29 protein-coding genes and 1 riboswitch (1 of these 30 running past the window's edge) are annotated in these 57,671 nt (G+C 33.9%); of the genes, 4 read left to right on the forward strand and 25 right to left on the reverse strand.

Annotated features, from left to right (window positions below; translation table 11 throughout):
* From RTW14_RS16120 to RTW14_RS16160, 9 genes are all read right to left on the reverse strand, one after another.
* A partial coding sequence (locus RTW14_RS16120; protein ID WP_312653308.1) for a non-ribosomal peptide synthetase occupies nucleotides 1-7,110 on the reverse strand: 7,110 nt, incomplete at its 3' end.
* Nucleotides 7,111-7,139: 29 nt separating this feature from the next.
* Nucleotides 7,140-17,912 carry a non-ribosomal peptide synthetase gene (locus RTW14_RS16125; RefSeq protein WP_312653310.1) on the reverse strand — a complete coding sequence of 3,591 codons (10,773 nt, stop codon included), beginning with the start codon at nucleotides 17,910-17,912 and terminating at the stop codon, nucleotides 7,140-7,142.
* A 40-nt stretch (nucleotides 17,913-17,952) separates the two neighbouring features.
* Nucleotides 17,953-22,503, reverse strand: coding sequence for a non-ribosomal peptide synthetase (locus tag RTW14_RS16130; RefSeq protein ID WP_312653312.1), 4,551 nt, complete (start codon nucleotides 22,501-22,503; stop codon nucleotides 17,953-17,955).
* A complete protein-coding gene (locus tag RTW14_RS16135; RefSeq protein WP_312653314.1) occupies nucleotides 22,503-27,080 on the reverse strand; it encodes a non-ribosomal peptide synthetase in 4,578 nt (1,525 codons plus the stop codon). Before RTW14_RS16135 ends, RTW14_RS16130 begins: the two co-directional genes overlap by 1 nt.
* Nucleotides 27,081-27,302: 222 nt before the next feature.
* On the reverse strand, nucleotides 27,303-28,010 hold the full coding sequence (pflA, locus tag RTW14_RS16140; protein WP_312653316.1) for a pyruvate formate-lyase-activating protein: 708 nt from the start codon (nucleotides 28,008-28,010) through the stop codon (nucleotides 27,303-27,305).
* Between the two features lie 183 nt (nucleotides 28,011-28,193).
* Nucleotides 28,194-30,422, reverse strand: coding sequence for a formate C-acetyltransferase (pflB, locus tag RTW14_RS16145; RefSeq protein ID WP_334308183.1), 2,229 nt, complete (start codon nucleotides 30,420-30,422; stop codon nucleotides 28,194-28,196).
* Nucleotides 30,423-30,835: 413 nt separating this feature from the next.
* Nucleotides 30,836-31,057, reverse strand: coding sequence for a hypothetical protein (locus RTW14_RS16150; RefSeq protein WP_312653320.1), 222 nt, complete (start codon nucleotides 31,055-31,057; stop codon nucleotides 30,836-30,838).
* A gap of 26 nt (nucleotides 31,058-31,083) precedes the next feature.
* The gene (locus tag RTW14_RS16155; protein WP_312653322.1) at nucleotides 31,084-31,281 is read right to left on the reverse strand and encodes a hypothetical protein; all 198 of its coding nucleotides are present in this window, start codon (nucleotides 31,279-31,281) and stop codon (nucleotides 31,084-31,086) included.
* Entirely contained in the window at nucleotides 31,256-31,387 is a 132-nt protein-coding gene (locus RTW14_RS16160; RefSeq protein WP_312653324.1) for a hypothetical protein, read from the reverse strand. The genes RTW14_RS16155 and RTW14_RS16160 overlap by 26 nt, the downstream gene beginning before the upstream one ends.
* A gap of 93 nt (nucleotides 31,388-31,480) precedes the next feature.
* Here RTW14_RS16160 and RTW14_RS16165 point away from each other — a divergent pair, with 93 nt between their 5' ends.
* Nucleotides 31,481-32,722, forward strand: a complete 1,242-nt coding sequence (locus tag RTW14_RS16165) for an AI-2E family transporter (protein ID WP_312653326.1) — start codon at nucleotides 31,481-31,483, stop codon at nucleotides 32,720-32,722.
* Nucleotides 32,723-32,839: 117 nt separating this feature from the next.
* On the opposite strand, the gene RTW14_RS16170 is transcribed toward RTW14_RS16165, so the two are convergent.
* Nucleotides 32,840-33,490: a GntR family transcriptional regulator gene (locus tag RTW14_RS16170; protein ID WP_312653328.1), complete on the reverse strand. Its 651-nt coding sequence runs from the start codon at nucleotides 33,488-33,490 to the stop codon at nucleotides 32,840-32,842.
* A 179-nt stretch (nucleotides 33,491-33,669) separates the two neighbouring features.
* Here RTW14_RS16170 and RTW14_RS16175 point away from each other — a divergent pair, with 179 nt between their 5' ends.
* On the forward strand, nucleotides 33,670-34,440 hold the full coding sequence (locus tag RTW14_RS16175; RefSeq protein ID WP_312653330.1) for a dimethylarginine dimethylaminohydrolase family protein: 771 nt from the start codon (nucleotides 33,670-33,672) through the stop codon (nucleotides 34,438-34,440).
* A 94-nt stretch (nucleotides 34,441-34,534) separates the two neighbouring features.
* Here RTW14_RS16175 and carB read toward each other — a convergent pair whose 3' ends face one another.
* The 8 genes from carB to RTW14_RS16215 form a co-directional block, all read right to left on the reverse strand.
* Nucleotides 34,535-37,717: a carbamoyl-phosphate synthase (glutamine-hydrolyzing) large subunit gene (gene carB, locus RTW14_RS16180; RefSeq protein WP_312653332.1), complete on the reverse strand. Its 3,183-nt coding sequence runs from the start codon at nucleotides 37,715-37,717 to the stop codon at nucleotides 34,535-34,537.
* Nucleotides 37,717-38,802, reverse strand: a complete 1,086-nt coding sequence (gene carA / locus RTW14_RS16185) for a glutamine-hydrolyzing carbamoyl-phosphate synthase small subunit (RefSeq protein WP_312653335.1) — start codon at nucleotides 38,800-38,802, stop codon at nucleotides 37,717-37,719. Before carA ends, carB begins: the two co-directional genes overlap by 1 nt.
* Before the next feature lie 215 nt (nucleotides 38,803-39,017).
* Nucleotides 39,018-41,591 carry a calcium-translocating P-type ATPase, PMCA-type gene (locus tag RTW14_RS16190; RefSeq protein ID WP_331654491.1) on the reverse strand — a complete coding sequence of 858 codons (2,574 nt, stop codon included), beginning with the start codon at nucleotides 41,589-41,591 and terminating at the stop codon, nucleotides 39,018-39,020.
* 186 nt (nucleotides 41,592-41,777) lie between these two features.
* Nucleotides 41,778-42,929 (reverse strand): THUMP domain-containing class I SAM-dependent RNA methyltransferase, encoded by a 1,152-nt coding sequence (locus RTW14_RS16195; protein WP_312653340.1) that lies wholly within the window; start codon nucleotides 42,927-42,929, stop codon nucleotides 41,778-41,780.
* 58 nt (nucleotides 42,930-42,987) lie between these two features.
* Nucleotides 42,988-44,010: a rod shape-determining protein gene (locus tag RTW14_RS16200; RefSeq protein WP_312653342.1), complete on the reverse strand. Its 1,023-nt coding sequence runs from the start codon at nucleotides 44,008-44,010 to the stop codon at nucleotides 42,988-42,990.
* A gap of 93 nt (nucleotides 44,011-44,103) precedes the next feature.
* A complete protein-coding gene (locus tag RTW14_RS16205) occupies nucleotides 44,104-45,009 on the reverse strand; it encodes a bactofilin family protein (RefSeq protein WP_312653344.1) in 906 nt (301 codons plus the stop codon).
* A gap of 44 nt (nucleotides 45,010-45,053) precedes the next feature.
* On the reverse strand, nucleotides 45,054-45,914 hold the full coding sequence (locus RTW14_RS16210; protein WP_312653347.1) for a polysaccharide deacetylase family protein: 861 nt from the start codon (nucleotides 45,912-45,914) through the stop codon (nucleotides 45,054-45,056).
* 77 nt (nucleotides 45,915-45,991) lie between these two features.
* Complete coding sequence (locus RTW14_RS16215) at nucleotides 45,992-47,857, reverse strand: hypothetical protein (protein WP_312653349.1); 1,866 nt, start codon at nucleotides 47,855-47,857, stop codon at nucleotides 45,992-45,994.
* A gap of 128 nt (nucleotides 47,858-47,985) precedes the next feature.
* On the opposite strand from RTW14_RS16215, the gene RTW14_RS16220 reads away from it, so the two are divergent.
* Together RTW14_RS16220 and RTW14_RS16225 are read left to right on the forward strand one after the other, a co-directional pair.
* A complete protein-coding gene (locus RTW14_RS16220; RefSeq protein WP_312653351.1) occupies nucleotides 47,986-49,221 on the forward strand; it encodes a metal-dependent hydrolase family protein in 1,236 nt (411 codons plus the stop codon).
* Nucleotides 49,222-49,317: 96 nt separating this feature from the next.
* Nucleotides 49,318-49,551 (forward strand): DUF3892 domain-containing protein, encoded by a 234-nt coding sequence (locus RTW14_RS16225; RefSeq protein ID WP_312653353.1) that lies wholly within the window; start codon nucleotides 49,318-49,320, stop codon nucleotides 49,549-49,551.
* Nucleotides 49,552-49,625: 74 nt separating this feature from the next.
* On the opposite strand, the gene RTW14_RS16230 is transcribed toward RTW14_RS16225, so the two are convergent.
* The 7 genes from RTW14_RS16230 to RTW14_RS16260 form a co-directional block, all read right to left on the reverse strand.
* A complete protein-coding gene (locus tag RTW14_RS16230; RefSeq protein ID WP_312653355.1) occupies nucleotides 49,626-50,873 on the reverse strand; it encodes a hypothetical protein in 1,248 nt (415 codons plus the stop codon).
* Between the two features lie 114 nt (nucleotides 50,874-50,987).
* A riboswitch (cyclic di-AMP (ydaO/yuaA leader) is annotated at nucleotides 50,988-51,119 on the reverse strand.
* Between the two features lie 131 nt (nucleotides 51,120-51,250).
* On the reverse strand, nucleotides 51,251-51,697 hold the full coding sequence (locus RTW14_RS16235; RefSeq protein WP_312653357.1) for a hypothetical protein: 447 nt from the start codon (nucleotides 51,695-51,697) through the stop codon (nucleotides 51,251-51,253).
* Nucleotides 51,698-51,839: 142 nt separating this feature from the next.
* On the reverse strand, nucleotides 51,840-53,096 hold the full coding sequence (locus tag RTW14_RS16240) for an ABC transporter permease (RefSeq protein WP_312653359.1): 1,257 nt from the start codon (nucleotides 53,094-53,096) through the stop codon (nucleotides 51,840-51,842).
* Nucleotides 53,090-53,773 carry an ABC transporter ATP-binding protein gene (locus RTW14_RS16245; RefSeq protein WP_331641742.1) on the reverse strand — a complete coding sequence of 228 codons (684 nt, stop codon included), beginning with the start codon at nucleotides 53,771-53,773 and terminating at the stop codon, nucleotides 53,090-53,092. Before RTW14_RS16245 ends, RTW14_RS16240 begins: the two co-directional genes overlap by 7 nt.
* Nucleotides 53,766-54,908, reverse strand: a complete 1,143-nt coding sequence (locus RTW14_RS16250; RefSeq protein ID WP_312653362.1) for an efflux RND transporter periplasmic adaptor subunit — start codon at nucleotides 54,906-54,908, stop codon at nucleotides 53,766-53,768. The genes RTW14_RS16245 and RTW14_RS16250 overlap by 8 nt, the downstream gene beginning before the upstream one ends.
* A gap of 21 nt (nucleotides 54,909-54,929) precedes the next feature.
* Nucleotides 54,930-56,048 (reverse strand): hypothetical protein, encoded by a 1,119-nt coding sequence (locus RTW14_RS16255; protein WP_312653364.1) that lies wholly within the window; start codon nucleotides 56,046-56,048, stop codon nucleotides 54,930-54,932.
* A gap of 168 nt (nucleotides 56,049-56,216) precedes the next feature.
* On the reverse strand, nucleotides 56,217-57,671 hold the 3' portion of the coding sequence (locus RTW14_RS16260) for a HAMP domain-containing sensor histidine kinase (protein WP_312653365.1). 162 nt of this gene lie beyond the right edge of the window; the window shows 1,455 of its 1,617 coding nt (coding positions 163-1,617); its start codon lies beyond the right edge, outside the window — the gene reads right to left on this strand; it ends in the stop codon at nucleotides 56,217-56,219.

Here is a 57,671-nt window from a genome sequence, read left to right on the forward strand (position 1 = left end):
TAATTGATTTGATTTTTCATTTAGCTGCTGATAAGTTAGCTTCTCCTCTTTAAATACTACAGCTGTTTTTTCTGGCACTTTTTCTACTGTTTCTTCTATTAACTCTTTTATACTTTTTTCTCTTGGATATTCCATAGCAGTATTATTGAATTCTTTTAATACAAGCTCTCTTTCTTCTTCTTGCAGCATGTTTATATCTTGCAGCTTCTTTTGTGGGTTCTTTATTAATTGATCTAAAACATTAGTAAAATGTCCTGCAAATCTCTCTATAGATGCTTTTTCAAATATTTCACTGTAATACAATACATTAATTTCCAGCCTGTCCCCAATTTCATCAACATACATTGTCATATCATAGTCCGCTGAATAATAGTCAGATTCATAGTTGTCAATACTGAAATCCATTGATTCTGCTGATTCGTTTTGTTTTTCAAAATTCTGATATATCAGCATTACATCAAAGAGTGCATTTCTGCTTAAATCCCTGTTCAGATTTAATTTGTTTATTATTTCTTCAAATGGATATGATTGATTTTCGTATCCTTTTAATACGGTTTCTTTTATTTCCTGTAAATAATCTGCTACTGTTTTTCCTTTATTAGGTATGCATCTAAATGCAATGCTGTTTAAAAATACTCCTATAAGACTTTGTATATCTGCATGCTCTCTTCCTGCTGTAACTGTACCAATAATTATGTCTTCCTGGTTACTGTATTTTGATAAAGTTAAACTATATGCTTCTAAAAGAGCCATAAATATTGTAGCCTTATTTTCTAAAGCAAAATTCTTTAGATTTGCAGATATCCTTTCATCAATAGCAAAGCTATAATTGCCTCCTCCACTACTTTTTAGTAATGGTCTTGCTTTATCAGCAGGCATATTTAATACTGGTATCTCTCCTGCGAATTCATTTAACCAGTAGCTTTCCTGCTTCTGCATTTCATCCTTTTTAAGAATGTCATTTTGCCATACTGCATAATCCTTATACTGAAGCTTAAGCTCATTAAGCTCTTTTCCTTCATAAAGTCTGATAAAATCATCAATCAGTATCTGAATCGATGTTCCATCAGATACAATATGGTGCATATCTGTCATTAGTATGTATTTTGAGTTAGCTATTTTTATTAAACCCACCCTAATTAAAGGTGCTTCACTTAAATCAAAAGGTCTGATAAAGCTTCTTACTATAAATTCTATTCTTTCATCTTTATCTTCTTCATAGTATTCAATACTAAAATCAATATCTTCATTAATTTTCTGCAGTATCTCTCCTTCAATAAAGTCAAAGGATGTCCTTAATATTTCATGCCGAAATACTAATTCCCTGAAGGCCTTTTCTATCTTTTCTTTATCAATATTTCCTTCCAGCACAAGCACCTGAGGCAAGTTATATGCTGTACCTCCTAATTCTATATTCTGCAGGGTATACAACCTTTTTTGTACAGAAGATACAGGGTAGTATTCCATTTTCTCTGCAGGCTTGATTTCATAATATCGGCTCTTTTGACAGCTAACAATATACTCAGCAAATTCCTTTACAGTAACTAACTTAAATATTTCTTTAATAGAAACTTTTACTTCCAGTTCTTGTTGTATTCTTGCTGCAAGTATAGTTGCTTTTAGTGAATGCCCTCCAAGCTCAAAGAAATTATCATTAATCCCTATTCTCTCCACCTTTAAGATATCCTGCCATAGCTCTACTAGCTTTTGTTCTGTCTCATTTCTTGGTGCTTCATATGCGGCTCCTGTATTTATCAATTTCTTTGGTTCAGGTAATGCTTTTTTATCTATCTTGCCATTTGGTGTCAATGGCATCTTATCAAGCTGTACAAAATATGATGGTATCATATACTCTGGCAAATCATTTTTAAGATATTCTCTAAGTTCTCCTATCGTCAGTTGCTTATCTGCTATAAAATATGCGGTCAGATGCTTGTCCCCAATGTCATCACTCTTAACTATAATAACAGCATCTTTTACATCTTTATTACCTAAAAGCCTGCTTTCTATTTCTCCCAGTTCTATTCTATAGCCTCTTATCTTCACCTGATGGTCACTTCTTCCCATAAATTCAATATTCCCGTCAGGCAGCCATCTTCCCAAATCTCCGGTTCTATACATCCGCTTTCCTTCTATAAACGGATTATCTATAAATTTCTCTTTAGCTAATTCAAGCTTATTTATATATCCTCTTGATACTCCTTCCCCTGATATATATATTTCTCCCGGCACTCCAATTGGCAGTATATTCTTACCTTCATCCAGTATATAGACACTATAATTAGCAATAGGCTTTCCTATTGAAACATTTTCTTCCGCTCCTGTGCAGTGATAACAAGTTGTACATACTGTTGTTTCTGTCGGTCCATACATATTGTATACTTTTGCATATTTTATGATATTGCTATAGTACTCTTTCTTTAATACATCACTGCTACTTAAATATGTATGTACTGATTTCATAGGTTCTAGGCTATTAAGCTGATTCAAAATTAATGGGGAACAACTTAATATAGTTACTTGATATCTGTCTATAAGCTCTTTTAATTCTTCTGCTTCTTTTACCTGCTCCTGATCTGGTATTACTACTTTTCCTCCTTTTGTTAATACAGTATATGTTTCTTCAACAAATCCATCAAATGTTATTGATGCTTGCTGCAATGTAGTATCTTTAGCACTTATTCCAAATTTCCTGTTAAATTCCGTTATATATGCAATTACGTTTCTGTGCTCCGTCATTATTCCTTTTGGCTGTCCTGTTGTTCCAGATGTATATATTACATATGCTAAATTACTACTATCATTAATTGATAAAAGGTTATTTCCATTACCATCATATAAACTCTCATCTTCCAAGCACAAAGTCTGTCCTTTAAAGTCAACTGTTTCTTTAAGTTTTCCTTGCACTAGCAGTATTTCAGCTCCGCTATCTTCCAGCATGTACTTTATTCTCTCTTTTGGATAAAGCGGATCTATCGGTAAATATGCTCCTCCTGCTTTTAATACTGCCAAAATTCCTACCATCATATCAATGGATTTTTCTGCCATTACTCCAACTATACTATCTGGATTTACTCCCTGTTTTCTAAGATTTTCTGCCAACTGATTTGATTTCCTGTTTAATTCTTCATAAGTTACCTGTTGATTTTTATACACTAATGCTATATTCTTCGGCGTTAATTCTTCCTGTTCTTCAAATAATTGCTGTAGTGTCTTTTCTTTTGGATATTGACCAATGTTTCCGACTAGTTGTCCTAAAATCAAATTTTTTTCATTTTCTGCTGCTATTTTAATTTTTCTTAGTTCCTTTTCGCTTTCTGACATCATCTGCCTTATTGTATTAATCCAATGCTCTGCAAATCTTTGTATTGTCTTTGAATTATATATTCTTGTATAGAATTGCAAGTAAACATCCAATTTATCTCCTGCCTCATCTACATAAAACGTCATATCATAGTCAGATACATTGTGCTCCGATTTATATGGCTTAATATCCCAATCAGAAGTTGCTATTTTTTGTTCATATTTTTGGTAGTTTTGATAAATAAGCATAATGTCAAAAAGAGCATTCCTACTTAAATCACGGTTTAGTTTTAATTTCTCTATAGTTTCTTCTATCGGATAAGATTGGTTCTCATAACCCTCTAATACACACTCTTTTATTTCTGTCAAATATTCTATTACTTTCTTATCCCCGTTCGGCCTACATCTAAAGGCTATATTATTTAAGAAAACTCCTATTACATCTTCTATATCCGCATTATCCCTACCTGCCATTACTGATCCTATAGTAATGTCATCCTGCCTGCTGTATTTTGCCAAGGTTATGCTAAGGGATGCTAAAAGTACCATAAATATGGTTAACTCATTTTTTCTTGCAAATTCTTTGATATGTCTATATAATAGTTCATCTATTATAAATCCATAGTGACTTCCCTCATTGCTTTTTACTGCTGGCCGTGGATAATCAGATGGTATATTAAGTACTGGTAACTCTCCTTCAAATACTTTTAACCAGTATTCTTCTTGTTTTTTCATTTTATCTTTTTTTAATTCACTTCTTTGCCATTCGGCAAAATCCTTATATTGTATTTTCAGTTCCTTAAGTTCTTCTCCATCATATAATGAGGCAAAATCTTTTATAAATATTTCTCTAGATGTTCCATCAGATATAATGTGGTGCATATCCATCATTAATACATGTGTTTCCTCCGAAAGTTCAATTATACCTATCCTAAAAAGTGGTGCTATACTCAAGTCAAAGTACTTTATGAAGTTTCTTATTATTTCTTCGGTTTCTTCGGTTTGCTCCTTTTGCACTTTATAATAATCAATCTTGAATTTAATCTCTTGATGAACTTTCTGTACTATTTCGTCTCCAATAATTTCAAATGAGGTTCTTAATGCCTCATGCCTTTGAACTAACTTCTTAAATGTAACTTGCACCCTTGTTTTATCAAGTTTTCCCTCTATTAAGAGTATTTCTGGCATATTATATATTGTACTTTTTTCATCCATCTCCTGCAGTATATATATTCTTTTCTGGATTGAAGATACGATATAATACGGCTTCTCATCTAAAGGTTCAATAGCATTATAGATTCTCTTTTCACTGCTTAATATATATTTTGCCATCCCTTTTATTGTAGGAAATATAAAAACTTCCTTAATCGAAACATCCACATTCATCTCCTTGCGTATCCTAGCAGCAAGTATTGTTGCTCTTATAGAATGTCCTCCAAGTTCAAAGAAATCATCGTTGATTCCAATCTTCTCAATCTTTAATATATCCCGCCACAGCTCTTCCAGTTTTTGCTCCACTTCATTCCTAGGAGATTCATATTCTACTCCTGTATTATTCAGTCTTTCTGGTTCTGGCAGTGCTTTTCTGTCTATCTTACCATTTGCTGTTAAAGGCATTGCATCAAGATGAATAAAGTAGGATGGTATCATATACTCGGGTAAATTTGTTTTTAAATATTCCCTTAAATCACCTATTATAAGTCGCTTATCTGCTACAAAATATGCAGTTAGATACTTATCCTCTCTGTCATCACTCTTAACTATAACAACCGCTTCTTTTATTGCCGTGTATTCTAATAGCTGGTTCTCAATTTCCCCTAGCTCTATTCTATACCCCCTTATCTTTACTTGATTGCCTATCCTTCCTAAAAATTCTATATTGCCGTCAGGAAGCCATCTTGCCATATCTCCTGTCCGGTACATCCGTTCTCCTTCTATAAAGGGGTTTTGCACAAATTTCTCTAGTGTAAGCTCTGGGCAATTGAGGTAACCTCTTGCAAGTCCGACTCCACTTATATACAATTCCCCGGCCACTCCAATAGGCTGTATTTTTTGATTCTTGTCAAGTATATATATTCTCGTATTTGTTATAGGTTTACCTATTGGTATATTGTGTTTCCAGTGCTTTACCTCATAGCAGGTAGCTACTACTGTATTCTCTGTAGGTCCATAATTATTTATTAGTTTATACGACTTTTTCTTATAACTGTTAAGTTTGTCCCCTCCGGTCAGTAACTTCTTTAAACTGTTGTTCTCTTCCTCCATAAACTGCTCGCATAATTGGGTTGGAAGAAAACTTATATTTACTCCGTTATCTTTATAGTATTCATTTAACTTTTTTATATCCATTCTTATATCTTCAGAAATAATATGCAAAGTAGCTCCACCTATAAGAAACGGAAATATTTCCATTATAGACGCATCAAATCCGATGCTTGCATATTTTGTACTTATAGTACTTTCATCTATTTCGTAATAGTCTTTAAACCAGAGACTTAGGTTTAAAAGTGATTTGTGTTCTATCTCTGTTCCTTTAGGCTTACCTGTAGACCCTGAAGTATAAATTATATATGCTAAATCATTTGGCTCATTAATAATTTCAATATTGCTACTCTTTAGGCTGTAGTTTTCTTCTTCATCCAATTCAATAATATCTATTTCATATTTATCTACTATATTCTTTAAATTCTTCTGTGTTAAAAGAAACCTTGCTCCACAATCTTCAAGCATATATCTAATTCTATCTTTAGGGTAATCAGGATCTATTGGCACATACGCTGCTCCTGATTTTATAACTCCTATTACTCCAATTATTATTTCCAATGAGGGTTTTGCCATAATTGCAATTACATCTTCCTGTTTTGCACCTTTTGTTCTTAGTATTCTTGCCAAACAATTTGAATTTTCATTAAGTTGCCTATATGTTAGTTTTGTTCCTTCATAAATTACAGCTTCCTTTTCCGGAGTTTTGAATGCTTGTTCCTCCAGTAATTGTTGTATTGTTTTATATCTTAGATATTCTAGATTTGTTTTATTAAATTCTTCAAGCATCTGCCTCTTTTCTTCTTCTGTAACCATCTCTATCTCAGCTATTTTTATATTAATATTATCTACTACTAATATTAATAAATTTATTAAATTTGCAGTTATTTTTTTAATTAAATTTAGCGAATATAGATTATCATTATAACTGAGGCACAGTTTTACTTGCTCTTGTTTTCTTTTAAAGATATATTTTATATTGGTCTTAACAGCTTCTATATATGTTGTATCCTGTATATTCTCCAGCAAAACCATCACATCAAATAAAGGAAAAGCGTTCTTATTTTCAGGTACATTTATATCTAATATTAGCTTTTCAAAAGGATAATTTCGATTATCTACACATTCATTTATAATTTGTCTTACCAGAAGTAACAGTTCCTTAAAAGAGATTCCCATAGACAGTTTGCATCTAATTGGTAAAATTTTATTGGCTAATTGTCGTTCATTGTCCTCTTTATATATTACACTCCCCAGTATAATATCACTGTTACCTGTATATTTTCCTACCAGAATAACCATTGCTGCAATAAGAAGCATGTGCAGCCTATAATCTGAATTTCCTGAGATACTTATGAGTTTTTGTGAGGCATACTTTGGTATGTCGAATTCTAACATTTTCTGCTTATATGTATTTTCTTTTTTATATAAATCCCTTGGAAAACTACTGTATTCCAGTTTTCCAGATAGCTTTTCCAACCAATATGCCTTTTCTTTGACCAACTGATTTGCAATAATTATTTTTTCTTTATCTACATTTATCATTAATATTGTACCACCTTTCACATTGAGAATTATTTATCGAAATTAAAATCACCCTCGTCATCTTTCAAAATATTTGAATCCGATACTATAAATTTTTCAGATAGAATTATATCTTTAATATAAACATTAGGATTAGTAACTATATTCTTTAATATAATTAAATATTTTTCTCCTAGAATCTCAATAGTTTCTCTATTAAAAAGAGTTGACATATACTCAATATACAGTTTTAATGATTCACTTCCTTCTAATATTATAAATGCAATATCAATCTTCACTTTAGTATTGATTTGTACTTTAAATGGTTTAAATATTATATCATTTATCGTAGTTGCTTCATTCTCCATATTTTGCACTGCAAACAAGGTATCAAACAATGGATTTCTTCCTATATCACGTTTTACTTTAAGTTTTTCTACCAGTTCTTCAAACTGGTAGTTTTGATTTTCATAGGCTTCAAGGCATCCTTTCCTTACTTCCAATAACAACTCTTTAAATGTTTTTTTGCCTTCCGGTTTATTTCGCATAGCTAAAGTGTTTACAAACATTCCTATTATTTTTTCCAAATCTGCATGCGGTCTTCCTGCTATAGGACTTCCAACTACAATATCAACCTGTCCGCTGAACTTATGTAAAAGAATGTAGTATGCTGCAAGAAGAACCATATAAAGAGTTGTTCCTGTCTCTTTTGCCATTTTTTCAAGCATCTCCGACAATTTCTTGCCAAATTCCATTTTTAAACTTTCCCCCTCAGTGTCCTGAATAGTTTTCCTATCATAGTCAGTAGGCAGATTAAGTACAGGTATTTCTCCTTTGAATTGTTCCAACCAGTATTTTTCTTGTTTTTTATAAAGTTCTCCTTGTATTAATTTATTTTGCCATTCTGCATAATCCTTATACTGTATTTCTAATTTCTCTAATCTTTTATCTTGATAAATCGCTGAAATCTCCTTATTAATAATCCCCATCGAAGTTCCATCAGATATAATATGATGTATGTCATACATCAAAATATATTTTTTAGGATGTATTTTAATAAGCCCTACTCTTAAAAGTGGTGCTTTACTTAAATCAAATGGTCTTACAAATTTAATTATTTTTTCTTTCTCAATTTCTTCCGAATACTCAATTTTAAAATTTACATACCTATGTATCTTCTGAACAATTTCACCATTTATAATCTCAAAAGATGTTCTTAATGTTTCATGTCTGATAATAAGCTTTTTAAAGCATTCTTCTAATCTAATAATATCCAGATTTCCTTCTAGCTCTATTATGTCTGATATATTGTAGGCTATGCTTTCCAAATTAAATTGCTGTAAAACATACATTCTCTTTTGTGCTGAAGATACCGGATAATAGTCTTTTTCTTCCACCTGTTTTATTTGGTCGTACCTGTTTTTTTCACTGCAATCTATATATTCTGCCAAGCCCCTAATTGTAGGTTTTTCAAATATCTCCTTAAGAGGTACTTTTACTTCTAGCTCCTTTTGCACCCTAGCTACAAGTGTTGTCGCTTTTAAAGAATGTCCTCCGAGTTCAAAGAAATTATCGTTTACCCCAATTTTCTCTACTTTTAAGATATCTTCCCATATCTCTACCAGCTTTTGTTCTACATCACTTCTTGGTGCTTCATATTCTATTCCTGTATCAATTACGCCTTCAGGGGCTGGTAATACGGCTCTATCAATTTTTCCATTTAGAGTGTAAGGAATTTTATCTATCTGTGTAAAATACGACGGTATCATATAATTAGGTAGCATACGCGTTAATTTTTTTCTTATTAATCCTATGTCTAACAAACTATCAGATACCAGATATGCACAAAGGAACTTATCCCATTTATCTTCTTTTACTGTTACCACGACCTCTTTTACTTCTTTGTAGCTTCTTAAGCAATTCTCTATCTCACCCAATTCGATTCTGTAACCTCTAATCTTAACTTGATTATCTATTCTGCCAACAAACTCCACATTCCCGTCTGGTAACCATCTTGCCATATCTCCCGTTTTATACATTGTTCCACTCTTTGTAAATGGATCATCCATAAATTTCTCAACAGTGAGTTCTGGTTTGTTTAGATATCCTCGAGCTACTCCTTCACCTCCAATATAAAGCTCCCCATAGTGTCCTATTGCTTTAGGTTTCCTGCATTCATCTAAAATATAGAATTTTGTATTTTGCATTGGCTTTCCGATTGGTACATTAGACATATTTTCTATACTTTTATTTATTTCGTAAAAACTGGAATCAATGGTACCTTCAGTAACTCCATAATTATTAATTATCCACATTGTATTTGAGAATCTTTCATTTATTTTGATGAAATCTTCTACAGAGTAACTGTCTCCTCCAAGTATCAATATCTTCATACTACTGATATCCAGCTTATTAGCATAAATATATTCCATCATGGGTATAATCACGGCCGGTGAAGACTCAAGTATATTTACTCCATGCTTTTGTATCAAATTGTAAAGTTCAGCCGAATCAAGCCTTACTTCTTTGGGACAGATTACCATTGTCCCTGCGTTTGTAAATACCCTCATCAAGTCTCCAGTAAACAAATCAAAAGAAATACTCGCAATCTGCAACAATCGCACATCGAACTCATCAAGTCCATATGACCTTTTCCATTCATAAACCATATTCAGAAGGTTTCTATGCTCCACCATAACACCTTTTGGCTTACCCGTTGTCCCTGATGTATACACGATGTATACTAAATCCATAGGTTTATTAATGCAATCTAAATTACTGTCATCTCCTTGGTATAACGATACATCCTTAACATTTATATTGAAATATTCCTGACTGATACCTTCGGTCTGATCAGTTAACAATATTCTTACATTGCTATCTTTAAGCATATATACTATCCTATCATTAGGATATTCAGTGTCTATTGTTAAATATGCTCCTCCGCTCTTTATCACTGCCAGCACTGCTATAATCATTTCAACAGATCTATCCATCATTATTCCTACAATACAATTATTTTTAATACCCTTTCCCCTTAACATGCTTGCTAATTGATTTGATTTTTGATTAAGTTGCTGATAAGTTAACTGGTTATCTTCAAATATTACTGCTGTCTTGTCTGGAACTTTTTCGACCATTTCTTCAATTAATTGTTTTATACTTTTATCTCTTGGATATTCTATGGAAGTCTTATTGAAGTCCACTAATACACGTTGCATTTCTTCTTTAGACATTATGTCAATATCTTTCAGCTTACTATCAGGCTTTTTTACTAGTGCCTTTAAAATGTTGTTAAAGTGACCTGCAAATCTTTCTATAGAAGCTTTTTCAAATATGCCACTATAATACAATATGTCAATTTGGAGTCTGTCCTTTATATCTTCAATATACATGGTCATATCATAATCCGCAGAATAATATTTAGATTCGTAGCTATGAATGCTAAAATTCATTGACTTAGCTACTTTTTCCTGTTTTTCATAATTCTGATATATCAGCATCACATCAAACAGTGCATTTCTGCTTAAATCTCTATTCAAATTTAATTTATCTATAATTTCTTCAATTGGATAAGATTGGTTTTCATAACCCTTTAACACTGTCTGTTTTATTTCCTGCAAATAATGTTCTGCTGTTTTCTCTTTTTGTGGCATGCATCTGAATGCAATACTGTTAAGAAATACCCCCATCAGATTTTGTATATCTGCATGTTCTCTACCTGCTGTAACTGTACCAATAATTATGTCCTCTTGCCCACTATATTTTGATAGCGTTAAACTGAATGCCTCTAAAAAAACCATAAATATGGTAACTTGATTTCTTAAAGCAAAATCTTTTAAATCCTTCAACAGATTTTCTTCAATGGTAAAATGATAATTGTCACCTTCACTTCCTTTTATTGACGGTCTTACTTTATCAAGAGGCATACTTAAAACAGGGATTTCTCCAGCAAATTCATTTAGCCAGTATTTCTCCTGAACCTGCATCTGTTCCTTTTTCAAGATCTCACTCTGCCATACTGCATAATCTTTATACTGAAGCTTAAGCTCGTTAAGTTCTTTCCCTTCATAAAGTCTGATGAAGTCATGAATAAGAATTTCAATGGATGTTCCATCTGACACGATATGGTGAATATCTGTCATTAGTATGTATTTTTTTGAATTTATTTTGATAAGACCTCCCCGTATCAAAGGAGCTTGTTCTAAGTTGAAAGGTCTTATAAAATTCCTTACAATGAATTCAATTCTTGTTTTTTTATCTTCTTCATAATATTCAACATTAAAGTTAACAGCATCATGGACTTTTTGAAATATCTTTCCTTCAATAAATTTAAAAGATGTCCTTAATATTTCATGGTGACATACTAATTTCTTAAACGTATTTTCTATAATTTCTTTGTCAATATTTCCTTCCAGCACAAGTACTTGCGGCATATTATATGCTGTTTCGTCTAAGTCAATATTCTGCAATGTATATAATCGTTTTTGTATAGACGACACAGGATAATATTCCCTTTTATTTGCAGTCTTAATTGAATAATACTGGCTCTTTTGACATCTGTTAATATGTACAGCAAGCTCTTTAACCGTAGGTAACGTAAATATTTCCTTTATAGACACTTTTACTTCTAGCTCTTTTTCTATCCTTGCCATAATTATTGTTGCTTTTAGAGAATGTCCACCAAGTTCAAAAAAATTATCATTGATTCCTATCCTCTTTACCTTTAATATATCCTGCCATATTTCTGCTAACTTTTCCTCTGTTTTATTTCTTGGTGCTTCATATTCTACTCCTGTATGAACTAAGACTTCTGGGTCTGGCATTACTTTTCTGTCAATCTTACCGTTTGATGTCAGTGGCATTTTGTCAAGCTGTACAAAATATTGCGGTACCATATATTCTGGTAGATTATTATTTAAGTATTGTCTAAGTTCACCTACTGTCAATTGCCTATTCGCTACAAAATATGCTGTTAGATATTTTTCTCCGTTTTTTTCTTCTCTTGCAATTACCACTGCATCTTTTATTTCTTCATGATCTAATAGCTTACTTTCTATTTCTCCAAGCTCTATTCTATTCCCCCTAATTTTTACCTGATAATCTATTCGTCCCATAAATTCTATATTTCCATCAGGCTGCCATCTTGCCAAATCTCCTGTTTTATACATTCGTTGTCCTTGTTTTATCGGGTTTGGTATAAATTTTTCTTCAGTAAGTTCTGAACGATTCAAATAACCTCTTGCTAATCCGTCTCCTGCTATATGCAGTTCTCCTGGTATCCCTATAGGCTGAAGTTTGTTATTTTGGTCCAGTATATATATCTCTATGTTGTCTATTGGTTTCCCTAAGGGTATTATCCCTATTTCTTCTGTTTCAGGGCAGTCATAATAAGATACCTCAATGGTAGCTTCTGTTGGTCCATATAAATTATATAACCGGGCTCCTGTCTCCTTATTTATTAACTTATTAAACTGTTTAACCTGACTGGTTGTTAAGGCTTCTCCACTTGCAAACACTCGTTTTAAACTACTCATCCCATTTGCATCACCTACAATTTTTAGATATTGTAAAAAAGCATTAAGCATAGATGGCACAAAATGCATTGTAGTTACCATATTTTCTTCTATTGCCTTTTTTATTATACTTGGTGCCTTTTCGCCTCCAGGCTCCAACATAGACACTGTAGCTCCTGCAAACGACCACCATATTAACTCCCATACAGATACATCAAAAGTATATGGGGTTTTTTGCAATATTACGTCATCCTGTCCTATTGGATATTTTTTTTGCCTCCAGTTTATCTTATTTATTACGGAGCAATGCTCTATCATCACTCCCTTTGGTTTACCAGTCGAACCTGACGTATATATTACATAGGCAAGATCTGTAGGTTTGTTTACTATTTCCAGATTTATACCGTCTTCCATATACAAAGATTCATCTTCCAAATTAATTACTTCTACTCCGTTTACCTTTTCAGTAAACCGCTCCTGGGTAAGTACGATCTGCGTTTCACTATCATCTATTAAGTACTGTATTCTTTCTGACGGATAATGGGGGTCTATTGGCAGATACGCTCCTCCTGCCTTTAGTATCCCATATATACCTATTACCATTTCCAAAGACCTTTCAACCAGCATTGCTACTATTGTATCTGGCCTTATTCCTCTTACTCTTAGTTTTTTTGCTAATTTATTTGCTTTACAGTTAAGTTCTGTGTAGGTCAAATGCTTATCACGATATTTTACTGCTATTCTTTCAGGAGTTTTTTCAACCTGCTCTTCAAATATTTGATGTATTGTTTTGTCCTTTGGATATTCTGCTTTAGTATTATTGAATTCTACCAAGAGCTGGCTTTTTTCTTCTTCTGTAAGCATATCTATTGCCTCAATACTTATTTTAGGATTTTCAACAATTTCTCTAAGTATATTTATGTAATGTTTAGAGAATCGATTTACTGTTTCTTTATTAAAAAGTTTACTGCAATATTCAATATTCAATGCTATTGTATCTTGTAATTCTATTACATCTATACTTAAGTCAAACTTTACGGTTTCATTTTCTCTGTTCCATGGTTTGAATACTACATCCTTCACTAGAATTTCTTCGCTCTGAATATTCTGCATTACAAATAGTGTATCAAACAATGGATTTCTTGCTATATCACGTTTTATTTCAAGATTTTCAACCAATTCATCAAACTGATAGCTTTGATTTTCATAAGCTTGAAGGCATCCCTCCTTTACCTCCTGCAAAAACTTCGCAAAACTTTTTTTACCTTCCGGTCTGTTTCTCATAGCTAAAGTATTTACAAACATTCCTATTATATTTTCCAAATCTGCATGAAATCTACCTGTTATCGGGCTGCCAACTATTATGTCTTCTTGCCCACTGTATTTTGAAAGAAACACGTTATATGCTGCAAGCAGTATCATATATATTGTACTTTCCGTTTGTTGTGACAGTTTTCTTATACCTTTAGTTAATTCTTCTTTAATTTCAAACCTTAAACTACTTCCTTCAAAGCTTTGTATTAATTGTCTCGGATAATCTGTCGGCATATTAAGTACAGGAATTTCTCCTTTAAATCTATCCAACCAGTATTTTCCTTGGTTTTTATAGTATTCTTCATGTACCAATTTATTCTGCCATTCAGCATAATCCTTATACTGTATATTTAAATCTTTTAATTCTTTTTTTTCATATAGAGTCGATATTTCACGAAATATTATATTCATTGAAGCTCCATCACATATTATATGGTGTATGTCATACATCAATATATGCTTTTTGGGCTGTACTTTAATAAGCCCCACTCTAAAAAGAGGAGCTTCGCTTAAATCGAATGGTCTTACAAATGTCCTTATTCTTTTACATATTATTGCTTCTTCTTTTTCTTCTACATACTCAATTTCAAAGTTTATATTCTTATTAATCTTTTGTATTAGTTCTTCTCCTTGCATTTTAAATGATGTGCGCAGTGATTCATGCCTGTTAAGTAATTTTTTAAAAACAGATTCTAGCTTTTCTAAGTCTAATTCTCCTTCTATATTAATTACTACGGGCATATTATACGCAGTATTTTTTATATCAAATTGCTGCAGAGTATATATTCTCTTTTGGGCTGATGATACAGGATAATATTCTTTTTTTTCTGCCTGTTTTATTGATATATAGTCATTCTGTTCACTTTTGTCTATAAATTGTGCTAAATTTTTAATAGTAGATTTTGCAAATATCTCCTTAAGAGGTATTTTTACTTCCAGCTCCTTCTGTATTCTAGCTACAAGTATAATAGCTTTTAAAGAATGTCCTCCGAGTTCAAAGAAATTATCGTTAATTCCTATCCTTTCTACCTTTAATATATCCTGCCATAGTTCTACCAGCTTTTGCTCCAATTCATTCCTAGGCGCTTTATATTCCACTCCTGTATCAATAAGTCCTTTCGGTTCCGGTAGTACTTTTCTGTCTATCTTACCGTTTGGTGTCAATGGCATTACATCAAGCTGAACAAAATAAGATGGTATCATATACTCAGGTAAATTACTTTTTAGGTATCCTCTAAGTTCTCCTACTGTCATCTGCCTATTGGCTACAAAATAGGCTGTTATATATTTATCTCCGCTGCCATCACGCTTAATCACAATGACTACTTCTTTTACATCTTTATGCCCCAGAAGCCTACTCTCTATTTCTCCCAATTCTACCCTATAGCCCCTTATTTTTATCTGATGATCACTTCTTCCTATAAACTCTATATTACCATCAGGCATCCATCTTCCCATATCACCAGTTTTATACATTCTTTGATTAGAAACAAAAGGATCTTTTATAAACTTCTTTGCAGTCAACTCCGGCATATTTACATAACCTCGTCCTACACAATCCCCTGCTAAATACATCTCACCAGTCACCCCTATGGGAACTAATTTATTATTATTTCCCATAATGTATACTCTTGTATTATTAATTGGCTTACCTATTGGGGGTATTTCTTGTATTCCTGCTTCTGCATTAATAAAAAAAGTTGTTACAACATGTGTCTCTGATGGTCCATAGTGATTGTGCAAATCAATATTCTTTTCTGTAATGATTTTTTTTAACTTATCATTTATTATCAATTGCTCACCGGCTGTTATTAAACATTTTACACAATTAGGTAAATTATCAATCATATCATTTTCACTTGCCATGTATTTAACATATGAAGTTGGTAAGAATAATACTTCAATTCCTGTTTTCTCTACAAATGACATTAACTTATATGGATTTTTTTTCTGTTCATCATTTATAATATTTAGTTCTCCCCCTCTTAATAAAGTTGAGAATATTTCCTGATAACAAACATCAAAACAGCATGTTGTAAACTGCATTACCTTTGTTCCAAAATTAATATTTAAATTGTTGTATTCAAAATATACTAAATTAACCATATTTTTATGTTCTATCATTACACCCTTTGGTTTACCAGTACTTCCAGATGTATAAATGATATAAAGCAAATCTTCTGGCTTATTAACATTATTAAGATTTTGATTTTCTCTACAGCTATTATCAATATCCTCCAAATAAAAATGTTTTCCTTTAAATAATAAATTTTCTTTTCTTTCGCAAATTAATACCTGTGCTTTTCCATCTTTAATAATATGTTTTATTCTATCCACTGGATATTCTGGATCAATCGGAAGAATAGCACCTCCCGCTTTTAAAATCCCCAACATTGCCGCAATCATTTCTGAAGAACGTTTTGTCATTATGCCTACGGCATTATCTCTACATACACCCATCTCTCGTAGCTTTATTGCTACATGGTTGGCCTTATTATTAAGTTCTCTATAAGTCCAAAACTTATCATAGTATTTTACGGCTACATTTTTCGGTGTTTTTTCTACCTGCTCCTCAAATAATTCGTGTATTGTTTTTTCTCTCGGATATTCTTCTTTCGTACTGTTGAATTCTACTAATATCTGTCTCTTTTCTTCTTCTGTAAGAATTTCTATTTCATCTACGCTTATATTGGGATTTTCGATTATTTTTTCCGTTACATTCAAAATGTGTCCAAGTATTGCTTCTATTCTGTCCTTGGCATACAGTTTTCCGTTATATGAAATCTGCATGTTAAGTCGCTTACCTGGTATAACCAGTATATTAAAGTTATAGCTTGTCCTATCATACATCTTCACATTGGAAATTTTAAAACCTAGAAGATTCTCATCAACAAGATCCTTTGCTTCCTTTTCAATAGGATAATTTTCAAACACAAGTATATGGTCTAATAGATTCTGTTTAACCACAGTCTGGGCTTGAATATCTGCAAGTGCATAGTAGTCATACCGAGCAGCTTTCTGAGTTTCTGCTTGAAGTCGTGTGACAAACTTTGCAAAACTTTCATCGCTTTGTTTTATAACACGTATAGGTACTGTATTTATAAATAAGCCTACCATTTTTTCAATGCCTTCTATCTCTGGAGGGCGTCCTGATACCACCGAACCAAAAACAACATCCTCAGTATTATTATATTGCTGTAGTATGACAGCCCACACGACTCTTATGATGCTGTTAACCGTTACTTTAAGTTTTCCAGCAAGACTCTCAAGAGCCTTTGTGCGTTCTTCATCTAGATAAGTCTCTGCTTCCCTATAGTCATATTCCTCATATTCTTCTACAGCTTTGTTCCTATGAATCGGTGTAGGCTGTTCATATCCTTCTAGGTACCTCTTCCAGTAGTCTGCTGCTTCCTGAATATCTTGCCGTTCCAACCACCTTATAAAGTTGCTGTATGGGTATACTCGCGGTAATTTTGGTTCTTTACCATCTTTTAAAGCTTTATAAATCTTAAAAAAATCCCCCAACAATATTCCTAGGCACCAACCGTCCATTATAATATGATGATAGCTCCAGATAAGTCTATAGCCTGTCTCCGAAATTCTAAGAACAGCAAGACGTATAAGAATATCCTTCGTTAGATTAAAGCCTTTTTTGCTATCTGCTTCTCTGAATTTAGCCACATATTTTTTTATGTCGTCCTCGCTCATTCCTCTAATGTCTTTAGTATTTACTTCGCACTTTCTGCTTTTTAATACTACCTGCATAGGCTCATTTACATTTTCAAATAAAAAAACTGTTCTCAAAACATCATATCTTTCTATCATTAAATCAAAGCTTTTTTCAAGCAGGGTTACCTCAACATCCCCTTCCAACCATATTTCTGCCTGCTGAAAATATGCATTAGGGTCTGCTTCTATAATTGTATGAAACAGCATGCCCTGCTGCATTGGGGTAAGCTTATATATATCCTTTACATCGCTTCTTTTAAACACTGATTTATACCTCCTAAAAACTCTATTTACAAATTAAGTTTTATTCTCCGAATATATTTTCAAGGTTTCCAAATACGTCTTCCAAATCCTCTGTCGTCAATCCCTTTCCAGTCATATCGCTTGGAGTAGCCTCTGTCTCTTCTTTCCCTATACAATGCTTTAAAATCTCTTGAATAGCTTGCTTATATTCATTTGCCAGTATTTGTACTTCTGCTTCCTTGTATTTCAGCGAATCATAGCTTATCCAGAAATTCAATTGACCGCCTATGACGCTACCGTTTATTTCAATAGAATGTTGTATTTCATTCTCAAGGCATATGTCACTTCCTTTATCTAGTGTCGAAAGCTGAAAATTCTCCCTATTTGTATCACTATCAAATTGTCCTAAATAATTAAAGCTAATTTCCGGCTTAGTGTCTAAAACTACATCGGTGTCCTTCCTTAGATATCTAATGACCCCGTATCCTATTCCTTTGTTAGGCACACTTCTCAATATTTCCTTAATTTTCTTTAGATGATTTCCAATGTCCTCATCTTCATTGCGTAAAATAATAGGATACATTGTAGTAAACCACCCAACGGTTCTCGTTATATTAATATCCCCCAAAATTTCTTCTCTACCGTGTCCTTCTAGAGTTATTGCTATACATCTCTTATTTTTCCATTTAGTCACAGCCCTAGATAATGCGGTCAACAGTAAATCGTTTATTTCTGTATTGTATGTATTATTTGCGTCTTTAAGAAGCTTATCTGTATCCCACTTATTCAACTCCAACTTTATAGTCTTGCTATCTTTCATTTTACCTGACTTTTTTATATTTCCCTCATACAAAACTTCAATAGGCATACTCCTAACATGCTGCCAGTATCCCATCTCTTTTATTATTTCTTTGCCTTGTGAATAATTTAAAAGCTTTTTAGCCCATTCCTTATAAGATCCAGTCTTTTGAGGTAACTCAATCTCCTTTTCCATACTTGCTTGACTATATCCTGTCTGTATATCTTCCAGCAGTATTCTCCAAGATACTCCATCCACAAGTAAATGATGTATTGCTAAAAGTAGATAATCTGCTTCTCCTGTTTTAAATAATCCAACCCTTACCAGAGGACCTTTTTCTAGATTCATACTACTTTGAATTTGAAGCGCTTTCTGTTTAATCATTTCAGCGTAATTGCACTCTTTTGTCAAATCAAATACTTCTAAAATATATGAATTCTCATCAAATTTCTGTATATATTGCTTTATAACACCTTCTTCCTGAAGGAAAATACTTCTCAGTATATCATGGTGAATCAACACCTTGTCTAAAGCCTTTCTCAACACCTTCTGCCGAAAACCCTCTTTGCTATACAGCATTACGGAGTAGTTGAAATAATTTCGATTTACTATCTCCTTGCTGAAAAACCATGTCTGGACAGGAGTAAGCTCAGCATCACCCGTAACCATTCCCTGTTCAGATATCACTTCCTCAGTTCTAACAAATTGACTTACTTCTCCGATTGTTGGGTTGTCAAACAAATCCTTTACCTGCAATCTTAACTTAAACTTCTGGAGTCTTGCTACCACTTGTATAGCTTTTATTGAATCTCCTCCCATATCAAAGAAACTATCATTTATCCCAACCTGATTCGTCCCAAGTACTTCCGCCCATATTTCTGCTAACCGTTCTTCCACATTATCTCTTGGCGCAATATAGGATTCACAAGTGTTTAGTTTAACTTCTGGCTCAGGCAAGGATTTTTTGTCTACCTTGCCGTTTGGTGTCAGCGGCATTTTCTTAAGATGCGTAAAATATGACGGTATCATATATTGGGGTAATTCTTTTAAAATAAATGACCTTAGTTCTTTGACTTGGATTGCTTTTTGAGAAACATAGTATCCGCACAGATATTTACTTCCATCCTTGTAATTTTTTGACAAAACAAACGCTTGGCTTATTTCTCCATGCTCCATCAGCCTCTTTTCTATTTCCCCAATTTCTATCCTATATCCTCTTATTTTTACCTGTTCATCATTTCTTCCTATGTATTCTATATTGCCGTTTTTAAGACGTTTTGCCATATCTCCTGTTTTGTACATTTTCTTGCCAGGAATAAATGGATTTGATATAAACTGTTCATTAGTAAATTCCGTTGTACCCAAATACCCTCTTGCTAAGCCATCTCCTGATATATATATTTCTCCCACTGTATTAGTAGGTACAAGATGTAAATGCTTGTCAAGCAAGTATATCTGCACATTATCTGCAGGTACACCTATTGGTACCACCAAACCATTGTCGTTATTATGATTATATCTGTATATCATACAGCCAACTGAAGTTTCGGTAGGTCCATATTCATTATATATTTCAACTTTTCCTCCGAAGCTTTCATACACTGCTTTTGCTGTCTCCGTATCCAGTTGGTCTCCACCCACTATAAGTAGCTTTACCCCAAGCTGACTGTTATCTCTATCCTTTATCACTTTGAGATGTGCAGGTGTAAGTTTTACCACTCCAACCTTATTTTCTTTAAATACCTTCTCTATCAAAAGTTCTCTATTATCTTTGCCATATATGACTATACTGTTTCCTGTAATTAATGGCACATACAAGGAGGTTACAGTAAGGTCAAAAGAAATCGAAGTGTATAATGGGAAATCAAGTTTTTTACCTTTCACATAGTTTTTGGCTGCCCACCATACATAATTTATGACTGACTTATGCTCTAACATTGCGCACTTTGGCTTACCAGTACTTCCTGATGTATAAATTACATAAGCAAGATCCGAAGAAGTATTGATTCCTTCGAGATTTTTATCATCTCCTCCAAACAAATCTTTATCATTTGTATTTATTACAGTACCCTTATAATCCACATCTTTATATACATTATCACCTACCAAAAGCAACGTTAATTTGCTATCTTTCAACATGTATTCGATCCTACTCTTAGGATATGCCAAATCTATAGGCAAATAAGCTCCTCCCGCTTTTAGGACTGCCAGAATAGTTACTATAAGACTTATTCCTCTATCCATAAGAATACCTACTATATGTTCTCTTCCAATACCTTTACTTCTAAGATAATTTGCAAGTTGGTTGCTTTTCCGATTCAGCTCACGATATGTCATTTTAACATCATTATGTATAAGTGCTATATTATCTGGAGTTTTCTTCACTTGTTCCTCAAATAGCTTTTGCAGTGTTTTATCTTTTGGATATTCTGCTTCTGTATTATTAAATTCATCTATTATTTGTCTTTTTTCTTTTTCACTTATAATATCAATCTGTTGTACTTCTATTTGAGGATTACTCATTACCTGTTCTATTACCATTATAAAATGACTTTCCATTTTACCTAAAAAAAACTTATCATACATTTTAGCGTTATAATTAAGTTTTACAGTCATTTCTTTTCCAGGTATTATTGCAATATTAAAGTTATAGTTTGTTTGCTCAAATACCTTAATATTACTAACATTGAATCCCATTTGTAAATATGCGCATATATTTTCAACACTTTCCTCCATAGGATAATTTTCAAATATCATTATATTGTTAAAAAGATTATTTTTTAACTCAGTAGTTGCTTGAATCTCCGTTAAAGACAAATACTCATACATTTTTGACTCAAGCGAACTTTTTTGTATTTTAATTACCATATCGTCAAAGGATTCACCATTCTCCCATTTAACTCTTATCGGAACAGTATTTATAAATAAACCCACCATACTTTCTATACCACTTATCTCGCTAGGTCTGCCTGCTACAACATTCCCAAATACAACATCATCTGTGTCGTTATAACGTTGAAGCAATACTGCCCAAGCAGCCTGTAAAACGGTACTTACAGTCACCTGCAGCTTTCTTGCATAATATTCAATCTTTTTAGTCAATTCTTCATCAAAACTAAATGACATTTCTGCTCTTTCATATAATGCGCCTTCTCTTATAGCTTTAAAAGTTGGAATTCCTGTAGGTGCTTTATAGCTTTCAAGATATTTTTTCCAATAAGTAATTCCTTCTTCTTTGTTCTGATTTAAAAGCCAATTTATATAGTTACTATAAGAATATACTGGTGGCAATATAATATTTTTATCATATTTTAAATTATGATATATAGTAAAAAAATCCTTTATTATAATTCCTAAACACCAGCCATCCATCATTATATGATGTGAACTCCATACAACCCCATATTTTTCTTGTTCAATTTTAATCACAGATATTCTAATTAACATATCCTCTGAAAGATTAAATCCTTTTTCCATATCTTTCTTTTTAAATCTTTCAAACCATATTTCTTTTTGTTGTTCCTCCATATCTGATATGTCAGTATAATATATCTTTGCACTTCTTTCTTTAAGAACCACCTGCACAGGCTCTTTAATTTTTTCATATAGAATTATCGTCCTTAAGGCATCATATCTTTTTATTAATTGATTAAAGCTTTTTTCAAACAAGCTTAAATCTAAATCTCCATTTATAGTAAAGGTAGTTTGCTCAAAATAAGCTTTTGATTTTTCATCCATCATATTATGGAAAAGCATTCCCTGCTGCATAGGAGATAGCGGATACATATCTTTTACATCACTACGCTTAAACACTAAAATCCCCCCTCTAAAACATCAAATATATCTTCCATTTCTTCTAAACTCATATTTTTCCCAGTAAAATCACTTGGGGTCATTTCAGGTTCATGTTTATTAATACAGTGAAAAATCAGTTCACAAAGCATTTCTTTATATAAATCTGTAAATCTTTCTATTTCTTTATATTTATATTGCTGTTTACTATAGCTTATTTCCATTTTAAGTTTACCATTAAGTACAATTCCATTTATATCGATGCTGCAGCTCCTTTGTCCTTTTAAACTCCTGTTGCTTTCTACCTCAATATCTGACAAGCTAAATATTTCATTTCTTATATCATCATCAAATTGACCCATATAATTAAAACTGATTTGAGGCTTTAACTTAGAATCAGTCTCGTACCCATACTTTTGTGACATGTATTTTAAGACTCCATAATCTACACCTTTTTGTGGTACTTTTCTCAAAGCTTCCTTGACCAGCTTTATTTCTGTCCCTACATCTGCTGCTTGAGAAATATCAAGAATAAATGGATATGTAGTTGTAAACCAGCCTACGGTTCTTGAAATATCAATATTTGCTATACCTTCTTCTCTGCCGTGCCCTTCCATTTCCAAAAGAACTTTGGTATCACCTGACCAGCTTTTTATTGTTTTTGCTAAAGAGCATAAAAATATATCATTTATTTCTGTATTGTATGCTTTACCAACCTGCTTCAAAAGATTTTGTGTTTCATCATAAGACAGTCCAAAGCTTTGTTTTTCAAGATTGCTAACCAAATTTGTACCAGTTTCACTCATATTGCCCAAAGAATTTGTTTCAAAACTTTCTACCTCATTCCAATAATTAAAAGCATTTGATATTTTTTCACTTTCCCCATACTCCTCAAGCTTTTCTCCCCATTCCTTAAATGATGCAGTTTTAGCGTGAAGGACAATTTCTTTCCCCTCTTTGTCCAGCTTATAACCTTCTTTAAAATCCTCCAATATAATTCGCCATGAAATACCGTCCACTACCAAATGATGAATTACTATTAATAAATGATCCCCTTCATCTGTTTTAAATAGACCTAGCTTCATCAAAGGACCTTTGTTTAGATTGACTGCGCCTTGCAGTATTTTTTCTTTCTCCTGTATCAGCTTTTTGTATTCAGGTTTACCGGAGAAATCAAATATGTCTAAGGTAAACAATTCTCCATCTATACCCCTTATCGTCTGTTTCCAGATTCCATTCTCATTAATATATGTGCCTCTAAGCATATCATGATGTTCTGCGATTTTTGCAAATGATCTTCTGACATATATTTCTTCAAAACCATCTTTACTATATAGCATTACAGATTGATTCCAATGATACATTTCATCAAAATTTTGTTCAAAAAACCACCTCTGGATAGGAGTCAACACAGCTTCTCCAGTAATTAAAGACTCGGTCTCCTTCTTATCTAAAACAACTACATATTTACTTAATTCTCCTATTGTTGGATTCTTGAACAGTTCTTTTATCTGTAGCTTTAAATCATGCTTGTTAAGCCTAGACGTTATTTGTATTGCTTTTATGGAGTCTCCTCCAAGTTCAAAGAAATTATCATCTATTCCTACCTTTGCAATCCCCAAAACCTGCTGCCAAACTTCCACAAGCTTTTCTTCCACCTCATTTCGCGGTGCAATATATAAAGCTTCCGATATAAAACCGCCATCAGGTTCTGGCAAAGCTTTTTTATCTAGCTTTCCGTTATTTGTTACTGGCAACTTTTCCATCTGCACAAAAAAAGCAGGTACCATATATTCTGGTAAATCCTTTTTCACGTACTCCCGAAGTTCTGTCGAAGAAAAAGTTCTTTCAGCAATAAGATATGCACAAAGATATTTTCCGTTTCCCATACCTTCTCTTGCCATTACTACAGCTTCTTTTATTTCTGGATGAGAAAGAAGCTTTCCTTCTATTTCTCCCAGCTCAATCCTGAATCCTCTAATTTTAACCTGTTGATCAATTCTTCCCATATACTCGATATTACCATCAGACAGCCAGCGTGTAAGATCTCCCGTCTTATACATTTTGGGATAACCCAATTTCTTATAAGGAGTTTCTACAAACACTCTTCGAGTCTTTTCTTCATCTCGCAGATAACCTCCTCCTACACAAATGCCCGATATGCATAACTCTCCTGGTATTCCTTCAGGTACTATTTGTCCGTATTTATCTGTTATCAATACCTTTACATTCTTTATAGGTTTCCCAATAGGTATGTCATTCTCTTTTCCTTCAATATCATAATAAACACAACCTATACTGGTTTCTGTAGGACCATACAAATTAACATTTCTTATATGGGGTAACATATTATAAAATCTGTTTACATAAGAGGTTATTATTTGCTCCCCACCATAATATACAGATTTTAGTCCCAGCCATTTTTCTAATAGTTCAGGTGTTTCTTCCAGTTCATTTACAATTGAATTAAATATGGAAGGCACAAAATCTGTTATGGTTACTTTTTCATCAAATAGTAATCCCGAAATATACTCCGCCGTCATTTCCATATCTGGTGACGGTATAACTGTTTTTCCTCCGTTTATTAAAGGCCAAAACATTTGCCACACAGAAGCATCAAATACATGATAGGAAGTCTGTAATGCTGCCATTGCTATTTCTGCCCCTAAGAAATCTGTCATCCATAATAATCTGTTCATTATTCCCTTGTGGTAGTTTATTGCTCCCTTAGGTTTTCCTGTTGAGCCAGAAGTAAATATTACATAGATGGGATCTTCTGGGCTTACTTCTATTTTTGTATTAGGCATTGGGATTTTTAAATTTTCCACGTCTACCATGAAAGTTTCTATTTCTAATTCATAAGTGTAAGGAGTATGTTTGTTAATTAGGACAACTTTACCTTGTAAATCTTGCAAAGCTGTTTTTATCCTATCTAGAGGCCACTTTACATCAATAGGTGAATATGCAGCTCCAGTTTTCATTATCCCTAGGCAAGATACTACTACTTCCATACTTCTGTCCATTACAACACCTATGTAATCGCCTTTGCCTATTCCCTTGGAAATCAGCTCATGCGCAACCTGATTGGCTTTTTCATTCAACTGCCTATATGTAAGATATTTGCCTTCAAAAGCTACTGCAATATTGTCAGGTATTTGTTTTGCATTCTCTTCAATAACCTGACTTATCACTTTATTCCTGTTTTCATATTCTATATTTGTATCATTGTATTGGTATACAATTTTTCGTATTTCTGCTTCCGTCATTATCTGAAGTTTTTCTATATTCAAGTTTTTTTTATTCAAAATTTTTATAGTAATATGTCTAAAATGTCCTGCCATCCTTTCTATAAAATCCTTACTATATATATCGTTTCTATAAGAAAAATTTATTTTTAAATTCTCAAAATCCTCTATACTTAATGTCAGCTTATAATTTGTAAAATCATACATCGAATAACTATCAATTTTTATCACACCCTGAGTCTCTTTTAATTTCTTGTCAAAAGGATAATTTTCTATTACGACTATTGAATCAATTAATTCATCTCTACTATCTATTTCACTATAAGTTTTTACTTCCACTATTGGTGTATTTTCATAGTCTGCTCTCATTCTTAAAGCTGCTTCCAAATTTTTCAAGAGCTCTATAGCTGTTGTTTCCTCACTTCTTTTTACTCGTAAAGGTACTGTATTTATAAACAATCCCACTATATTTTCAATTTCTTTTACCTTTGCATTTCTTCCAGAAACTGTAGTACCAAATATCACATCATCTGTATTGCAGTATTTTTGCAATAGTACTCCCCAAATTCCAAATAAAAGTGTAGACTTAGATAACTTATTTTCCATACAAAACTCTTCCATGCTATTATTTAAGTCTTTTGGCATATCAAAGCTAAAACGATTTATCTCTGCTTCATTTTCTCTTATTTTACTGACTGCAGGTATTATTGATGTATTTTCAAAATCTTCAAGATAGTTATTCCAATACTCTTTACTGCTTTCTTGATCCCGACTTTGATGCCATCTTATATATTCTTTAAAACTAGTTTTTTGTGATTTGCTTATTGGCTGATTGCCATAAAGATTATTATATGCCTCAATAAATTCTTTAAGGAGTATTCCGTTGCTCCATCCGTCATACATGATATGATGGTTGCTTATTATCATTTCGCAACAGGTTTCTGAAAGCTTTATTAAAGTGATTCTGAACGGTTCTTCTGAGATGTTAATTCCTTCTTGTAGGTCTTTATCTAAAATTTCATTTACACTTTTCCATTGTGATTCAATAGGCTGAAGTGTTAAACCATGTTTCCTTATTTTAACAGGGGCCTCCTTAAGAATAATTTGCACAGCATTCTCAAGCTTGTCCCATTTATATACTGCCCTAAGTATTTCATTCTGTGATATAACATGATTCCAAGCTTTTTCAATTAGTTGTTCATCTATATTGCCCGAAATATGAAGTCTAAGCTGTACAAAATACTGCCGACTCCCTGGTTCTGATATATAGTGAAAAAGCATGCCCTCCTGCAAAGGTGTTAATCCGATAATATCTTGAATATTCTCCTTATTTAACCTTTTGTTTTCACCCATTTCTTCATTCCTCCTTAAGAATATAAAGAAAACCATTGTTAATATAAAATCTATTTAATTATTTATTTTCTTATATACTATTTTACGAGCTTTTTTCTTGTTATTATATAGCGTTATTGTGACTCTTTTAGACAAATTATCCCCTTATTTTTACAACACAAAAACAGGGTGCTCACAGCACCCTGTTTTTATTATTTCTAACTCAACTTTTTAATCATAATTTTAATATTTAACTAATGCACTTAATTCATCTAACTTAGCTCTGTCCATTGGTTCAACGTCTTTTAATCTATATTTGATACCTAGTTTTTCATATTTCTCCACCCCAAGGTTATGATACCCCAGTAGTTCAACCTTATCTACATGCTTTATTTTTTTTATAAACTCATTTAGCGCGTCTATATTAGCTTCTGTATCGTTTATTCCCGGTACAATCACTTGACGTACCCAAACATGTTTTTCATGTTTATTAATCAAATCTATAAGTTCTAAAAGAGTATCCTGCTTTTTGCTTGTAATCTCCCAGAATTTCTCTGGATTGGAATGCTTCACATCAAGTAAAATCATTTCACACTCTTCAATAACTTTTTCTGTAAACTCATCAATGAATGTACCACTTGTATCAATAATTGAATTTATACCTACTTTTTTAAGTGCCCCAATCGTCTGAATAAGGAACTCTCCCTGTAAAAGAGGCTCTCCTCCTGAAAATGTCACTCCGCCTTTATCTCCATAGTAGCTCATGCCTCTTTTGGCTCTGTCTACAATCTGCTTGGTTTCAACCTCGTTTCCTCCATGCATATCCCATGTGTCAGGATTATGACAGTATGAGCACCTTGCAGGACATCCTTGTAGAAAGACTACCGTTCTTATGCCTGGTCCATCTACTGCTCCAAATGTTTCAAATGAATGAAGCCTTCCTTTAACCATAGTTAATCACCTCTATAATAATTTTTGCATATTTCTACCTAGTATATCACATACGTATTGTATCCACTAAGTATAAACACTAATACACAATTTTTTTATTTTAATCTTAAGATAACACAAGACACTTATTTAAATAAGTGTCTTATGCTATACATTAAATTAAGTTAATTTTTTAAGGAGTTTTTAAATTGCCTTGTGGAAAGTTCTTGCAATGACTTCCTTCTGGTGAGCCTTAGACAAAGCATTGAACTTAACTGCATATCCAGATACTCTGATTGTTAAGTTTGGATACTTATCAGGATTTTCATATGCATCCATCAATAACTCTCTGTTTAATACATTTACATTTAAATGGTGAGCACCTCGGTTAAAGTATCCTCCCATTAATCCTACTAATGTATCTTTCTGCGCTTCCTTATCCTTACCAAGAGTATCAGGAGTAATACTGAATGTGTAAGATACACCATCCTGGCAGTCTTCCCATTTAACTTTTGATACGGAGTTCAATGAAGCTACAGCTCCTAAAGAATCTCTGCAGTGCATTGGATTAGCTCCTGGAGCAAATGGCTCACCTGCTCTTCTTCCATCAGGAGTATTACCTGTCTTCTTACCATATACTACGTTAGAAGTAATCGTTAAAATAGATAATGTGTGTACTGCATTTCTATAAGTTGGATGACTTCTTAATGCATCAATAGTACCCTTAGTAAGTTCTACTGCAATGCTGTCAACTCTATCATCATCATTACCAAACTTAGGGAATTCTCCTTCAGTTCTGTAATCAACGATTACGCCTTCTTCGTTTCTGATTGGGTATACCTTAGCATATTTAATAGCACTGAATGAGTCAGCTGCTACAGATAGACCTGCAACACCAAATGCCATTAATCTCTTAACCTCTGTATTTAAGAACGCCATCTGGCTTCTTTCATAGTCATACTTATCGTGCATAAAGTGAATAATGTTCATAATATTTACATATAATTCGCATAACCAGTCCTTGTAAATATTGAACCTTCTCATTGCTTCTTCATAATCAATAGGACCGTCACCCTTAATTGGCTCCATCTGTGGACCACACTTCACACCAGTTCTTTCATCAATACCACCATTCAATGCTAGACAAAGAATTTTAGCAAGATTATACCGAGCACCAAAGAACTGCATCTGCTGACCCATCTGAATAGCTGATACGCAGCAGGCAATTGAATAATCTTCACCATATGAAGGTCTCATAACATCATCATTTTCATACTGAATAGAATCTGTGTCAATTGAAATCTGTGCACAGTATCTCTTAAACGCTGTAGGTAACTGATCTGACCAAAGAACTGTTAGATTAGGTTCTGGTGAAGGTCCTAGATTATATAAAGTGTTCAAATATCTATAAGAACTCTTTGTAACTCTTGTTCGACCATCAGCTCCCATTCCTCCAAGACCTTCTGTAATCCACATTGGATCTCCTCCAAATAAGTCATTGTATTCAGGAGTTCTTAGATGTCTAGCTACTCTTAGCTTTAAAATGAAGTCATCAACAAATTCTTGAATCTGTTCTTCAGTAAATGTTCTATTAGCTAAATCTCTTTCTGCAAATATATCAATGAAAGTAGAAGTTCTTCCTATTGACATAGCTGCACCATTTTCTTCTTTAATTGCTCCAAGGTATGCAAAATATAACCACTGGATAGCTTCTTTTGTATTTGTAGCAGGCTGTGATATATCATATCCATATTCGGCAGCCATTTTCTTTAATTCTGTAAAATAGTCAATTTGCTTCTGAACTTCTTCAAGCAATCTAATTGTGTCTTCAGTTATTGGCCTTTTATGAAGTTCTAACTTATCTTTTTTCTTTTCTTCAATTAAATGATCAATACCATAAAGAGCAGCTCTTCTATAGTCTCCAATAATTCTTCCTCTGCCATATGCGTCAGGAAGACCTGTTATAAATCCAAGTTTTCTAACTAAAAGCATTTCATCTGAATATGCATTAAATACACCATCATTGTGTGTAGTTATATATTTAAATTCTTCTTCAATACTTGGATCAAGTTTAACACCGTAAGCTTCAGCTGACTGTCTAGCCATTCTCATTCCGCCAAAAGGACAAACGCCTCTCTTTAAAGTTTCATCAGTCTGAAGTCCAACGATAATATCCTTATCCTTGTCTATATATCCAGGAGGGAATGAAGTAACTCTCATAATGCGGCTAGCATCAACTGCCAAAACACCATTATTAGCCCTTTCCTTCCGCAACAAATCCTGCACCTTCTCAGAAACGGCAGTTGTTCTCGCAGTAGGTCCCGCTAAAAAAGTTTCATCACCTTCATACGGAGTGTAGTTGATGCTGATAAAATTATCTACATCAATTACATCATTCCATGCACCATTCTTAAATCCATCCCATTCTTTAATCATTTAAATTTTCCTCCTTGCTTTTCAACTAGGCCTTAGGGCCTCCAGAGCATTGAATTTTTGCAGACCCAATTCTGCAAAATATAGCATTGATTCGCCAACAATGACTTACAATTGGCGTTATGTAAAAATACGGTTATTGTATATTGTATACATAGATTCTCGAAAAAAAAGGATTCTTCGAAATCCTTGCGCCCTGTGTGCCTACCGTATTTTGTATCTTGTATACATAATATACCCAAAACGTTTTTTCGTCAAACCTTTTTTTACACTTTTTTTAACAATTTATTTAAAATAAATTCTTAGTTTTTTATATTTTTTTTCTGCAATAGTTTCTATTATTCAATTTTAAATATTTGACATTTCTTGAACAATAATACTCTTATTTTCAACTATATTTTCATGTCATGGATTCAATCTGCTGCTTCTTCATTGTATAAATTTAACCCATAATCTCCATATATCTGAACTCCTGCTCTTTCAAACTCAGAAATCCAGCCTAAATTGCCTATGGAAATTCCGGTCTCACGGCAATAAGAAACAATTAATTTAAAGTTTGTTTTAATATATGTGGCATATGCACCTTTTGTCACATTTGGCAAATATGGAATCCAATTAAATTTGTATTTTTTCAATTCACTAACAATCATTTTGCTTAAATTTAATGTCCCCGTTTTCTACCCTTAACATAAGAATATAATGGCACATATATTCTTATAATTTCAGCCTTTGCTTTCTGTTTATCTAGCGCCTTACATACACGCCCCATTACATTTTCATTTAAATTTTCCATATTATGAAAATATAATTCTAACTGGATTCCTTGTACTATGCTATCTTCTTGATTTTTTTCTTGCATTAAATATTTTGCCCCCAAGATAGACCGCATCGGCACCGTTTTCCACAGCAGCCTTCAGTTGCTGCATTCCTCCAACAGGAGCTAGTAATTTAGGAATATTTATCATAATTTATTATTTTCTCCTTGTTTGTAGTTGTGTTAAACTATATAATAATGGTTATAATTTCTATAATACTATCTAATATTGAAAGGTGCAAGTATGTCAAAATTTAAAGATTATCTCCCAGATAAGAATTGGTGGAAATACAGTTTCTTTATAGCCTTTACGGCGGCTATATTGTATGCTCTGTTTTTTATAATAAAGAATCTAAATGTTATTGCAGGTTCTGCTCTGCAAGGTCTTTCAAGTATATGTTCTGCCTTAACCCCCCTTTTTATAGGATTAGTTTTAACTTATCTGCTTAGTCCGTTAGTGGATATTGTCAATAAGAAAATTATGAGTAAAATAATTTTTACTCATACAAGAATTCCTGCTAAACTAGAAAAGCTGGAAAAAACAAAAAGGCTTATAAGTGTTCTTATCACTTATATCATCATTATTGCTATCATCGTGATGATAATATATGCTTTTTCAGTTTTAATATTAGGACAGTTTGTTTTTTCAGGCATAGGCACTATGGTTGATGCTGTTATTGATTATGTTTCGACTTATGAAGAAGGAATAAGAACCTGGATATCCGGTTTACCCAATATGGGCATTGCTGAACAGGTTCAGCAATATGCAAACCGTGGCCTGATTTGGCTTTCAACACATTTTAGTGCTGGTGCAGCTATTACCTGGATTACGCAAATTGGTGGCAGCATAGTAAACCTTGCAATTGGTACCATCATAAGTATATATATACTCATGGATAAAGATTTCTTTGTTCGTCTTTGGAGAAAATTTTTACACTTAGTTTTACCACAAAAGGCTAATGCAGTTTTAACTGAAACACTAAATGATATTAACGGTATTCTTTCCGCTTTTATAAGAGGGGCCTTGCTGGATTCCTTGATTATTGCAATACTTTCTTCAATTGGGCTTTCAATTTTAGGTCTTGATTTTGCAGTATTCATAGGGTGTTTTGCCGGCATCGCCAATATAATACCGTATTTTGGACCGGTCCTTGGAATGATTCCTGCATTTATCGTAGGAACATTTACTGATGGGCTTACACAAGGTATAATTGCCGTTGCAATTTTATTAGTTGTACAACAGATTGACTGTAATTTAATTTACCCTAAAATTGTTGGTTCTACTACCGGATTACATCCACTATTTGTATTACTAGCAGTTTCAGTAGCTGGATACTACGGTGGTATTATTGGAATGATTTTGGCGGTTCCCATTGCAGGAATAATTCAGACGTTCATATTAAAGTGGGTTAATTCCAAAGAAATTAAATTAAACGCCAAAATTGAAAGCCAGGTTTCTTCTACTAGTTCGGAGCTGCCTAAATAATTACAGATACAAGTTATACTGAATATATAAGAGTCCTCATAGCAGAAATACCCCCATATAGGAATTGTTCTATTTCAATGTCCTATATGGGGGTATCATATTCTATGGAGATCTTTCTTATATAGTAACTTCTGTTATTGATTTTGATGGGTCCCAGTGTACCTCTCTTATATAGATTTCAAGTTCAGCAGTTTTATGCTCACAAAAAAGTCTAAGCATTTCTTTGTGTTCATTATTCGTTTCAAATAAAACCGCTTTTACATCCTCCATTTGAGATAAGTCGTAATTCTTAGTTAAAAACTTGTTTTTTAGTTTTAATAGAGAATCCATTAAGGTACTATTTCCACATTCCATAAGATAAAGCTGATGAAAAATCTCCTGTTGTTTGTAATACATTTCATAATTGCAAGAGGTAATCGCCAAATCCATGCTATCAATATAAAACTCCATATCCTTTAAAGTCTTTTCGGTTAATTTGGGGCATGCCAAAACAGCAGCATAGCCATCGAGAATCCCAACAACTTGATAAATCTCAGCGGCCTCCTTAGAATCTAAGGTTCTTAATACAAAACCCTTTCTTGGTACATTTTCTAAAACATTCTCACTCGAGAGCTGTATTAAAGCCTCTCTAACTGGAGTACGACTGATATTTAGTTCTTGGCAAATTTTATTTTCATTTATTTTTTCATTGGGTAATAAATTACCCTTTAATATCTGATCTGCAATATAGTCGTATACATGATCCTTTAAAGATTGAAATTTATACATATAGACCTTCCCTCAGTAATTAATCTTATTTACCTATTTATAATAAATTTATCATATCATCACAATATGCCAAAATCAAGAAATAAAAAATACAATGTATTATTGACAATATATTATATACAATATATTATATATAACAAAAGATTCTAAAAACTTAATGAGTGATGGAGGTAAATAAAATGTTTAAAAACTGTATCGTAAGAAGACCATGTAAAGCAATGGTGGAAGGTATCACATCTGCTCCAGAATTAGGTCAGCCCGACTATAACTTAGCTTTAAAGCAACATGATACATATATCGAAGCATTAAAGCAGTGCGGTGTAACAGTCACAGTTCTTGATGCTCTTGAACAATATCCAGATTCATGTTTTGTTGAAGATCCGGCAGTTATTACAAGTAGATGTGCTATTATTACTAATCCAGGTGCGAGATCAAGAAATGGTGAGAAAGCTGAAATTTTACCAGCAATAAAAAAATTCTTTACTGATGATCAGATTGAATACATTAAAGCTCCCGGAACTTTGGAGGGTGGCGATGTAATGATGGTTGGAAATCATTTCTATGTTGGACGTTCTGCAAGAACAAATGAAGAAGGAATCAGACAGTTTATTGCTATATTAGAGAAATATGACCTTACGGGTTCTGAAGTTCCTCTGGAAGAGGTCCTTCATTTAAAAACAGGAGCTAACTACATTGAAAATAACAACATGCTTGTTTCGGGTGAATTTATTGACAAACCTGATTTTGCAAAATATAACAAGATTATTATTCCTGAAAATGAAGCATATGCTGCTAACTGCATTTGGATGAACGGGAAAGTGATTGTGCCTGATGGTTACCCTGCCGTTGAAAAAGCTGTAAAAGATGCCGGTTATGAGATTATTCTTGTAGATACTTCAGAATACAGAAAACTTGATGGTGGACTTAGCTGCTTATCCTTAAGATTCTAATAACTTTTGAAATAAACAAAAGGCAGTTCATCACTTGAACTGCCTTCATCTTTGTTGTTTATTTATGTTAGTAAATACAATTAAGTTAATAGCCTTATTTAGATCCTAATACGCAATAATCCAGCTTTGTACCAGCCTTCTTTAGTTTAACAGCAGTCATAAACGCTTCTGCCGTATCCATACAGGTAAGAACAGGAAGCCCTCTTTCTATAGCCTTTCTTCTAAGCATAAAATCTTCTCTTTCAGGCCTGTTAGCAATACTAGGAACATTAATGAAAATAGTGATTTCTTCACCAATCATACTTTTTGCATCCTCAAAATTTAAGGATACAGCATCAATACCATTTTCGATAAAATAATCGTAAGTCCACTCTGAGCAGTACATTTTATATCCCTGATCACGATACATCTTCACTACATCAAGAGTATGTTGCGTTCTCTCAGTATCACGTAATGCAAAATACACACCTCCCTGAGTTGGGATTTTAATATTAGCCGCCAAAATGCCCTTGTAAATTGCCTTATCTAAGTCATTATCAATACCTAAAACCTCTCCTGTAGATTTCATTTCAGGCCCTAATGTTACATCAACATCAGTTAACTTTGCACCAGAGAAAACTGGAACCTTAACTGCATATTTTCCTACATGCTTATAAAGGCCTGTTCCATATTCGTAATCCTTTAGCTTCTTCCCTAGCATAGTTGAAATAGCCAGCTTAATCATTGGGACTTCAGTAACTTTACTTAAAATCGGTACAGTTCTGGATGCTCTAGGGTTTACTTCAATAACATATACATTCTTTCCATCAAAAGCATACTGAATGTTTACAAGGCCGATTACATTTAATGCTTTCGCGATTCTCTCTGTATAATCTATGATGGTATCAATCGTGTCCTTCTGTAATGTATGCGGAGGATATACGGTCATACTGTCACCAGAGTGAACTCCGGTCCTTTCAATATGTTCCATAATTCCAGGAATAAGTATATTCTCTCCATCACCGATGGCATCTACTTCTACTTCCTTACCCAATATATATTTATCAATCAGTACAGGATGTTCTGTTGTAAGAGAAACCGCTTCTCTTAAATATTTTTGAAGTTCTTCGTCACTATACACTACTTGCATAGCTCTTCCACCTATAACATAGGAAGGTCTTACTACTACAGGATACCCCAATTCGGCAACAGCTTTAAAGGCACTTGCCTCGTCTGTAACAGCACATCCCTGTGGTGTTGGAATGCCTAATTCCTCTAATAACTCAATAAATTTCTCTCGATCTTCCGCAATGTCAATGGATTTAAAGCTGGTGCCTAAAATCTTAATGCCTCTCTTCTGCAATTTCTCCGCTAAATTTAATGAAGTCTGCCCACCGAACTGAAGAACCACTCCATGAGGTCTTTCCTTTTTAATCACATTCATTACATTATCAACGTGTAATGATTCAAAGTACAATTTATCAGAAGTATCAAAGTCAGTACTCACAGTTTCCGGATTATTATTCATAAGGATTGCTTCATACCCCATATCTTTTATGGCCCAGACCCCCTGAACACAACAATAATCAAATTCAATACCCTGGCCGATTCGAATAGGTCCTGAACCAATAACTAAAATCTTCTTGTTTTTTGAAATTCGGCTTTCATCCTCTCCATCATAGCAAGAATAATAATATGGTGTAACCGCATCAAATTCACCGCCACAGGTATCAACCACCTTATATACAGGATAAATATCATTATATACACGCATGTCTTGTAATGCTTCTCTTGGTATGCCTGTAAGCTCTAAAATCTCAACATCTGTAAAGCCCATAGCTTCAGCCTCTAAAAGCAGTTCTGCGTCAAGTTCTTCAGTACTTAATGTTTTCTCCATATCGATAATGTTCTTGATTTTATTTAGGAACCATCGGTCTATCTTGGTTTTTTCAAAGATATCTTCAACACTATATCCCCTTCTCATGGCTTCTGCTACGCAGAAAATTCTTTCATCATCGCATGCTTCAAGCTTTTTGATTAATCGTTCATTTTCTAGCTTTGTTACAAATGGTACTCTTAGTCCGTTACATTTAACCTCTAAGGAAGTTACCGCTTTTAATAATGCACTTTCAAAAGTACGGCATATGGACATTACTTCTCCTGTTGCCTTCATCTGAGTTCCAAGCTTTCTTGACGCATTACTAAATTTGTCAAAAGGCCATTTGGGGAATTTTACCACACAATAATCCAGAGTAGGTTCAAAGCATGCACTTGTATTTTGTGTTACATAGTTCTTTAACTCATCTAAGTTATACCCTAAAGAAATTTTCGCTGCAATTTTAGCAATAGGATAACCTGCTGCCTTTGATGCAAGCGCAGAAGAACGGCTTACTCTTGGGTTTACTTCGATTACAATATATTCACTTGTATCTGGATTTAGAGCGAACTGTACATTACATCCACCTTCAATCTTAAGACTTCTGATAATCTTAAGAGAAGAATCTCTAAGCATCTGATATTCTTCATCTCTAAGTGTCTGGGTTGGAGCAACTACAATACTGTCACCTGTATGTACCCCAACAGGATCTAAATTTTCCATGCTGCAGATAATAATACAATTATCCTTTGAATCACGCATTACTTCGTATTCAACCTCTTTCCAGCCAGCAACTGACTTTTCAAGAAGTATCTGCCCAATGGCGCTATTTTCAAGACCTCTTTGACAATAAAGTGCTAAGTCTCCGTCATTATTTGCAATGCCGCCGCCTGTACCCCCCAGGGTAAATGCAGGTCTGATTATAACCGGATAACCTGCTTCTTGTACAAAAGCCTTACATTCGTCAAGAGTTGTGGCAATAATACTCTTTGGGATTGGTTCGCCAATTTCTAGCATTAAATCCTTAAATTCTTCTCTGTCTTCGGCCTTTTTAATGCTGTCTTTATTGATTCCCAAAAGTTCTATTCCCAGGTCTTTTAAAACTCCTTTTTCATCCAGTTCCATCGCAAGATTTAATCCAGTCTGTCCTCCAAAACCTGCTAGGATTCCATCTGGTTTCTCCTTTTCAAGAATCTGTTGCAATGCTTCTTTTGTCAGGGGCTCCATATAGACTTTATCGGCAATGCCCTCATCTGTCATAATTGTTGCAGGATTACTATTTACAAGAATGGTTTCAATCCCTTCTTCTTTAATAGCTTTACACGCCTGAGTTCCTGCATAATCAAATTCAGCGGCTTGTCCAATAATAATCGGTCCTGACCCAATTATGAGTACTTTCTTTAGGTAATTCTTCTTTGGCACTATAAAACACCGCCTTTCATCATATTAACAAATTTATCAAATAAATACTGGTTATCATTTGGTCCTGGTGAAGCTTCAGGATGATACTGTACAGAGAATATCGGTAGGTCCCTGTGCTTCATTCCCTCCACAGTTCCATCATTTAGATTAATATGGGTTACTTCCATACCCTTTAGAATAATACTGTTAGAATCTACGGCATAACCGTGGTTTTGAGATGTGATGTATGAACGATTAGTGTCCTTATCATAGACTCCATGATTTGCGCCTCTGTGTCCATATTTTAATTTATATGTTTTCCCGCCTGACGCTAGTGCTAAGACCTGATGCCCCATACAAATTCCGAAAGTAGGAACAATTCCCATAATTTCTTTTGTAATGGCAATAGCTTCTGTCGCTGCCTCAGGATCTCCAGGTCCATTGGTTAAAAAAATGCCGTCAGGGTTTATGCTCATAATATCTTTAGAACTTGTTCCATAAGGGAATATATGCAATTCGCATCCTCGTATATTTAATCCATCTAAAATGCTTTTTTTAACACCGAAGTCCAATACTGCTACCTTTTTTACCTCCATACCCTCTGGAGCATGAATTATTTTCTTTTCACTAGTAGCGGCCTCCTTCATCCAGTCTCCTCTAAGCTGAGTCTCTGCACATAGTCTTTGCGCTTCTTCTACTGTAATTCCTTCATTACTAATAACACATTTTATAGTGCCTTCATTCCTTATCTTCTTTGTAATACTTCTTGTATCCACTTTCCAAATACCTGGCACTTTCATTTCCTTAAGCCACTGGTCAATGTTCATGATACAATTAGAATTTGAGGGAGTAAAGCAAATATCTTTTGCCACTAATCCGAATGCATAAATCTTATCCGATTCATTGTCAATTTTGCTAATTCCGTAGTTCCCAATCAGGGGATACGTCATAGTAATTATTTGACCCATATATGAAGGATCTGTAAGCGTTTTTTGATAACCAGTCATTCCTGTATTAAAAACCAGTTCGCCTACTTTAGTTGTCTTGTATCCGAAACCTTTACCTGTAATAACAGTTCCGTCTTCCAAATATAACAGCGCTTCCATGTTACGACCTTCCCTTTCCTAACTTACCTACAACTTTTAAATGGATTGTTACTTCCAATTCAATGCTGTAAATAATTATACACTTAAGTTTATTTTTATGCAATACTTAATTTTACAATTATCCTACAGCGTTTTAGTTTCTCTAACCCATTAGCATATCATATAAAAAGAGACTTGTCACCAACAAAATAACAAATCTCTTTTTTCTGTTAAAACTATTCTTTTTTTCTGTTAAGTTCCCTAAAGGCTCTGCTTATTTGTATCAGAATTGTTGGGGCAACCGCACAAGCTACAATATATGCCATTTGCTCCCCCGACAGTTCTGCTACTTGAAATAAGCTTTGCAATGGATTTATAGTAAGAACCGCAAATAACAATACTGTTCCTAATACAAATGCTTGTAAGCAGTACATATTGCTAAATAACCCCAGTTTAAAAATTGACTGACTTCCCCTTGAATTAAAGCCATGCCATAATCTGGCGAAACACAGAGTTGCAAATGCCATGGTTGAAGCCGTTGCATTTCCCACTAATAATCCCTGATAATATGCTGTCATTGTGAAAATTGCAATTAGTGCTCCCTGTATTAAAATCTCTATCATATATTTCCTCGTTAATATTGATTCATCACTTCTTCTTGGAGGCTCTTTAAGCAAGTCATCTTTTGGCTTTTCCATGCTTATTGCAATAGCAGGAAGGCTGTCTGTTATTAAATTGATAAACAACAGGTGTACAGCCATAAAGGGTATGGGCAATGCCATTAATGAAGTATATAATACGGCTATTATTCCAGAAGCATTTCCTGAAAGTAAAAATTTAATAGAATTTTTTATATTTGTATATATGTTTCTACCATTTGCTACAGATTTTACAATAGTTGCAAAATTGTCATCTGTCAAAATCATGGAGGCAGCATCTTTTGATACATCAGTCCCTGTTATCCCCATAGCAATTCCAATATCCGCCTTTTTCAAAGCAGGCGCATCGTTTACACCATCACCTGTCATAGCTACAATATTGCCTTTCTTCTGCCATGCATCAACAATTCTGATTTTATGAGCTGGAGTAACTCTGGCATATACTGCGATCTCTGAAATTTCTTTATTTAATCTTTCATCAGAAATCTCATCCAATTCCATTCCAGTTATTGCCCTTTGACCCTCTTTTAATATTCCAATTTCCTCTGCAATTGCAGAAGCTGTTATTTTATGGTCACCAGTTATCATAACTGGCATAATGCCTGCGGTAAGACAATTTGCTACTGCAATTTTTGATTCTTCCCTTGGAGGATCCTGCATAGCTATTAACCCAATAAATGTAAAATTTTCTTCATCATTCAATGTTATGCTTTTTGTTCCAATATTCTTCTGTGCAAAGGCTAGGACTCTTAACCCTTTTCTTGAATATTCATAGTTCTGAACATGTACCCTCTGAATATCCTCTTCTGTAATGGTTCTTTCAAATCCATTGCTAAAAATAAATTTTGACTTATGCAGCATTGCATCCACAGCACCTTTTGTGACCATCACATAAACACCATCAATTTTGTGTAATGTACTCATGAGCTTTCGATCAGAGTCAAAGGGAAGTTCCGACAACCTTGGATAACTGGCTAAGATCTGCTTATAGTTATTTTTTGTGTTAAAATAATAGTCAATAAGCGCTGTCTCAGTAGGGTCTCCCAAAACTTTCCCTTCTGATACTGAGCTGTCATTGCAAAGTAACGCTCCTAATAACAATCTATCTTCCGATATTTGTCCTTCATCTGCCAAAAAAAAACTTTTTACAGTCATTTTGTTTTTAGTTAAAGTTCCTGTTTTATCTGAACAAATAATAGATACACATCCTAAACTTTCTACCGCTTTCAAATCCTTCATTATTGCATTTTCTTTAGCCATTTTAGAGGTTCCTAATGCCAGTGATATAGTTACAATAGAGGAAAGCGCCTCTGGTATGGCTGCTACAGCCAGCGCTACAGCAAACATCAATGAATCCAAAACATTCATTCCCCTGTAAATACAAATACCTAAAACACATAGGCAAATAATCATGATTACAAGGGATAATTTCTTACCAAAAGCATCCAGACTAACCTGTAATGGAGTTTTCCGCTCTTTTGTTTCATTCATAAGCTGCGCAATTTTTCCAAGCTCAGTATTCATACCCACACTTGTAACAACTGCGATTCCTCTACCATAGGTGACCTGAGTTCCCGAAAATACCATATTATCCTGGTCGGCTAAAGTTTTGTTTCCAGCTATCTTTTCTGCAATCTTATTTATGCTTTCCGCTTCTCCTGTCAAAGAACTTTCATTTATCTGAAGTGAATAACTTTCAATAATTCTTCCATCTGCTGGAACAACATCTCCCGCCTCTAATACTAATATATCACCTACCACAATATTAGCTGCTTCTATTCCTCTTCTTTTACCAGCTCTCATTACTTTCGCAAGTGGTGACGCTAATTTCTTTAAGCTATTTAATGATTTTTCTGCTTTAAAATGCTCTACAGTCCCTAAAATAGCATTAAGAATAATTACCACTAAAATTACAACCGTACTTTCGAAGTTATCCGTAAATATAGAGATAATTGCAGCTATAATTAATATGATTACTAATAAATCCTTAAATTGAGAAAAAAACACTTTCAAAACGCTTTGCTTTTTTTCTTCTGCTAATTGATTCTTTCCATATTTGCTTTCACTTTCTTTTACTTTTTTGTCATTTAACCCCTCTTTGGAAGAATTGAAATGTGTAAGGACTTCGGCTGCTGACATTTTATAGAACATTTTATGCACTCCATTCTTTATTAATATGCTAAATATTAGTATGCTTATTTTGCCATATGTTATTCTTCATTGTCTGCTTTATGAATACAAAATCTGTCAATTCGCTGTTATTGGTTTGTGGTCCAGCATATGTTCTTAGATACAAAAAAACGTCAACCGATTTCTCTTTTGACGTTTTAAATACTTTTATTTTTCTTCTTTACTGGGCTTTGGCGGCTTTGCTCCGTGGAATTGATAGTAACATACTTCAATATTCCCGTTATATAGTTTTCGTCTTCTATCAGCCAGTTTTCCAAATGCTAACTTTTCTATGGTTTTGTCAGGTGTAATCACAAATAATGACCAAGTAGGATTCTGTTTCAAAAAGTTTTTTAATTTATTATAAATCTTTTTAATTTCATCCTTTTCTCCAATTCTTTCTCCATATGGAGGATTTGTTACAATTACCCCACTCATTTCGCCGGCTTCCATTTCAGAGATATTCATCCTTTTGAAAGTAATACAATCATCAACCCCAGCATCTTCAGCATTTTCTAGGGAGGCTTCTATTGCGGCAGGATTTATGTCGTAAGCTTCTATACGAATATCTTTATCATGCTCTATGGCGCCAAAGGCTGCCTTTCGTTCTTCTTTCCATAAATACTCTGGAATTATATCCCACTCTTCTGCTGCAAAATGTCGGTTTAAACCAGGAGCAATATTTTTTGCAATCATTGCTGCTTCTATGGCAATAGTCCCAGAACCACAACAAGGGTCAACAAGAATTCTTCCCTCTCTCCAAAAAGACAGTTGTACCATGGCTGCTGCTAAAGTCTCCTTTATAGGTGCTACTACTGCATTTTGGCGATATCCTCTCTTATGAAGCCCTACACCAGTTGTATCAAGTGTAATAGTGGCTCTATCCTTTAACAGCGTTACCTTTACAACATATTCCGCTCCTGATTTTTCAAAATGCTCAACACCATATGTTTCTTTTAGTCTTTCAATAATTGCCTTCTCTGAAACACTTTGACAGCTTCGCATACTGAATAGTTTTGATTTTACAGACGAACAATTAACCTTAAAGTTGCCATCAATAGGAATCCATTCCTCCCATGCAATCCCTTTCATGGTTTGAAACAAATCTTCAAATTCTAATGCTTCAAATTCAGCCATCTTTACAAGTACTCTGTCTGCACATCTCAGCCATAGATTTGACTTTACAATAGCTCTTTCATCTCCCATATAAGTTATTTTGGCATCCTCAGATTTAATGATTTTATAGCCTAATGCTTCAATTTCTCTTTTAACTACAGCTTCAAGTCCAAATGTGGATGTTGCAATTAATTCAAGTTTCATCTTTTCCTCTACTTTCTTTATTATACAAAAAAGCTCCCTTTTGAGAGCTTTTTATGCGCTAAAAATTAGATCGTTTTCTATTCAATTGGTTTGTTTCCATAAACTCAAGAGAATTCAACGCTTCGCCTGTGCCTACAGCTACACAAGACTTAGGATCCTCTGCAATTCTAACCTCAATTCCTGTTCGTTCTTGAATTCTCCTGTCAATACCGTAAAGTAATGCTCCACCACCTGTAATAACGATACCTGAGTTACTAATATCTGCCGCAAGTTCAGGCGGTGTTCTTTCAAGTACAGAATGAACCGCTTCTGCAATAGTTTGTAATGGTTCTTCAAGAGCCTCCATCATTTCAGCAGATGAAACCTCTATTGACTTAGGTAATCCACTAACCAAGTCTCTTCCTCTGCATTCCATTGAGATAGGTTCATCTCTTTGATAAGCTGTACCGATAGTCATTTTTAATTCTTCTGCAGTTCTTTCCCCGATATATAATTTATGCACTTTACGCATATATTTTACAATATACTCGTCAAATTTATCTCCAGCAATCTTTACGGAAGCGCTTGCAACAATACCGCCAAGTGAAATAACAGCTATATCCGTAGTTCCTCCACCGATATCTATAACTAGTACTCCATCTGGCTTAGAAATGTCAAGGCCAGCTCCAATAGCAGCAGCAATAGGTTCTTCCATAAGATAAACATCTTTGCCCCCTGCTTGAGTAGCTGCTTCTCTAACTGCTCTCTTTTCAACTTCTGTAACACCACTTGGAACACAGACCATGATTCTAGGTCTAAAAAATCTACTTGTTCCACAGGTTTTCTTTATAAAATACTTAAGCATTCTTTCTGTTACATCGTAATCTGAAATAACACCATCACGCAAAGGTCTAACTGCCACAATATTTGCAGGAGTTCTACCAAGCATTTGTCTAGCCTGTTCACCTACAGCCAAAATTTCATTGTTATCTTGATTAATTGCAACAACTGAAGGCTCATTTAAAACAACACCTTTTCCTTTAATATAAACTAAAACATTGGCCGTACCAAGGTCAATACCAACTTCTGATGAAAATCCCACTTGATTTCTCCTTTCAATTTAAAACTGCTCTTCAAGCAAATTATTCACTAAAGAGCAGCACAATTAGTCTATGTTTTATGTAATCCATATATACTAGTTACTCACTATTTGCCCAAAAATGCTATCCTCTTCGTTCTTAGAGAAATTAGTATTGATATAGCCCTGCATTCTTGCACCATATTGTACATAAAAATTAGATACTGTAATATTTCCAACAACAACAGAATTTGAAAGAAACTCTCCATTGCCTCCAATATTAACTTCGCCCTTTATCTTGCCATCAACTCTAGTATTTTGGGCTTCCACATCACCTACAAGTAAAGTATCTTTATCCATAAGCAAAGCACCCTTAGAGCTAATATTTCCCTTAATTTGTGCACCTTCCAATAGGATATCAGTCGCTATAATGTCACCTTGAACAAAACCTGATACACCTACATTCTTGGTAGTATCAATTTTGCCCTTAACTTTACCATTTAATTCAATGTTTTCAAAAGATTTTATATTACCTTCAACTATTGTGTTTCTAGTAATAATAGTTGTACCTACTTCTTCTTCTTTGTATGGTTCATTATTGCCTATGCCATTTCCAGAATTACCACCACCAAAGCCATTATTAAACCTTGTAGAATCAGCAGCGAAGTTGCCAGAAAAACTGTTTTGGGTTGACTGCCCATATCCTGGCCTGTCAAAGAAAGCTGGCTCTTCAAAATTTGTATTTGACCGTTGTTGATTATATGTATCATTACTTTGATTTGTACGAGCGCCCATATTCTGGGTATTCTGTGTGCTCTGTGTGCTCTGATTAAAAGCTTGACTAAAATCTTGATTCAATCGGTCATTGTTAGTCGGCTCCTCTGGAGTTTGATTTGCAGCCGTATAATTTTCTGTGTTATCTGTTGCTGCACCAGCCTCTTCATTAACTTTTGCCTTGTCTTGAGAAGAATCCATCCCCAAAATTTCTCTCATTGCCTGGCTAAAATTTCCTTTATTACTCATTTTTGGCGCCTCCAATAAATTCACTAGTAATATTTATTTACCCTCTAAAAGGTAATTGGTTTAACATCTGCTGTCAATTTCTGAAAATCATATCCATTATCTTTATAGAATTGAATGATTTCTTTTAATGCCTGACAGGTATTATCATTTCCGTTATCATGCATTAAAACAATACACTTGTCAGCTTTGCTAGGAAGTTTTGTAGCATTTATAACCATTGATTCTTTTGATGTCTTTCCTGAACCATCGTCAGCACAAACATTCCAATCAAAATACACTAAACCTCTGCTTACTATTTGTTCTATCAAAGATTTATAGTCAGCTTTATTATATTCATTAATACTTCCACCTGGGAACCTAAGTATCTCTGGCTTTTCACCTGTAACCTGATAGATTCTGTTATATGACTTGTCAAAATCCTTCATATAATTTCTCACCGAAGAATAAATGGCATCATAATTATAATCCGTTGAAGTTAACACTCCTACGGCATGTCCATTGTCATAGGCCTCTTTAATAATACTGTCTGCTGTCTGGTTTTCACTAGTATTAAAGAAGAAAGTCGCTTTGATGTTGTTTTCCTTTAATAAATCCAAAATTTGCAAAGTATTTTCAGAAGATCCATCATCAAAAGTCAAGTACACTACTTTTCCATCATTCTCTGTTATTTTATCAGAAATAGCAGTTTTTGTAATGAACTTTTCCTCTTCTATCGCAGAGGTTGTAGCCTCTTGAGCAGTAGTCTTACTTACAACAGGCACAGTTTTCTCTGCCATAGACTCTCTATCCCAAAGATTCAACTTATTGATTACGAAAAAAGCCAATAAGCAAGCTATGACAATTATTATTGAAAGAGATGTAAAAATAATTAAACGTTTATAAAAAACAACACTTTTCTCTTTCATACATTCTCTTTTCTTATCTAAATTGTAAACATATACTAGAATATTATCACAATTTTATGCAGAAAACAAGATGTGTTTTACTGCTGTAAGGCTTTATATTCTTGCAAATGTTGATTATAATTAGTAACCTTGTCTGTATACTTAGAATATAACTCATTATACTCAGTTTGCTTTTCTGCTAATTGATCCGCATACTGACTCTCATTTGTTTCATCATATTTACGGCTTGCTTCTGCAATATCAGCGTTAATTTCAGCAAGTCTAGCTTCTAATTCCTGAATCTCACCTTTTTCTGTTTTAAGGCTTTTTTGCATATTTAAAGCTTCTGAAGAAACTGCAACTGCATCAGTTAGGCCCTCAACTGCATTAGTTTTTTGAAGTTGAACTATCATGATTCCTAATGAAGATATAGTTAATACAAGTATGACAACAATAGCGGTTATCCATTTTTTCATGCTATTTTTATATTCAAAATTTAACTCATTAATCTTATCATTGAGTTCCTGCTCATGCCTTCTCTGCATCTCTTCCATGGCCAGCTTCACCCTTAAGGCTTCTGCTTCTGCTTCTGCAGCTGCCTCCTCAACTACTCTGTCGATTAAAGGGATCTGTTCTCTTCCCAGTTCTTCTTCTGTCTTTACCAAACGCAATTCATTATTAAGTACCCCTTGAATGACTTCTTTATAGTCTATCCCTGTCCTTGTGTTTCTTTTAAAGAACTCTCTTCTTCGTTCCTTTTCTAAAGCTTCTAATTCTCCAAGTTCTGCTGGAGGAGCCAAGCCACTATTCTCATCTAATGCTGGATTTCCCATAGCTGTAGCTGCTGCATGAGGTGCCATCCTTGTTTTCTCTTCCTGTTTAATAAGGTTAGTTAAATTAGTAATTTCTCCTGCAATGTACTCGTCCTCAAATAGTTCATTAAACAATTGGTATAGTTTAATGCTCTCATTAAAGAGTCCCGCGTTACTTAATATTTTAGATACCACTATGAACTTGCCTGAAAACATCATTCTAAGTCTGGTATTCATAGAATGTTCAGTTGGTATAATAGTCGTAACAAGATTTTTAAATTCAGGGGCTATCGTACTCATAATATAATTATAGGCATTTGTAATTGCAAGCTTTTCTTCCATAGATGTGGCATTTACACCTGTCACGTTTGCCAAAAGCACATTGTTTACATATTCAGCCTCTTTTACAAACCATTTTTCTATTTTTTCGTATAATACATTTTGTATTTTAGAAAACGGAAGCTGCGGTTTTTCCACACTGCTTAAAATGTTATTTATATGTATTGTTTCTTCAAGATTAATCTTTATGCTTTGTCTATTTACAATTTCCTTTATTGGATATAAAATATTGTCCTTAAATTCATTATATAAAAACGCCATCTTATTATTATCGATAGCTTCTATTTTATTGCCGCTAAAAAATCCCCAAAACCTGCCCACAGAAACATTTAAGAGATCATTGACTAAATTTAGTATAATCTTCCATTGTTCCGTCATTGTAAAATTTCTATCAAATACACATAGAAAAATGTACTGTGCCAAAAATGAATTATAATCAGTAGTATTAACCCCTTGATTCTTACCAAAGAATTCTATGAAATCTCCTTTATTACCCAATCTTGAAGCCACGTCTGCATCTGAAAACCAGAAAATTTTATAAACATAACTGTCTGCATTTTCCAGTGCCCATTCCATCTTTTCCTTCGTTCTATTAGGTGCTCCAAGCTTTGTTTTATCAAATTTAGATTTATACTTGTCAGGAGCACTCTTCCACTGATCATATAGTGCCTTTAATTCAGCATCATTGCAAAAGGTAGAAGCTCCTAATATTCTATATGGATTGTTAATAATCATTCCAAAAGCATCACTAAAATCTTCATTTTTACTTATACCCGCTATTAAATTATCGTATGCAGATTGTTTGATCGCCAAGATTATACACCCCTTCTTCTGATTTACATTATCTTCGTTTAATTTTAAAATATTTTTACGAAATATGCTATACTAAAGTTATAAATTTTAAAACTTTATTTTAATTTATGAAGAAAGGTATAGTTATTATGAGTAAAATAGCCTTTACCGGTGGTTTGTTAATTGATGGCACCGGCAATAATCCCATTGAGAATTCATTAATTTTAATTTGTAATAAGAAAATTGAATATGCTGGACCCCAAAAAAATTTTGATGAATGTTATAAATCAATTAGCATAACGGGGAAAACCATTATGCCAGGCTTAATCGATACACATTTACATTTTTCGGGCAATCTTACTGAAAATGATAATGATTGGGTTTTTGAAGATCCTATTCAAAAAACTGTAGTCGCTGTACAACAAGCTCATGAGTGCTTAGAACATGGTCTGACAACCGTAGGAGAAATCTCACGTTCTGGTCTACATATACGCAATATGATTGAAGCTGGTGTAATGCAGGGGCCACGAATTGTAGGCAGCGGCTTAGGGTTTTGTCGTACTTGCGGCCATGGGGACAGTCACAGACTTCCCTTAAGATATAATGAGGAATCTCATCCTTGGGCAGAACGCGTTGATGGTCCCTGGGAACTTCGTAAAGCAGTGCGAAGAAGGCTTCGGGAAAATCCAGATGCCATTAAAATATGGAGTACCGGTGGAGGTATTTGGAGATGGGACCAAAAGCTAGATCAGCATTACACCTTTGAGGAGATTCAAGCTGTTGTGGATGAATGCAATATGATAGGAATCCCTGTATGGTCACATGCTGAAGGTTATAGTGGTGCATTAGACTCTGTAAAAGCGGGTGTGCACCTGATAATTCACGGACAGACCTTAAATGATGAGTGTTTAGATATTATGGCAGAGAAAAAAATTTATTTTTGCCCTACTATTCAATTTTTGAATGAATGGTTTAAAACCTATGCCCCTCCATATATTCCTGAAGTTCATGACCAATATGAAGGAGAGTCTGTAGCGGAAAAAGAATTAAACCGAGTATACGAGAACCTAAGAAAAGCACAATCAAAAGGCATAGGATTAACTATCGGCTCAGATTCTTTTTGCTCAACAGTAACACCATATGGTATTACCGCTATTGGAGAAATGTATTCTTTTGTAGAAAAAGCAGGCATTTCCCCTATGGATACAATTGTTGCAGCGACCAAAACCGGAGCTGATATGTTAAAGGTTGGAGATATCACTGGTACATTAGAAGAAGGAAAATTTGCTGATCTGATTGTTTTAAACGGAAACCCTCTTGAGGAAATTAGAAATATATCATTGGAAAATATGAGCATTATTATGAAAGAAGGCCATATTATCTGAATATTCCCCTTACTTTTGTAAATACTTAATAGAGATATGTAATAGTTTTGAGCTATTTAAATATTTCAAAATAAAAGTATGTGAGGAGAAATAACGATGGATAATACTAGCAAAATAATTAAAATAAGAAAAAATGAAGATGGTGAAATAACAGACGTAATGCTTGAAAATAAGACTATATTGCCTATAAATCATGCAATATTAATGGCAAAAGAAGGGCTTATAGATGGTACGATCGTTATGCGTGGTAAGAATGGCGGGGAATTTTTAAGAAACGATCCTAATAGTTCAACTATAGCCGCTATCTCTGACTTACCTACTTTTAAATAACATGCTATATCCTCCTATACCTCTTGGTTAGTGTAAAATATATACATTAGCCATGAGGTTTCCAATAGGATAATTTATCTTACTTTTACGAAATAATCCATCAACTTTGTCCAAATTTTTTGTACCTCAACAAAGTCTTGGTAATCTCTTTCTACATTTTTATTATATTTTTCTAAATTTGCCAGTATATTCATGAATTCAGTTGTTCCGAAATAAGTACAAATCGTAGGTAATACCTGCTTAAGTCTTTCTCTCATCTCACTTATTTTTTCACTGTAGCTCTCCTCTTGTGTTATATATAATAATAACGGTTTATATCGAATCCATCCAATACAAGCTTTATAAAAACGTTTGATGACTTTTTCATTATCTGATTTAATAAACTTCAATTTTATTGGTAACACCCCTTCTAACAGGTGATTATAAGTAGAAAAGCCGTCATGAAAGGTATAACAAGGTACTTGTAAAACTTTTCTTTGACTTAAGCAAGTACTCAGAAAAGTATCCTCTCCCCTGGCTCCCATGGGATTATAGAAGGGAAAAACCCGCTGTGGATTTGTAAGATTAATTCCTAAATTTGCACCTGAAATAAACTTAGCATGGTTAATTTCTTCCACATCTTCAGTAATATCGCTAGTTAGTATTTTGGTATCTGCATACGTAACGCCACCGTTCTCCATCACTAACTTAACATTGTCCCAGTTTAGAATATCATTACTGATAGCCTCTATAAAAGATCTAAAATCCATCTCTGTCATTGTATCGTTATATTCGATAAAGGGAATTGGAGAGATATATCCACAATGATACCCATGAGTTAAATCTGCCTGCTCAAGATGCTTTATATGCGTTGAAAGAACATGTTGTCCTCCCCAGACTGCATAGTTTTGAGAGTTTGTCACTGCTACCGGATATTCATCATCATCTAAAAAAATCAAATAATCCATTTCGTTTTTTATAGCGCTGTATAGCACCGCATTACGTTGTGATGCATATCCTTTTCCGAAAATTTTACGTGCTTCTTCCTCATTAATAATATTTTGTTCATTTAAAAATTCAATTTCTTCTTCTATATCACTACAGCCAATATATATAGAACCGTCAATATTCTCAGCTAGATCTGGATGCAGATTAATGTAATCTTTTTTTTGTGTTTTATTATAAGTCAGGTCATACGCAACAATAATGTGTAAACTGATATTATTATTATCGACCAAGCCAGATTCCCTCCAATTATTTATATAACTCCTCAATACCTTGTGGAAGTTTTTTCTTCCAGTGGCGAAACCTACCCCAACTTTTATTTTTTTATCTTTATACAAACTACGCCCTCCTTCTTTTATTGTAGGAAATACTTAAATCCTATTTTCTATAAATAAAAACGCCACAGAAAATATCTGTAGCGTTATTCGATAAAAGGTAATATATTATATTGTTTGTATTCTCTTTTAACGCTTACGAGATTAGCTGACGGATTCGGACGATAAGTACACCCTACACAAATAACATTGTGATTCACCCCAAAATTGGTTCTCCCATTCCATTTCTGGATTCAGCGATTTATTTAATTGTAGGAATGAAATGATAAAATTAAACATTTTTTATTTTTCAATCATTCCTTCTATTAATTTATTATATCATAAAAGACAACAAATTACAATGTCTCTCATTTTATCTTGTAATTAACTAAACTATCATTCTATAATTCAGTCTTTGTTTTCTCTTCATCTTCTATATTTTGAGCCTCTTCGTTAACGATTTCCGTATTTTCTGACTCATCAACATTTTCAGGTAGAGTCTTTTCTTCTACACTCTCTTCATTGGTAACTGTATCTAAAGTGATTAAGTTTTTTGAGATTTTTCTATTGGCTATACCAATGCCTATTAACGCAAATGTCATGCCGCCATATAAAGCGATGGCTTCAAATACTCCTGGAAGTAACTGTGCAGGTATCAGACTTTTCATAACATCATCTGCAGAATATCCCTGCATTACATATTGGGCAACCGTAGATTTAAATATATAAATATCATCTGCTAGTAACGCAATTCCAAGAAGTGCTACAATTGCAGCAACAACATATAAAAGAATTGAAATAGAAAATCGCTTTGGTCCTTCATGAGTTCCTTTGTCTTTAAGTTTCATAATAATTAGTCTCCGTTTCCACCATAAATGGTTTAATAAAAATTTCATATAAACTATATTTTAACATTTTAACTCATCTTTGTGTTGAAAATATGATAAATTTATAAATATTTAAACTGTCAGAACTGCTTTATTCATTAACTTATTCATATCTTAAAGCCTCTATAGGATCCAATTTTGCTGCTTTATTAGCTGGATAGTATCCAAAAAACACTCCTATTGACATGGAAAATGCTACGCTAATAAATATGACAGGCAGAGAAATTTGTAGTGCATTTCCCATAACACTAACAACAATGCCACTTATACCCAGTCCTAATGCTACGCCTATCATTCCTCCTATTCCGCAGATAATAATGGCCTCCACTATAAACTGAAGCCGTATAAACTTTCCTTTTGCACCCAAAGCCTTCCGAATACCAATTTCTCTTGTACGTTCTGTAACCGATACCAACATGATATTCATTACTCCAATACCCCCTACAAGCAGCGATATACCCGCTATAACAGCAATTGACATTTTTACTTTATTCAGCATGTCGGTATAAGAATTCATATCCTGCTGCATATTATAGCCTACGCATTCCCATTTCTTATTTTTGCTGTATATATCACCAAAGTAACTGTTAATATCTTTCAACAAACTTTCTCCACTAACTCCGTAAGCAGGAGAAACCTCAAATCCTCTGAAATTGGTTTCATTCTTAAGTTCCCCTGCTGTGGTTGCTGGAACATAAATAGTAGCCAATTCTTCAAAGCCGCCGGCCATGACCCCTTTATTTTTAGAGCCATTGTCATAGATCCCTATTACTAAAAAAGTGGTCAATTTATCTTGTACAAAAACTTTGATTTCACTTCCCAAGGGTTCATCTCCTTGCTTTTCTATATTATCTGCCAGTTCTCTTGGAATAACAGCAACTTTTCTGGCTCTTTCTACATCCTTATCCTCCAGGTATCTTCCATTTATGACTTTAACCTTTTTTTGTACACTATATCCAGAATTTGTCCCCTGAATATAAACGTTTTCCGGTTTTTTTCCTACTCTCACTTCCCCTGAGCCGCCATCCTGAGTAAAACTTAAGGTTTTTATTTTATCCTTAAATTTATCCTGAAAATTTTTGAGATCATTTAATGAAAGTAAATCCTCTGCTTGCGGTTTTTCATCATCATCATAATATACTTGTGTATCATCCGTTTTTCTTCTTATATCTACTGAGATGTTTTCCATCCCCATCTCTTTCATATCCTTTTCAATAGAAGCAGATATAGAATCCCCTACTGACACAATTGCGATAACGGATGAAATTCCTATAATAATTCCAAGCATTGTTAAAAGCGAACGCATTTTATTTGTTTTTAACCCTGCAATCGCAAGGAATAAGTTTTCTATAATCAGCATATAAGACCATCCTTTATTGTTATCTGCCTGGTTGTTTCTTCTGCCAGTTCCATGCTGTGAGTAATGAATACAATGGTTTTGCCTTCCTCTTGATTGATTTTATGAAACAAATCCATTACCATTCTTCCTGTTTTTGAATCCAACGCCCCCGTTGGTTCGTCTGCCAGCAATATAGCCGGATTATTAGCCAAAGCCCTTGCTATGGCAACTCGCTGTTTCTGTCCCCCTGATAATTCGTTCGGCTGATGCTCTCTCCTATCATACATATCCACCAGTTCCAACAATTGCTTTGCTCTTTCCATTCTTTCATTCCTGCCCATTCCCGCATAAAGCATTGGCAATTCAACATTTTTTAAGGCAGAACATCTTGGTATAAGATTAAAATTTTGAAATACAAAACCAATCTTTAAATTTCTTATCTCTGCCAATTTGTCATCATTAGCTAAAGATACATCTAACCCTTCTAAAATATATGTACCGCTGGTTTGCTTATCTAACGCCCCTATTATATTCATCAGTGTACTTTTCCCTGAGCCAGATGCTCCTACTACAGCCAGGAACTCCCCTTTGTCTACTGTTAAATTAACGCCCTTAACAATATTTAATTCCTGCGGTGTCCCAACATAAAAGCTTTTATGTATATCTTTCATTTCAATTATTTTATTTATATTATCCAAGATTTACCTCCTGACCTACAGTCAGGTCTTTTGGATTATTGATAACCCTTAGTCCCTCTTTAACCTCTTTTCCCGTGATTTCTACATAAAGATCATTTTCTAAACCAGTTTTAACCTTTATTTCTCTGACTACATAACTGTTCCCCTTTTTATCAGCCACATATATATTGCTTCCCTGTTTACTTTTAACAAGTGCATCAAATGGTACTGCGAGAACCCCTTCTTTTCCCGCTGTAACAATATTAACTCGTGCATTGGTACCAATCTTTATATCTGGATTTCTATCCTTTATACCAATTTCAACTGAAAATTGAACTTTTCCCGTAGCTGTGGTTTTTCCCGTAGATTCTTCCTTTTGTGCTGTAGGCGCAATAGAACGAACCTCACCTGAAAGTTCTAAATCATCTGTCATTTCTGTTTTTACAATGACTCTCTGACCTTTTTTCACTTGATTTATGTCATACTCGCTTACATTGGCTGTAACCTTTAAATTTTGTGTGTCTTCAATCGTAAATAGAACTCCGCTGCTGGCATTTCCTTCAGTAGCATTGACTAAAGTTACTGTCCCAGATATAGGTGCTCTAAGCGTTGCATCCGCAATTTGCTGCTGAAATGTACTGATATCCGCCGATTGTTTTTTGTTTTCATAATCTTTTGAGGCCGTTTCATATGCAGTTTGTGCCTTAATCATATCATCCTTTGAAATCTCTCCCATTTCAAATAGGAATTTAGCATTATCAAATTCTCTGTATTTTGATTCCATATCCTGCAATGCTAAATCTGTTTCTGATTTATTGGATTTTTGTGCCTTTTCCCTTTCTCTCTGAGCGCTTGTTGTATCAAGTTGTGCAAGTAAGTCCCCCTTTTTTACTTGCTGTCCTAATTTAACATATACTGTTTTAATCTTTCCCTCTGCCACTGCTGATACATTTTTGCTTTCTACGCTTTCAACTTTCCCACTGGTACTTATGCTCTCAGTAAGATCTTTTTTTTCTAATGAAAATGAGGAAATGGGCATTTGTTGATCCTCACCTGAATGCTTCGGCATAAATGCAACAATTACAGCAATAGCTATGACAACTACAATTCCAACCTTGATAACTTTTTTCTTTTTTACGTTTTTTAAGCTACGCATTTATTACTCTCCTTCTATAATTCAACTTACGCTACTACCGATTGCGCCCTGATATCCTTCCTTATATAGCTGATAGGTTAGAAACACTTCCTGCAGTTCCAGCTCTGCTGATTTACCTTGATTAATAACCTCTAAATTTTTAATCCTTAGTTCCTCAAAATCTTTTTTGGACATTAATCCTCTGTCATATTTTGCTTTGGCAATATCAAGATTACTTTGTGCCTCTTTTAAGTTTCTGCTTGATTTATTTACTTTCTTAGCAGTAGTATCCAACAATTCATACTGATTTTTAAAATTCTTTTTTACAGTATCCTTAAGTTCTGCTAATTCTTTCTGGCTGTCACTTATACCCCTACGGTCTTTTACAATTTCTTTTTGTAAATGCTCAACTTTCATTTCTTGAACTTGTATTTCTTTGGAATTTTTTATAGCTTCTTCCAAATCTTTATCGAAAGAAATTCTTGCTAATTTATCATAGTCAAAATCTTTTAACTCCTTAAACTGAACTTTATCCTCAACCTTTAGACCAACAGCACTTTTAAAACTCTCTATCTGCTTTTCTAGTTTCTTTTCTCCTTCAGAAAGTTCATCACTATAATCCGTATCCTTAGTCATGCTCTCTTTGTATTGAGTTAGTGATATCAGCCCTCTCTTATATTTTTGCTCACTGATAGAATCCTGCTGTTTCTGCTTCTCTATCTTACTTTTTAGAAGTTCCTGCTCTAACTTCATTCCCATATATTTTAAATATTCATCTTTTGCTGTAAGTGCCTGCTTTTTTAGCCCTGCAGTTTCAGTAATATTTGATATTTGTAAATCATATTTTGATTTACTTAATTGGTCGTAAAGTGAGCTTATAGAACTTGCATTCCCCCAGCCATCTCCAGAATCTTCATTCTTAAGTTTTCTGATTTCTCTTTCATATTTGCTTTGGTCTAGACCAAGTCTTTCAGTGCGTTCTTTGGAATCCTTAAAGTATTTGCTACTGTTAAACATGATTTCATCAATAGTTTCCAATGAAATCTCATATACTTTTTCTTTATTTTTAGTATCTGCAGGCTTTTTTTCTGCTGCAAGACTAATGCTCGGGAAACTAAAAATAATAGCTGCAATAATACTGAATGCAATTACTTTTTTCATTTGACTTTCCTTTCCTTTCATTTGTTATTCCAATTATATCCATCAAATCTTTAACAAACCTTTACAAAACCTTAAAGAAACCTTTATGTAACCTTAAGCTTTATTAAGTTTCCCACTATTAAGCTTTGGTTTTCTCTTTGAAAATGCAAAAGACAGCAGATTAGATCTCTACTGTCTTATAAATGGAATAAGTATTCTAAATGCGGTGTTATATCGATTGGCTTCTGTTGTCTCCAGAGCTATGCTTCCTCCATGTCTTTCTATAATCTTTTTACTTATGGATAATCCCAATCCAGATCCTTGTCTGCTATTTCTTGAATCATCGCCCACAACAAAAGGCTCAAATATGGTCTTTGCGATTTCCTTTGGAATGCCCGTTCCGTTATCTGCAATAATAATCTTGATAAAGTTTTGTTCATTTTGTTCATTACATACTGCAACATTTACGAATATTTTCGTTCCTTGCATGTTATGCTTTAATGAATTGTTTACTATATTGTCAAAAGCACGCTTTAACTGAACCTTGTCTACATTACAAATAGCACTTTCCTCTGGTATATCCAGTTCCAATTCAAATCCCTTATCACTTATTTCCTCATATCTATTTGCTAAGTACTCTCTTAAGAACTCGTATATTTCTGTACTTTCAAAAGTAAAAGCATAATCGGGGTGTTCCAATTTACTATATTCATAAAAGGTATTGATTAAATCTGTCAAATCTATAGCTTTATTGTAAATCTTATTCAGATATTTTTTTTGTTCCTCTGCCGCAATCATACCATCTGCTAAAGCCTTGGCATATCCCTGTATGGTTGTTATTGGTGTTTTTAAGTCATGAGATATATCTGCCAACATTTTTTGTTTTTGCTTTTCTATCTCCATCTTAGCTTTTTCACTTTCCCTAAGCTGTTCAGACATGTTATTAAAACTATCACAAATTTGAACAAATTCCGCAGATCCGCTATATTCCACCGCCTGATTTCGATCCCCTTCAGCGAAAGCCAGCATAGCGCTGCTTAAGGTGTCTAATGGTTTTCTTATTTTTCTCGAAAGCCATAGTACAAAGCCTAATACTGATATAATGTAACAAACTATAATGCCAATATCGATCACGATTAATCCATGGGAATAAGCATTCATGCTTCTTTCATCAGAAAAGGATGTATTCATAACAATTGTATACTTTCTGCCATCATCACCCATAAAACGGTATTTACTGATATCCAAGCCATCTCCTAATGAATTGGTTAAATACGCAAATTCTCTTACTGTATAATGTTTTTTCTTTGGTGCACCTGCACTAGACATAATCAGATTACGATTGTGGTCAAATACTTGAAAATACCTAGATTCTTTTTTATTATCTTCGTAGCTCTCTTCATGTATTATAGTAAGCCGCTTACCATTTCTATCCTTATACTGAGATGAATACCTGTAAATATTTCCCGAATAATCCTGAATGCAATCTAATTCTCTTTCTGTGTATTCTTTTCCAGTTCTACTGCGGTCACTGGTATAAATTATTTTATTATCACTGTTTAGAATTTCAAAATACCCTTTTGCTCCAACTAGTGTATATGGTTTTATGCGTTCGTACTGTCCCTTCTCAAGTATCTTAATTTG

Source organism: Aminipila sp. (genome assembly GCF_032051575.1).
Taxonomy (GTDB): Bacteria; Bacillota; Clostridia; order Peptostreptococcales; family Anaerovoracaceae; genus Aminipila.

Coding starts and splice junctions, on each gene's coding strand:
- RTW14_RS16135 (WP_312653314.1), bottom strand. CDS start 27,080: ATGGGTGAAAACAAAAGGTTAAATAAGGAGAATATTCAAGATATTATC.
- pflA (WP_312653316.1), bottom strand. CDS start 28,010: ATGGTTAAAGGAAGGCTTCATTCATTTGAAACATTTGGAGCAGTAGAT.
- RTW14_RS16155 (WP_312653322.1), bottom strand. CDS start 31,281: ATGCAAGAAAAAAATCAAGAAGATAGCATAGTACAAGGAATCCAGTTA.
- RTW14_RS16160 (WP_312653324.1), bottom strand. CDS start 31,387: ATGATAAATATTCCTAAATTACTAGCTCCTGTTGGAGGAATGCAGCAA.
- RTW14_RS16165 (WP_312653326.1), top strand. CDS start 31,481: ATGTCAAAATTTAAAGATTATCTCCCAGATAAGAATTGGTGGAAATAC.
- RTW14_RS16170 (WP_312653328.1), bottom strand. CDS start 33,490: ATGTATAAATTTCAATCTTTAAAGGATCATGTATACGACTATATTGCA.
- RTW14_RS16175 (WP_312653330.1), top strand. CDS start 33,670: ATGTTTAAAAACTGTATCGTAAGAAGACCATGTAAAGCAATGGTGGAA.
- carA (WP_312653335.1), bottom strand. CDS start 38,802: ATGGAAGCGCTGTTATATTTGGAAGACGGAACTGTTATTACAGGTAAA.
- RTW14_RS16190 (WP_331654491.1), bottom strand. CDS start 41,591: ATGTTCTATAAAATGTCAGCAGCCGAAGTCCTTACACATTTCAATTCT.
- RTW14_RS16195 (WP_312653340.1), bottom strand. CDS start 42,929: ATGAAACTTGAATTAATTGCAACATCCACATTTGGACTTGAAGCTGTA.
- RTW14_RS16205 (WP_312653344.1), bottom strand. CDS start 45,009: ATGAGTAATAAAGGAAATTTTAGCCAGGCAATGAGAGAAATTTTGGGG.
- RTW14_RS16210 (WP_312653347.1), bottom strand. CDS start 45,914: ATGAAAGAGAAAAGTGTTGTTTTTTATAAACGTTTAATTATTTTTACA.
- RTW14_RS16220 (WP_312653351.1), top strand. CDS start 47,986: ATGAGTAAAATAGCCTTTACCGGTGGTTTGTTAATTGATGGCACCGGC.
- RTW14_RS16225 (WP_312653353.1), top strand. CDS start 49,318: ATGGATAATACTAGCAAAATAATTAAAATAAGAAAAAATGAAGATGGT.
- RTW14_RS16235 (WP_312653357.1), bottom strand. CDS start 51,697: ATGAAACTTAAAGACAAAGGAACTCATGAAGGACCAAAGCGATTTTCT.
- RTW14_RS16240 (WP_312653359.1), bottom strand. CDS start 53,096: ATGCTGATTATAGAAAACTTATTCCTTGCGATTGCAGGGTTAAAAACA.
- RTW14_RS16250 (WP_312653362.1), bottom strand. CDS start 54,908: ATGCGTAGCTTAAAAAACGTAAAAAAGAAAAAAGTTATCAAGGTTGGA.
- RTW14_RS16255 (WP_312653364.1), bottom strand. CDS start 56,048: ATGAAAAAAGTAATTGCATTCAGTATTATTGCAGCTATTATTTTTAGT.